The organism is Paraburkholderia tagetis (assembly GCF_022213065.1).
Lineage (GTDB): Bacteria > Pseudomonadota > Gammaproteobacteria > Burkholderiales > Burkholderiaceae > Paraburkholderia > Paraburkholderia tagetis.
Genome location: NZ_JAKLJA010000007.1, coordinates 1 through 57,671, shown reverse-complemented (window position 1 = coordinate 57,671; position 57,671 = coordinate 1). Strand labels below are relative to the sequence as shown.

General features: G+C 65.8%; 47 protein-coding genes and 1 pseudogene (1 of these 48 running past the window's edge). 15 read left to right on the top strand and 33 right to left on the bottom strand.

Going from position 1 to position 57,671, the window contains the following annotated elements; translation table 11 throughout:
- Window positions 1-738 carry the 5' portion of a bacteriohopanetetrol glucosamine biosynthesis glycosyltransferase HpnI gene (gene hpnI / locus L5014_RS11560; protein ID WP_238463759.1) on the bottom strand. Its footprint begins 576 nt before the window's first position, so the window shows 738 of its 1,314 coding nt (coding positions 1-738); it begins with the start codon at window positions 736-738; the stop codon falls past the left edge of the window.
- A gap of 714 nt (window positions 739-1,452) precedes the next feature.
- On the opposite strand from hpnI, the gene L5014_RS11555 reads away from it, so the two are divergent.
- The 5 genes from L5014_RS11555 (at window position 1,453) to L5014_RS11535 (ending at window position 7,471) form a co-directional block, all read left to right on the top strand.
- Window positions 1,453-2,445 carry an LLM class flavin-dependent oxidoreductase gene (locus L5014_RS11555; RefSeq protein ID WP_238463758.1) on the top strand — a complete coding sequence of 331 codons (993 nt, stop codon included), beginning with the start codon at window positions 1,453-1,455 and terminating at the stop codon, window positions 2,443-2,445.
- Between the two features lie 380 nt (window positions 2,446-2,825).
- The gene (glgC, locus tag L5014_RS11550) at window positions 2,826-4,097 is read left to right on the top strand and encodes a glucose-1-phosphate adenylyltransferase (RefSeq protein ID WP_238463757.1); all 1,272 of its coding nucleotides are present in this window, start codon (window positions 2,826-2,828) and stop codon (window positions 4,095-4,097) included.
- 170 nt (window positions 4,098-4,267) lie between these two features.
- Window positions 4,268-5,812: a glycogen synthase GlgA gene (gene glgA, locus L5014_RS11545; RefSeq protein WP_238463756.1), complete on the top strand. Its 1,545-nt coding sequence runs from the start codon at window positions 4,268-4,270 to the stop codon at window positions 5,810-5,812.
- A gap of 165 nt (window positions 5,813-5,977) precedes the next feature.
- Complete coding sequence (pdxY, locus tag L5014_RS11540) at window positions 5,978-6,865, top strand: pyridoxal kinase PdxY (RefSeq protein WP_238463755.1); 888 nt, start codon at window positions 5,978-5,980, stop codon at window positions 6,863-6,865.
- A 144-nt stretch (window positions 6,866-7,009) separates the two neighbouring features.
- Complete coding sequence (locus L5014_RS11535; RefSeq protein WP_238463754.1) at window positions 7,010-7,471, top strand: hypothetical protein; 462 nt, start codon at window positions 7,010-7,012, stop codon at window positions 7,469-7,471.
- Between the two features lie 87 nt (window positions 7,472-7,558).
- Here L5014_RS11535 and L5014_RS11530 read toward each other — a convergent pair whose 3' ends face one another.
- From L5014_RS11530 to L5014_RS11520, 3 genes are all read right to left on the bottom strand, one after another.
- Window positions 7,559-9,643 carry a transglutaminase family protein gene (locus tag L5014_RS11530; protein WP_238463753.1) on the bottom strand — a complete coding sequence of 695 codons (2,085 nt, stop codon included), beginning with the start codon at window positions 9,641-9,643 and terminating at the stop codon, window positions 7,559-7,561.
- Window positions 9,644-9,763: 120 nt separating this feature from the next.
- Window positions 9,764-10,111 (bottom strand): helix-turn-helix domain-containing protein, encoded by a 348-nt coding sequence (locus tag L5014_RS11525; RefSeq protein ID WP_238463752.1) that lies wholly within the window; start codon window positions 10,109-10,111, stop codon window positions 9,764-9,766.
- Window positions 10,112-10,270: 159 nt separating this feature from the next.
- Entirely contained in the window at window positions 10,271-11,554 is a 1,284-nt protein-coding gene (locus L5014_RS11520; RefSeq protein ID WP_238463751.1) for an aspartate aminotransferase type Ic, read from the bottom strand.
- A 176-nt stretch (window positions 11,555-11,730) separates the two neighbouring features.
- On the opposite strand from L5014_RS11520, the gene L5014_RS11515 reads away from it, so the two are divergent.
- Window positions 11,731-12,600, top strand: a complete 870-nt coding sequence (locus L5014_RS11515) for a LysR substrate-binding domain-containing protein (RefSeq protein WP_238463750.1) — start codon at window positions 11,731-11,733, stop codon at window positions 12,598-12,600.
- A 176-nt stretch (window positions 12,601-12,776) separates the two neighbouring features.
- On the opposite strand, the gene L5014_RS11510 is transcribed toward L5014_RS11515, so the two are convergent.
- The 4 genes from L5014_RS11510 to L5014_RS11495 all read right to left on the bottom strand — a co-directional run bounded on the left by L5014_RS11510 (window position 12,777) and on the right by L5014_RS11495 (window position 17,078).
- A complete protein-coding gene (locus L5014_RS11510; protein ID WP_238463749.1) occupies window positions 12,777-13,433 on the bottom strand; it encodes a hypothetical protein in 657 nt (218 codons plus the stop codon).
- A gap of 212 nt (window positions 13,434-13,645) precedes the next feature.
- Complete coding sequence (hutC, locus tag L5014_RS11505; RefSeq protein ID WP_238463748.1) at window positions 13,646-14,341, bottom strand: histidine utilization repressor; 696 nt, start codon at window positions 14,339-14,341, stop codon at window positions 13,646-13,648.
- Between the two features lie 43 nt (window positions 14,342-14,384).
- Entirely contained in the window at window positions 14,385-15,920 is a 1,536-nt protein-coding gene (gene hutH, locus L5014_RS11500; RefSeq protein WP_238463747.1) for a histidine ammonia-lyase, read from the bottom strand.
- A gap of 135 nt (window positions 15,921-16,055) precedes the next feature.
- Window positions 16,056-17,078, bottom strand: coding sequence for a LysR substrate-binding domain-containing protein (locus L5014_RS11495; RefSeq protein WP_238463746.1), 1,023 nt, complete (start codon window positions 17,076-17,078; stop codon window positions 16,056-16,058).
- Between the two features lie 190 nt (window positions 17,079-17,268).
- On the opposite strand from L5014_RS11495, the gene L5014_RS11490 reads away from it, so the two are divergent.
- A complete protein-coding gene (locus L5014_RS11490) occupies window positions 17,269-17,451 on the top strand; it encodes a hypothetical protein (RefSeq protein WP_238463745.1) in 183 nt (60 codons plus the stop codon).
- Window positions 17,452-17,500: 49 nt separating this feature from the next.
- Here L5014_RS11490 and L5014_RS11485 read toward each other — a convergent pair whose 3' ends face one another.
- The 3 genes from L5014_RS11485 to L5014_RS11475 are packed head-to-tail and all read right to left on the bottom strand — an operon-like array spanning window position 17,501 to window position 19,250.
- Window positions 17,501-18,229 (bottom strand): DUF899 domain-containing protein, encoded by a 729-nt coding sequence (locus L5014_RS11485; RefSeq protein WP_238463929.1) that lies wholly within the window; start codon window positions 18,227-18,229, stop codon window positions 17,501-17,503.
- Window positions 18,230-18,282: 53 nt separating this feature from the next.
- Window positions 18,283-18,675 carry an SRPBCC family protein gene (locus L5014_RS11480; RefSeq protein WP_338019282.1) on the bottom strand — a complete coding sequence of 131 codons (393 nt, stop codon included), beginning with the start codon at window positions 18,673-18,675 and terminating at the stop codon, window positions 18,283-18,285.
- Window positions 18,672-19,250 (bottom strand): ArsR/SmtB family transcription factor, encoded by a 579-nt coding sequence (locus tag L5014_RS11475; RefSeq protein WP_238463744.1) that lies wholly within the window; start codon window positions 19,248-19,250, stop codon window positions 18,672-18,674. Before L5014_RS11475 ends, L5014_RS11480 begins: the two co-directional genes overlap by 4 nt.
- An 89-nt stretch (window positions 19,251-19,339) precedes the next feature.
- On the opposite strand from L5014_RS11475, the gene L5014_RS11470 reads away from it, so the two are divergent.
- Window positions 19,340-19,756 carry a hypothetical protein gene (locus L5014_RS11470; RefSeq protein ID WP_238463925.1) on the top strand — a complete coding sequence of 139 codons (417 nt, stop codon included), beginning with the start codon at window positions 19,340-19,342 and terminating at the stop codon, window positions 19,754-19,756.
- 218 nt (window positions 19,757-19,974) lie between these two features.
- Here L5014_RS11470 and L5014_RS11465 read toward each other — a convergent pair whose 3' ends face one another.
- A complete protein-coding gene (locus L5014_RS11465; protein ID WP_420800056.1) occupies window positions 19,975-21,384 on the bottom strand; it encodes an NCS2 family permease in 1,410 nt (469 codons plus the stop codon).
- 471 nt (window positions 21,385-21,855) lie between these two features.
- Between L5014_RS11465 and L5014_RS11460 the strand changes: the two genes are divergently transcribed.
- Both L5014_RS11460 and L5014_RS11455 read left to right on the top strand, forming a co-directional pair.
- A complete protein-coding gene (locus L5014_RS11460) occupies window positions 21,856-22,827 on the top strand; it encodes a PRC-barrel domain-containing protein (RefSeq protein WP_238463743.1) in 972 nt (323 codons plus the stop codon).
- Window positions 22,824-24,128 carry an MFS transporter gene (locus L5014_RS11455; RefSeq protein ID WP_238463742.1) on the top strand — a complete coding sequence of 435 codons (1,305 nt, stop codon included), beginning with the start codon at window positions 22,824-22,826 and terminating at the stop codon, window positions 24,126-24,128. Before L5014_RS11460 ends, L5014_RS11455 begins: the two co-directional genes overlap by 4 nt.
- Window positions 24,129-24,395: 267 nt before the next feature.
- Here L5014_RS11455 and L5014_RS11450 read toward each other — a convergent pair whose 3' ends face one another.
- Window positions 24,396-24,869, bottom strand: coding sequence for a DUF3331 domain-containing protein (locus tag L5014_RS11450; RefSeq protein WP_238463741.1), 474 nt, complete (start codon window positions 24,867-24,869; stop codon window positions 24,396-24,398).
- A gap of 912 nt (window positions 24,870-25,781) precedes the next feature.
- Window positions 25,782-26,690, bottom strand: a complete 909-nt coding sequence (locus L5014_RS11445) for a LysR family transcriptional regulator ArgP (RefSeq protein WP_238463921.1) — start codon at window positions 26,688-26,690, stop codon at window positions 25,782-25,784.
- A gap of 192 nt (window positions 26,691-26,882) precedes the next feature.
- Here L5014_RS11445 and L5014_RS11440 point away from each other — a divergent pair, with 192 nt between their 5' ends.
- Both L5014_RS11440 and L5014_RS11435 read left to right on the top strand, forming a co-directional pair.
- Window positions 26,883-27,509, top strand: coding sequence for a LysE/ArgO family amino acid transporter (locus tag L5014_RS11440; RefSeq protein ID WP_238463740.1), 627 nt, complete (start codon window positions 26,883-26,885; stop codon window positions 27,507-27,509).
- 464 nt (window positions 27,510-27,973) lie between these two features.
- The gene (locus L5014_RS11435) at window positions 27,974-28,996 is read left to right on the top strand and encodes a ferritin-like domain-containing protein (RefSeq protein WP_238463739.1); all 1,023 of its coding nucleotides are present in this window, start codon (window positions 27,974-27,976) and stop codon (window positions 28,994-28,996) included.
- Window positions 28,997-29,003: 7 nt separating this feature from the next.
- Here the strand turns inward: L5014_RS11435 and L5014_RS11430 are convergent, their stop codons facing one another.
- The 10 genes from L5014_RS11430 to L5014_RS11385 form a co-directional block, all read right to left on the bottom strand.
- Entirely contained in the window at window positions 29,004-30,446 is a 1,443-nt protein-coding gene (locus L5014_RS11430; RefSeq protein ID WP_238463738.1) for an MmgE/PrpD family protein, read from the bottom strand.
- Between the two features lie 70 nt (window positions 30,447-30,516).
- Window positions 30,517-31,395 (bottom strand): HTD2 family dehydratase, encoded by an 879-nt coding sequence (locus L5014_RS11425; RefSeq protein WP_238463737.1) that lies wholly within the window; start codon window positions 31,393-31,395, stop codon window positions 30,517-30,519.
- Between the two features lie 45 nt (window positions 31,396-31,440).
- Window positions 31,441-32,229 carry a citryl-CoA lyase gene (locus L5014_RS11420; RefSeq protein WP_238463736.1) on the bottom strand — a complete coding sequence of 263 codons (789 nt, stop codon included), beginning with the start codon at window positions 32,227-32,229 and terminating at the stop codon, window positions 31,441-31,443.
- A 64-nt stretch (window positions 32,230-32,293) separates the two neighbouring features.
- Window positions 32,294-33,163 (bottom strand): MaoC/PaaZ C-terminal domain-containing protein, encoded by an 870-nt coding sequence (locus tag L5014_RS11415; protein WP_238463735.1) that lies wholly within the window; start codon window positions 33,161-33,163, stop codon window positions 32,294-32,296.
- 41 nt (window positions 33,164-33,204) lie between these two features.
- Window positions 33,205-33,996, bottom strand: coding sequence for an enoyl-CoA hydratase/isomerase family protein (locus L5014_RS11410; RefSeq protein ID WP_238463734.1), 792 nt, complete (start codon window positions 33,994-33,996; stop codon window positions 33,205-33,207).
- Window positions 33,993-35,126: a lipoate--protein ligase family protein gene (locus L5014_RS11405; protein WP_238463733.1), complete on the bottom strand. Its 1,134-nt coding sequence runs from the start codon at window positions 35,124-35,126 to the stop codon at window positions 33,993-33,995. Before L5014_RS11405 ends, L5014_RS11410 begins: the two co-directional genes overlap by 4 nt.
- Complete coding sequence (locus tag L5014_RS11400) at window positions 35,123-36,319, bottom strand: phenylacetate--CoA ligase family protein (protein ID WP_238463732.1); 1,197 nt, start codon at window positions 36,317-36,319, stop codon at window positions 35,123-35,125. The genes L5014_RS11405 and L5014_RS11400 overlap by 4 nt, the downstream gene beginning before the upstream one ends.
- Window positions 36,320-36,455: 136 nt before the next feature.
- Window positions 36,456-37,655 carry an acetyl-CoA C-acetyltransferase gene (locus L5014_RS11395; RefSeq protein ID WP_238463731.1) on the bottom strand — a complete coding sequence of 400 codons (1,200 nt, stop codon included), beginning with the start codon at window positions 37,653-37,655 and terminating at the stop codon, window positions 36,456-36,458.
- A gap of 79 nt (window positions 37,656-37,734) precedes the next feature.
- Window positions 37,735-39,045 (bottom strand): acetyl-CoA hydrolase/transferase family protein, encoded by a 1,311-nt coding sequence (locus L5014_RS11390; RefSeq protein ID WP_238463730.1) that lies wholly within the window; start codon window positions 39,043-39,045, stop codon window positions 37,735-37,737.
- On the bottom strand, window positions 39,045-39,950 hold the full coding sequence (locus L5014_RS11385; protein ID WP_238463919.1) for an SDR family NAD(P)-dependent oxidoreductase: 906 nt from the start codon (window positions 39,948-39,950) through the stop codon (window positions 39,045-39,047). The genes L5014_RS11390 and L5014_RS11385 overlap by 1 nt, the downstream gene beginning before the upstream one ends.
- A gap of 356 nt (window positions 39,951-40,306) precedes the next feature.
- Between L5014_RS11385 and L5014_RS11380 the strand changes: the two genes are divergently transcribed.
- Window positions 40,307-41,209: a LysR substrate-binding domain-containing protein gene (locus L5014_RS11380; protein WP_238463729.1), complete on the top strand. Its 903-nt coding sequence runs from the start codon at window positions 40,307-40,309 to the stop codon at window positions 41,207-41,209.
- A 653-nt stretch (window positions 41,210-41,862) separates the two neighbouring features.
- Here L5014_RS11380 and L5014_RS11375 read toward each other — a convergent pair.
- The 3 genes from L5014_RS11375 to L5014_RS11365 form a co-directional block, all read right to left on the bottom strand.
- The gene (locus L5014_RS11375) at window positions 41,863-43,020 is read right to left on the bottom strand and encodes an acyl-CoA dehydrogenase family protein (RefSeq protein WP_238463728.1); all 1,158 of its coding nucleotides are present in this window, start codon (window positions 43,018-43,020) and stop codon (window positions 41,863-41,865) included.
- A gap of 119 nt (window positions 43,021-43,139) precedes the next feature.
- On the bottom strand, window positions 43,140-44,669 hold the full coding sequence (locus tag L5014_RS11370) for a class I adenylate-forming enzyme family protein (protein WP_238463917.1): 1,530 nt from the start codon (window positions 44,667-44,669) through the stop codon (window positions 43,140-43,142).
- A gap of 254 nt (window positions 44,670-44,923) precedes the next feature.
- Complete coding sequence (locus L5014_RS11365; RefSeq protein ID WP_238463915.1) at window positions 44,924-47,254, bottom strand: cytochrome P450/oxidoreductase; 2,331 nt, start codon at window positions 47,252-47,254, stop codon at window positions 44,924-44,926.
- 259 nt (window positions 47,255-47,513) lie between these two features.
- Between L5014_RS11365 and L5014_RS11360 the strand changes: the two genes are divergently transcribed.
- Window positions 47,514-48,650, top strand: a complete 1,137-nt coding sequence (locus L5014_RS11360; RefSeq protein ID WP_238463727.1) for an IclR family transcriptional regulator — start codon at window positions 47,514-47,516, stop codon at window positions 48,648-48,650.
- Between the two features lie 347 nt (window positions 48,651-48,997).
- Window positions 48,998-50,569: an NYN domain-containing protein gene (locus L5014_RS11355; RefSeq protein ID WP_238463726.1), complete on the top strand. Its 1,572-nt coding sequence runs from the start codon at window positions 48,998-49,000 to the stop codon at window positions 50,567-50,569.
- 313 nt (window positions 50,570-50,882) lie between these two features.
- Here the strand turns inward: L5014_RS11355 and L5014_RS11350 are convergent.
- The 6 genes and pseudogenes from L5014_RS11350 to L5014_RS11325 all read right to left on the bottom strand — a co-directional run.
- Window positions 50,883-51,122, bottom strand: a pseudogene (locus L5014_RS11350) (hypothetical protein); the annotation flags it as partial.
- A gap of 39 nt (window positions 51,123-51,161) precedes the next feature.
- Window positions 51,162-51,749 (bottom strand): LutC/YkgG family protein, encoded by a 588-nt coding sequence (locus L5014_RS11345; protein ID WP_238463725.1) that lies wholly within the window; start codon window positions 51,747-51,749, stop codon window positions 51,162-51,164.
- Window positions 51,736-53,199, bottom strand: coding sequence for a lactate utilization protein B (locus tag L5014_RS11340; RefSeq protein ID WP_238463724.1), 1,464 nt, complete (start codon window positions 53,197-53,199; stop codon window positions 51,736-51,738). Before L5014_RS11340 ends, L5014_RS11345 begins: the two co-directional genes overlap by 14 nt.
- Complete coding sequence (locus L5014_RS11335) at window positions 53,196-53,939, bottom strand: (Fe-S)-binding protein (RefSeq protein ID WP_238463723.1); 744 nt, start codon at window positions 53,937-53,939, stop codon at window positions 53,196-53,198. The genes L5014_RS11340 and L5014_RS11335 overlap by 4 nt, the downstream gene beginning before the upstream one ends.
- 247 nt (window positions 53,940-54,186) lie before the next feature.
- Entirely contained in the window at window positions 54,187-55,413 is a 1,227-nt protein-coding gene (locus L5014_RS11330; protein WP_238463722.1) for a porin, read from the bottom strand.
- A 234-nt stretch (window positions 55,414-55,647) separates the two neighbouring features.
- The gene (locus L5014_RS11325; RefSeq protein WP_238463721.1) at window positions 55,648-57,117 is read right to left on the bottom strand and encodes an APC family permease; all 1,470 of its coding nucleotides are present in this window, start codon (window positions 57,115-57,117) and stop codon (window positions 55,648-55,650) included.
- Window positions 57,118-57,671 lie beyond the last annotated feature (554 nt).

Genomic DNA, 57,671 nt, shown 5'->3' with positions numbered 1-57,671 from the left:
GAGCTGATAGTCGTCGGCGAGGCAATCCTTGAGCGACTCGAAACCGCCGATGCGTTCGAGCGTGCCGCGCGAGAGCGCGAGCGTCGCGCCGAAGCCGAACGCCCGCGAGCCCGTGGAATGCGCGACGCGCACCGAAGGCGCGAACCATTCGTTGATGAAGAGCGCGCCCACGCGCGGCCAGAAGCCGCCGACGCTGCGCGCGCTGTACAGACACGTGACGACGCCCACTTGCGGGTCGGCGAGCGGCGCGGTGACGATCTCGAGATAGTCGGGCTCCACGGCGATGTCGCTGTCGGCGACGATCAGCACGTCGTGGCGCGCATGCGCCGCCATGTTGATGAGATTGCTCACCTTCAGGTTGCTGCCGTGCACGCGCGAGTCGATCACGAGCGCGATGTCATGGCCCGGATACGCAGCCTGGAGCCGCTGCACGACCGCAATGGCCGGATCCTTCGACGAGGACACGCCGAAGATCAACTGGTAGCGCGGATGGTGCTGCTCGCAGAAGGTGGCGAGATTCTCGTAAAGACGCGGCTCCGCGCCACACAACGGCTTGAGCACGCTCACCGGCAGCGGCGCGCGGGCGCGCACGCGCCGTGCCTCCATGCGCACCCGCGCGGCGGAGCCGAGACGCGGCATGGCGAGCGCGGCGCTGATGGCGTAGAACGTGACCGCGCCACACAGCGCAATCACGAGCCACCACGCCAACGGCCCCAGGGAAACAAGCGCTGCCGTCATGCCACAACGCCTCGCGTGCATCCGTGAAACGCATTGCGGCCCATGACGATGGTGCCGGCACCCGCCCGAACATGGTCGACGTGACCAGTGAGCGCAGCGGCCCCGAAAGCGGAACCGCCAGGCCGCAATGCCGCCGCCGCGCGATTGCGCGGCGTGCCGGCCAGCTTGAGCGTGTTGCCTGCTTCCATTTGCCCTACCCCGAATATCACGAAAAAAGGCGCGCATTGCATAGCTCGCACCCCGATTCAAAGGCAAAAATTGTAGCAGCAACGCCCGTGGGCCGCTTCCGCACTCCCGCAAAAATGCATCTCAGATTTGCAAAGACGGCGAGTATTTCATGTCCTCCACAATGGGCTTCCAGCTCCATTCGATCTTTAAATAATGAGTAAGCATATTGAAATAAAGCCTTAACGAGATTGAATCAAGCTCGGGTTTAAAGCGCATGAAGGTTTATATAAACAAGAATTATTCTGATTCAATCAAAAAAATGAAGCGCGCCGGAACAGGCGAACCGGAAACCACTCGAGGCGCATGGATTACCGCGGGCTCTCAGCATGATCCGGAGCGCTTTGGCACAATGCCCCGACCTTGCGTCTGCCTTGCAGCCGCCCCGCTGCCTCAGGCCACCTTTCGGCACACGGAGCGCATTCCGGGGCCAGGCTCGTGCGACGCGCTCCACGAACACCGGAACGTCACCCGCCCATGATCGCCCGCATGATTCCCTTCTCCGTCCTCGACCTCTCGCCGGTGCCCGCCGGCTCGAACGCCGGCATCGCGCTGCGCAACACACTCGACCTCGCACAGCATGCCGAGCGCTGGGGCTACCACCGCTACTGGCTCGCGGAGCACCACAACATGACAGGCATCGCCAGCGCCGCCACCTCGGTCGTGATCGGCCATGTGGCGGGCGGCACGCGCACGATCCGCGTCGGCTCGGGCGGCATCATGTTGCCCAATCACGCGCCGCTCCTGATCGCCGAGCAGTTCGGCACGCTCGATGCGCTCTATCCGGGGCGCATCGATCTGGGCCTCGGACGCGCGCCCGGCACGGACCAGACCACGGCGCGCGCGCTGCGCCGCGATCTCCAGGCGAGCGCCGAAGCCTTCCCCGACGACGTCGCCGAATTGCAGCGGCTCTTCGCCGATCCGGTCGAAGGCCAGCGCGTGCGCGCGGTGCCGGGCGCCGGGCTGCACGTGCCGCTCTACATCCTCGGTTCGAGCCTGTTCGGCGCGCAGATGGCCGCGGCGATGGGCCTGCCCTTCGCGTTCGCCTCGCACTTCGCGCCCGACCATCTGCTCACCGCATTGCGCGTCTATCGCTCGCAGTTCCGACCATCGGCCACGCTCGCCAAGCCGCACGCGATGGTGGGCGTCAATGTGTTCGCCGCCGAAACCGACGACGAAGCACGCCTGCTGTTCACCTCGTTGCAGCAGCAATTCGTGAATCTGCGGCGCGGCACGCCGGGGCAGCTCCCGCCGCCGGCGGCGCAGATCGCGGCGAGCGAATTCGAACTCTCGGGCGTCGCGCATTCGCTCGCGTGCTCGGTGGTGGGCGACCGCGCGAGCGTGCGCGCGGGACTCGCCTCCGTGATCGAGCAGACCGGCGCGGACGAGTTGATCGTCACTGCGCAGATTTACGATCACGCGAAGCGCCTGCGCTCGTTCGAAATCACCGCCGAGGTGCGCGCGGAGATGGCCGCTTCCTGAAGCGGCTGGATAGACTCAGGCCTTCGCAGGGCCTTCGCAGCGGTTGCAGGAGCGCTGCGGGCAGCGCAGCAACGCGCAACGCGCAATGGGCAATGGGCAAGCCGCTGGCCGGCTGCGGGCAAGCGGCTTGCTACTCACACGCAGGTGCCGCCCACTGCACCCAGTGCACCCACTGCGCGCCCAGTGTCACCACATCGTCACCATCGTCACCATTGGCACCATCACCATCCCATCGCCACCCAATTGCCACGCTGTGCAATGAATTCGCGCAACGTGGCGTTCGGTGCTAGAACAGTCAATGCGCAGTCGTAAAAGCGACGCGGACGGCGGGCAAATAACACACTGACCAGGCGATACCGGGGCACAACAAGGAGACGACCATGGAAACTCCGGCAAGCCTCAACGACCTCCAGCGCACCACGCTCGCGATCGTGCTCGCGGGCGGACGCGGCACCCGCCTCGGCCCGCTCACCAACAAGCGCGTGAAACCGGCCGTCTACTTCGGCGGCAAGTACCGCATCATCGACTTCGCCCTGTCGAACTGCCTGAATTCGGGCATCCGCCGCATCGCCGTCGTCACGCAGTACAAAGCGCATTCGCTGTTGCGCCACATGCAGCGCGGCTGGGGCTTCCTGCGCGGCGAATTCAACGAGTTCGTCGACCTGTGGCCCGCGCAGCAGCGCGTGGAAGGCGCGCACTGGTATCGCGGCACCGCGGATGCCGTCTACCAGAATCTAGACATCATCCGCTCGATCTCGCCGAAGCACGTGATCGTGCTGGCCGGCGACCACATCTACAAGATGGATTACACGCGCATGGTGGCCGACCACGCCGCGAGCGGCGCCGACTGCACTGTCGGCTGCATCGAGGTGCCGCGCCTCGACGCGCGCGCCTTCGGCGTGATGGCCGTGGACGAGTCGCGCCGCGTCACGGGCTTCGTCGAGAAACCCGACGACCCGCCCGCGATGCCGGGCCATCCCGACATCGCGCTCGCGAGCATGGGCATCTACGTGTTCGAGACCGCCTATCTCTTCAGGCAACTGGAAGAGAACATTTCGCGCAACGCCACCGACCACGACTTCGGCAAGGACATCATTCCGCGCGTGGTCACCGACGGCCATGCGATCGCGCATCCGTTCAGCCTCTCGTGCGTCTCGTCCGCCCCGAACGCCGAGCCCTACTGGCGCGACGTCGGCACCATCGACGCCTACTGGTCCGCCAATCTCGACCTCGCCTCGACGATTCCAGCGCTCGATCTCTACGACCGCAACTGGCCCATCTGGACCTATCAGGAGCAATTGCCGCCCGCCAAGTTCGTGCGCGACCTGAACGGCCTGCAGGGCTCGGGCACCAACCTGATCGTGTGCGGCGGCAGCGTGATTTCGGGCTCGCAGATCTCGCGCGCGGTGATCTCGTCGAATGTGGTCGTGAAGTCGTTCTGCAACATTGCCGAGGCAGTCTTGTTGCCGGAGGTGACGGTGGGCGCGAGCTGCCGGCTGCGCAAGGTGGTGGTGGACCGCGGCTGTGCGATTCCCGACGGCACCGTGATCGGCGAAGACCCCGTGCGCGACGGCGAGCGCTTCTACCGGACCGAGAACGGCGTCGTGCTGGTGACGGAAGAAGCGCTCTCGAGACTCGGGCGCGACGGCTGAGCGGCCGACAGCATAGTGGCACCGGCAAATCACCGCTAACCATCGAGAACCATCGCGAACCACGGCGGACAACCACCACCAACCACTACCAACCGCAAACGAGCACACACAACCGCAAACAAGCACGACCCACCACAACCAGCCGCGCAGTCAGAAAAGGACCGAGCCCGATGACGATCCGCGTCCTGCACGTAGCCAGCGAACTCTATCCGCTGCTGAAGACCGGCGGTCTCGCCGATGTCACCGCCGCCCTGCCCGCCGCGCTGATCGAGCAAGGCGCCGATGCGCGCGTCCTGCTGCCGGGCTTCACGAGCGTGGCCGCCGGACTCGCCGATCTGCGGCCGGTCGCGCGCCTCTCGCGCACGTTCGGCGCGCCCGAGGCGTCGCTCGAGCTCGGCCGTCTACCGGGCAGCGGCGTGCCTGTCTACATGATCCGCGCCGATGCGCTCTACTCGCGGCCAGGCAACCCGTACCTCGACGCCGAGCAGGTGCCCTATGGCGACAACGCCCAGCGCTTCGCACTGCTCGGCTGGGCGGCCGCGCAGCTCGCGCAGCACGCCGATCCGGACTGGGCGCCGCGCATCGTGCACGCGCACGACTGGCACGCGGGGCTCGCTGCGGCCTACCTGCACGCCGCGGCGCGCGAGCGCGGCCACGCCGGTCCGCACTCCACTCCGCCATCTGCCGGCCCGCTATCCGCCGCGCTGGCCGACTCGCGCTTCGACTCACGCTTCGACTCACTGCGCACGCGCACCGTCTTCACGATCCACAACCTCGCCTATCAAGGCATTTTTCCGGCGCAGCAGTTCGACATGCTGGGCCTGCCCGCCGACTTCTTCGACATGCACGGCGTGGAGTTCTACGGTCAGCTTTCATTTCTGAAAGCCGGCCTCTATTTCGCCGACAAGATCACGACGGTGAGCCCGACCTACGCGCGCGAGATCCAGACCGTCGCCCAGGGCTGCGGCCTCGAAGCGCTGCTCAAGGGCCGCGCGCACGATCTCGTGGGCATCCTGAACGGCGTCGACTATGCGATCTGGAATCCGGCTCATGACGATGCCATCGCCGCGTATTACTCGGCTGCGCGCATGAGCGGCAAGCTGCGCTGCAAGACGGCGCTGCAGGCGCGCCTGAAGCTCGCGCAGCGGCACGACGCGCCCGTGTTCGGGGTGGTGAGCCGCCTCACCGAGCAAAAAGGCCTCGACCTGCTGCTCGGCGCGCTGCCCGAGATCGTCGCGCGCGGCGGCCAACTGGTCGTGCTCGGCACCGGCGACGCGAGCCTCGAACAGGGCTTCACGCGCGCGGCACATCAGCATCCCGACGCCGTGGCGGTCGAGCTCGGCTTCGACGAGACGCTCGCGCACGCGATCGTCGCGGGCGCCGACGTCATGGTGGTGCCCTCGCGCTTCGAGCCGTGCGGACTCACGCAGCTCTACGCGCTCGCCTACGGCGCGCTGCCGCTCGTGCATCGCGTGGGCGGTCTCGCCGACACCGTGGTTGACACTTCGCTCGAGAATCTCGCCGACGGGCTCGCCACCGGTTTCGTCTTCGAGCGCTTCGAGCCCGACGCGCTCGTTGCCGCGATCCGCCGCGCCTTCGCGCTCCACGCACGCAGCCGCGACTGGCGCCAGACGCGCGCGCGCGGCATGCAGCAGGACTTCGGCTGGGCCGCATCGGCACAACGCTACATGGCGCTTTATCGCGAACTGGCCTGAAAATTGGCCTGCAAGTTGACCTGAAGCGCGTGCACTTCGCGCAACGGATCGCGGCCAGCGAGACGGCTGCACGCAACACTACGCGCACCGGTCATCGACTGGGCGCGGCGAATTCGGTTATCGTTGCTGCACCGCGCGAATTCTCGCGCCCCGCACAGATTCCCCATGAAAAACGTTTTGAGCATCCAGTCACAGGTCGTGTTCGGTCATGCGGGCAACAGCGCCGCTGTGTTCCCGATGCGCCGTCTCGGCGTGAATGTATGGCCGCTCAATACCGTGCAGTTTTCGAATCACACGCAATACGGCCACTGGACCGGCAGCGCGATCGACGCCGAGCAGATGGTGGAGCTCGTCGAAGGCATTGGCGCGATCGGCGTGCTGCCGCGCTGCGACGCCGTGCTCTCCGGCTACCTCGGCGCGCCCGAGCAGGCCCAAGCCGTGATCGACGTGGTGCGTGCCGTGAAGGCCGCCAACCCGCAGGCACGCTACTTCTGCGACCCGGTGATGGGCTCGCTCAACAATAGCGGCAGTGGCAAGGGTGGCGGCTGCAAGGTCGAGCCCGGCATTCAGGAGTTTCTGGTTCGGCACATGCCTGAAGTGGCCGATGCATTGATGCCGAATCACAGCGAACTGCAGCGGCTCGTCGGGCGCGAGATCGAGACCGCCGAAGAGGCCGTCGACGCCTGCCGCGAACTGCTGCAGCGCGGGCCGAAGCTCATTCTCGTAAAGCATCTGCTCGACCGCAACAGCCCGGCCGACACCTTCAACATGCTCGTCGTGAGCGAGCGCGAGGCGTGGCTCGGCCAGCGCCCGCTCTATCACTTCGCGCGCCAGCCCGTGGGCGTGGGCGACATCACGAGCGCCATCTTCGTCGCGCGCCTGATGAACGGCGACGCGCTGCGGCCCGCCTTCGAGCACACGCTCGCCGCCGTGAACGCCGTGGTGAAGACCACCTACGACGCGGGGCGCTACGAGCTCGAAATCGTCGCGGCGCAGGACCAGATCGCGCGCCCGCGCGAATGGTTCGACGCCTGGGCCATCGACATGGGTTGAGGGCGTGGCCCGGGTGCATGCACTGGCTGAACAAACGCACAGCCTATAATGCGAGCCGCATGCGCCACGCGCTATTGCGCGCCCGGATGCCTGGGTACTTGGGTACTGGGGCGCAGCGCCCTCCGTTAGTGAAGAGATTGACCGATGTCCCACCCTATCCGCAGTGAACAGGAAGAGTATTTCGAACAGCTTTGCCTTGCCGTCGACGCCGGCGAGACGCACGAGCAGGAAGCGATCGAATACTTCGAAGAGCAAAGCCATGAAGCCGATTTCGACGCCGCCCAGTGGCTCGACATCGCGCTCTACCATGCGCCCGAAGTGGCGCGCGGCATCATCGACTTCGTCGACGAAGAAGACCGCCAGCGCAGCGACATCGCGCAGACCATCGCCGACAACCTCGACATCGCCTATGGCGACGATGACTGCGAGCGCTTCGAGGCGAGCGTGCGCTTCGCGCTGGCCAACGGCGTGCCCGTCGACCTGGACGTCGTGCTCGACGGCTGCAACCGCGCGCTCGACGACCTCGAAGGCTGGGCGAGCGAAGACACCATGGCGCCGCTCGTGCGCCTGCGCGAAACGCTGCTTGCCATGCAAGCAGAGCGCTGAACGCGCGGCGCGCTGAAGCCAGCTTGCACTCACGCTTCTCCGCTCACGTCTGCTTTTACTTCACACGCCTGAATTCATCGCATGGATTCACCGGCCCGGTCTCGCACCAGTTGCGCGCACAACGATCTGGGCATGCGTATCGCGCTGCATGCGCACGAGCGCGTCGCGCATCTGCGCGAACTGGTCCGGCGAGCACATCTGCCGCCCGAAATGCGCGGAGAGCCTGCGCGAAACCTGTACCGTGTGCGACGCCGGATCAAACACATAGTGCGATGCATACTCGAGCTGCGCGTCGCCCGCGAGCGTCGTTGAGGACGCGCTCGGGGACACGCTTGGGGACATGCTTGACGCCCCGCCCGAAGGCGTACCTGCAGACGCGCTCGCAGACGTATCACGCGGCAGGTCGGTCACGCGCGCGAACGCTGGCAGCACGATTTGTGCGTGCTCTTCGAAATCGCCGCCCACACAGGCCCACGGTTGCGTGCGCCGCGGCACAGCGAGCCACGCGTCGAGCTGCGAGGCGATACCGCCCGAGAAGCTGCTCAAGGCGGGCAGCGCCGTCGTGCCGTCGGGCCAGACGACATGCTCGAGCGTGCCGGTGGTCGTGGTGGCGAACGGCCCGTCCGTTGCATCGAGCGCGCCAGTCGAGAGGTGCGCCGTGCCTGCGAGGCCCGTCTGACGCAGACGCTGCAAGGCGATCTGCTGCGCCTCGCGACGCGTCGCGCGGCGCAACGTATTGCGCTCGGGCTCGGCACCCGCGCCCGAGTCCTCCACACGATAGCGGTAAGCAGCGCCACCATCGGCCCTCACGTCGATTTCGAGCCGCGCGGTGCGCTCGCGCGGCAGCGTGGCGGGCGTGCGCACGAGCACGCCGTCGTCGACGAGCAGCGCCGGGCGGTCCATCACGCCTGCGGGCAGATAGCCGAACGCCACGCCGCCCGACGAGGTATCGGCGAAAAGATCGAGGTCGGGTAGCCACGCGATCACATGATTGATCGCCTCCACGCCGTAGCCCGGCACCGATGGCAACGCATAGACGGGGCCGAGGTTCAGCAGCGCCGCTTCGGCGCGGATGCCCACCGCCGCGAGCAGCGCCGTGAAAAGCGCGACATGGTCCTTGCAGTCGCCGTAGCGGTCGCGCAGGATGTCCACCGCGCGGTGCGGGGCCGCTTCGGTCTCGCCCAGAAACAGCGCCACGTAGCGGATATTCAGGCGCATCCAGTCGTAGATGCGTGCGGCCTTCTCGCGCGGATCGGCAAGCCCCGCCGTGAGCGCGCGCGCGAAGGCCGCGATGGACGGATCGGTCGCCGTGGGATCGGCGGCAGCCTCGCGGTAGCGCGCCGCGAAGGCCGCATAGTCGGGCACGGTCGTCACCATGAGGCGCGCGCCCCAGTTCGCGCGCGCCACCGCGCCCGGCTCCAGCGGTGCGTAAGGGCCATGGCGATACTCGAAGGCGTAGCGCGTGCGGCCATTCGCAGTCACGGTCGCGAGCGCGGTATAGCCGCGCGCATCGACATAAAGCGGCAAGTCCGCCGGCAGATCGAAGACGAGCCGCTGAAGCTCGACCGGCTCGCCCGGCGGCTGTGCGAAGTACGAGAACGTGCCCGCTTGCAGCGCCTTCGCGCGGCGCTTCGCCCAGACGAGGCGCACGCGCGCGCCCGGCTGCACGCCCGGGAAGATCACCGTGCGCAGCACGCCGTCCTCGAAGGTGGGCGCGCCCGCCGAGCGCGGCTCCTGAACATCGCGGATGGCGCCTCGCCCGACTTCGTGCGCCGTGCCGTCCGGATCGACGGTCTGCGCCGCGAGCGCTGTTATCGTTTCGATATCCTTATTGAACCAGACGTAGCGCTGCGCCACGGCGTCGACGCCTGCGGTGGTATTGGCGCGTATCGTCGAGTCGTCGTGCTCCTCGATCGAGCCGTCTTTCTGCACGACGAATAGATGAACGTCGCGCTCCAGCGTGGCAGGCGGCTGGTCGGCGAGATCCTGGGCATCCGGGAGATCTGACGAGCCGGCACTTGTCTGGGCCTGGGCCTGGTCCTGAGCCTGAGCTTGGGTTTGGTCCGCCGAAGATGGCTGCGCGTGTGCACATGGGATGGCGAACGCCAACGCAAGCGCCAATGCGCTGCCTCCTGCGAGCGCGGCGGCGCCGCGCTTAACGCGCTCTCTCATGCTTCGCGCCACTCCCCTCATCGCTTTCTGCATGCCCCACAGTTGCTGTGCGACGTTGCTGCACGCATTGGCCACACGCGTTGGCCAAACACATTGGCCAGATCGCTTCACGCACGATGTCTACTCGACGGCCTGGTCTGCACACGCCACGCGCGCCGGTTTCGTCGCACGCTGCCAGGAAGTCGCCGCGAGTTGGCGTGCGCACACCGCATCGCGCCACGCGCGCGGACTCGCACCGAACTCCGCGCGAAACGCCGCGTTGAAATTGGACAGATCGTTGAAACCGCTCGCCAATGCAATGTCGACGATCTTCTCGCCGCCTTGCACGGCGGGGCCGAGCGTACAGACGACGTCGTCGGCCCTCCAGCCGGGGCCCGTCGCGAGCGTGTGCGCAACGGGCGGACATGCCGTGGCCTCGCGCGCGCGTTGCGCTATGGCGCGTTGCAAACCCGTGGCGAGAGCAGACACGTCGCCCCCATGTGGACGATGGAACTTTTGTTGTAGCACATCGTTTCGCCGCATGCCGGAGCGCAAGCGCGGTGCAGCTACGCGTGTATGCGGCAGCCCGCCGGCCAGGGCGCGCTTACACCGTGCTTACTTCGCGCCTGCTCCAGGCTCATCCGGCGCTCACCTCACACTCATCCCGCGCTCTTCGAGCGCGCGCAGCAGCGACACCGCGATCCCCTCGGCCGCGAGCCGCACCTCCTCCAGCGCCGGAAACGAAGGCGCGATGCGCAGATGGCTGTCCTCGGAATCGACGCCATAAGGGAACGCCGCGCCTGCGGGCGTCAGCACGAGCCCGGCCTCGCCGGCAAGCTCGACGGTGCGCCGCGCGCAGCCCGGCGGCGCGTAGAGGCTGGTGAAGTAGCCGCCGCGCGGCACGTTCCAGCGCACCTGCGGCACGTGAGCGAGACGCGCGCGGAACACCTCGTCCACGGCGGCGAACTTCGGCGCGAGCAGCGCGCGATGACGCGCCATCAACGCTTCGAGCGCCGCGCGGTCGCGCACGAAACGCACGTGGCGCAACTGGTTGAGCTTGTCCGGGCCGATCGTGCGCACCGCCGCGCAGCGCTGCCACCACGCCACATTGCGCGGCGACGCGGCGAGCCATGCGAGCGCGCCGCCCGCGAACGTCACCTTCGAGAGCGAGGCGAACATGAGCACGCGCTCCGCATGCCCCGCCGCCGCGCACGCCTCGATCACGTCGGGCGTCGCGTGGCGCTCGTCGGTGAGATGGTGAAAGCGGTAGGCGTCGTCCCAGAAGAGGCGGAAATCGGGCGCGGCGGCGGGCATGGCGGCGAGCCTGCGCACCACCTCGTCCGCGTAGATGGCGCCCGTGGGATTGCTGTAGAGCGGCATGCACCACATGCCCTTCACCGATGCGTCTTCGCGCACGAGCGCCTCCACGGCGTCCATGTCGGGACCGTCCTCGCGCATGGGCACGGCGATCATGCGCACGCCCAGCGCCTCGCAGATCGCGAAGTGCCGGTCGTAGCCCGGCGACGGGCACAGGAAGGCAATCGCGCCCTGCGCGCGCCACGGTGCACTGCGGCCCTCGCCCTGACCCTTTGCCTCGCCCACCGGCACGCCGTGGAGCAGCGCGAACGCGAGCGCGTCGTGCATGAGTTCGAGGCTCGAATTGCCGCCCGCGATCACCTGCGCCGCCGGCACCTCCAGCAGTTCGGCGCCCAGCTCGCGCGCCTCGGGCAAACCCGACGCGAGGCCATAGTTGCGGCAATCGAAACCGTCACGCGCGCGATAGCCCTCATCGAGCGCCGCGTCGAACAGCCCCTGCGAGAGATCGAGCTGCTCCGGCGAGGGCTTGCCGCGCGACATGTCGAGACGCATCCGCAGTTGCCGGAATCGTTCGTAGTTCAAATCAACAGACGCAACATCCAGATTCATCGACATGGTTTTTCCCGGCATGAAAGCGTAAGAGAGCGTGAGAGTGGCCGTGAGAGCGACGCGAGCGGCAGCACAAGACGCGTCGTCCGGACCAGCATACGAGCGTCACCATGTTCAGACAAACGCGTTATATTGAACGTTTCGATCAGTTTTTCTGATGCCATGATGCGCATCCGATACCCATGAAGACCCTCGATTTCGACGTCCTCGCCATGGTCGTAGCCGTGGCCGATGCCGGCAGCTTCGTGCGCGGCGCGGCGCTCGTGCACCGCTCGCAGGCGGCGCTTTCCATGCAGATCCGCGCGCTGGAAGACACGCTAGGCAAACCGCTCTTCATTCGCGCGCCGCGCAATGTCACGCCCACGCCGGACGGCCACACGCTGATTGCCTATGCACGGCGCATGCTCGCCCTGCGCGACGAGGCATGGGCCTCGCTCGCGCACCCCGAGGTCAAGGGCCGTGTGTCGATCGGCATGCCCGACGACTATGCGTCGTCGCTGCTGCCGCCCGTACTGCGCAAGTTCTCGGCGAACTGGCCGAAAGTGGAGATTCAGGTGGTGGGGCTGCCGAGCAGCGCACTCGCACCGCTCGTGAAGGACAACAAGATCGATCTGGCTTGCGTGACCGGCACGCGCGAGCTCGCCGGCGAATTCATCCGCTTCGAGCCAACCGTCTGGGCCGGGCCGCCCGCCAGCGCGAGCGCGGCCATCGGCCGGGAGATCTGGCGCGAGCGGCCGCTACCCATCGCACTCTTCAGCGCGGGCAGCGTCGCGCGCGCGAACGCGATTGCCGCACTCGAACGCGAAAAGATCGCCTATCGCACGTCCTATGAAAGCCCGAGTCTGATGGGCCTGTGCAGCATGGTGGCGGCGGGCCTCGCGGTCGCGCCGCTCGCGCGCTGCGCGGTGCCCGAAAATTTCGTCACGCTGGGCCGCCAGCACGGCCTGCCGGAGTTGCCTGAGCTCGAAGTGGTGCTCGCGCGCAGCGCCCGCTCGAACCGGCCGACGTGCGACTTCCTCGCTGAGCAAATTCTCGCGGAATTGCGGGTCTGAGGCGGGTCTGAGCCGCTGCCGCCAACGCTCCTGAGCGCGGTGTTTTTGGCGCAGCGCTGCGCAGCCCGCAAACGCCACTGCGAGCGCCACCGCGCGCGGGTCGCGGCGGTCGAGTCAATCGCCGGGTCAATCGCCGAGCCAATCGTTATCGGAAAGCCATCGGAGCCGGACCGGAATCAGTCGTCGATCGATCGCGCCAGCAATGCATGAAGACGCGTGATATGACGCAGCAGCAACTCGCGATGCTTCTCGATCTGCTCGAGCCGGCCTTCGATATCGGCACGCGCGCGCTCGTCGTACTCCGCATGGGCGATTACGTCCTCGATGCGCAAGCGCAGCGCCTCCGGCTCCACCGGCAGCATGCTCAGGTGCCGTTCGAGCTTGCGGACGTCTTGCGCGGCCAACTCCCGAAGCTTGCGCGTGCCGGCCACGCGCCGCTGCGCGTCCTGGGCGGCCGTGCCCTGCGCGCGCCGGACGTCCGCGCCATGGCCGAAGATCGGCTCGGTGCGCAGCACCGGCGCCTTGCGCACCGGATGCGCGGTGCCGCGAAAGCGCGCCTGCGGGGTTTCGTCGGCAATCGCATCGCGCGCCTCCTGGGGCACGTCGCCTGCGCCGTGCGGCTCGTCCATCCAGCCCTCGGGCAAGCCCGTGACGGCCTCCACGCCGCGCACGAACTCCGCGCTGAAATCGCGCTGCCCCGAAGCGATCAGCTTCATGTAGCTCGCGGAAAACGTCATCATCCTCGCGAGCCGCGTGACCGCGCCCACTTCGCGCGTGAGCAGCGCGAGGTTCGCGCGCCACGTGGGCATGAGCGTTGCACTGGAATCTTCCATCGCGGAGATCCTCCCTCATGGGCCTGCTTGCTGGCCGATGCCTGAAGGTTAGCCGCATCGCAAGGCAGGACGCAACCCGCGCGCCATGCCGTGGTAAGGAAGGTACGGGAGGAAACCCGATCTATCGCGCAGCGAAGTCACCCAGCACGCATGACGCGAGTCGCGGGGTCGTAACGCTCGTGCTGATTTTTGGCTGACCGCGGGCTTGTTGCCTAAAAGTGCCCCGTGAAGCGATACCGGCTGCCCGGATGCCACAGATTCACCACCGAAGCCACGCGCCCGCTCGAGCGGGTGCGCCGGTGCAGCACGAGGCACGGCTCGACCTCGCCCATCTTGAGCCGCTCGCAAGTGTCGCCCTGCGGAACGAGTGCCTCGATGCGGTACTCCACGGCCTGAAGCGGCGCGACGCGCATGAGGTAATGATTCGGCGTAGTGGACGTGAAGTCCTGCTCCGCGTATTCGGGCGCGACGGCGGGATTGACCCAGCGTTCCTCGAGTTGCACGGGCTCGTCGTTCTCGAAGTGCAGCATGCGGGAGTAGAACACCCTGTCGTTGGTGCGCAGTCCCATTTCGATGGCGAGCGCCTCGTCGGCGGGCAGCACGCCGATCTCCAGCACCTCGGCGCGGTAACCATGCCCGCGCGCGAGAATTTCGTCGGAGATGCTGCGGATCGCCACCAGCGTGGACTCGTATTTGGGCCGCGCGACGAAGGTGCCCGCGCCCTGCACGCGCGTGAGCACCTGCTCGGCGGTCAGCTCGCGCAGCGCGCGGTTCACCGTCATGCGCGCGACCTTGAACTCGCGCGCAAGCTCGTTCTCCGAAGGCACCTGGTCGCCCTCGCTCCACTCGCCCGCGTGAATGCGCGCGAGAATGAAGTCCTTGATGCCCTGGTATGCGGGTGCGTTCATCGCCTGCTCGACTGGATCCCGCCGTTTCCCTAGGCCGTTTCCCTTAGCGCGCTTCCGACTCGAACGCGAACGGGCTGTGCACCGCGATTGCGCCGTTCTGCACGAGCTGCGTCATTGCGGCGATATCGGGTGCGAAGTAACGGTCGATGTCGTAATGCGGGACTTCGCTGCGCACCGAGTGCATCACCTTTTGCAGTGCCGGGCTGGTCGCGTGCGGTGCGCGCAGGTCAACGCCCTGTGCTGCCGCGAGCAGTTCGATCGCGAGAATGTTGGCCGTATTGCCCGCGATGTCGGCGAGCTTGCGCGCGGCGAAGGTTGCCATCGACACGTGGTCTTCCTGGTTCGCCGAAGTCGGCAGCGAATCCACCGAGGCCGGATGCGCAAGCGTCTTGTTCTCCGAGGCCAGCGCCGCCGCCGTCACGTGCGCGATCATGAAGCCCGAGTTCACGCCACCGTCCTTCACGAGGAAAGGCGGCAGGCCCGAGAGCGTCGCGTCGATCAGCAGGGCGATGCGACGTTCGGCGAGCGCGCCGATTTCGGCGGCGGCCAGCGCGAGGTTGTCGGCCGCGAACGCCACCGGCTCCGCGTGGAAGTTGCCGCCCGAAATGACTTCGTTCGTTTCCGGGAAGATCAGCGGATTGTCCGAGACCGCATTAGCTTCGATCAGCAGCACTTGCGCGGCGTGGCGCATCTGGTCGAGACACGCGCCCATCACCTGCGGCTGGCAGCGCAGCGAGTACGGGTCCTGAACCTTGCCGCAATCGCGGTGCGAGAGGTTGATCGACGAGCCGTCGAGCAGATCGCGATAGGCCGAGGCTGCCTCGATCTGGCCGCGATGGCCGCGCAGTTCATGGATGCGCGCATCGAACGGCTTGACCGAGCCGGCCGCCGCGTCCACGCTCAGCGCGCCCGAAACGAGTGCCGTGCGGTACAGGTCTTCGATGGCGAACATGTTGTAGAGCGCGAGCGCCGCAGAAGCCTGCGTGCCGTTCAGGAGCGCGAGGCCTTCCTTCGCCTGCAGCGCGATCGGCTTGAGGCCGGCTGCGGCCAGGCCCGCTTCGGCGCTGGCGCGCTCGCCGCGAATGAACACTTCGCCCACGCCCAGCAGCACTGCCGACATATGCGAGAGCGGTGCGAGGTCGCCCGAGGCGCCCACCGAGCCCTTCACGGGAATGAGCGGCAGCACGTCGGCGTTGAAGAGCGTGATCAGCGCGTCCATCACTTCACGGCGGATGCCCGAGTGGCCACGGCCGAGGCTCGAGAGCTTCAGCGCCATCATCAGGCGCACGACCGGACGCGACATCGGCTCGCCCACGCCCACCGCGTGCGAGAGCACCAGATTGCGTTGCAGCAGTTCGAGCTGGTCGGTCGGGATATGCGTGCTGGCGAGGCGGCCGAAGCCCGTGTTGATGCCATAGGCGGGGTCGCCCTTGGCCGTGATCTCGGCAACGGCGCGCGCGCTCGCGTCGATCGCGGCAAAGCTCGCCGGATCGAGTTCGAGCTGGACGCTGCTGCTGTCCGATGCGCGCGCGATCTGGCGCAGTTGGGGCAGGGTCAGATGGCCGGGCGTGAGGAGCATGATCGAATCCTGTCTATACAAGTGACCGGAGTCTAGCCTGGCGCGCCTGTATAGACAACCTCCACGACCGCCCCGCAGGCCTGGGAGAATCCATGAGTACGCGCGCGCCCCGCTCCAGCGTACCCCGCAGGCCCGTCAGGCCTGGTTCTCCAGCCTGCCCCCGATAAACGCGAGGAAGCACTGCACGCGCGCGGCGAGCGCGGCGCTGCGGTAGTAGACGGCGTGGATCGGCTGACGCTCGGCGACGAGCGCGTCGTCGAGCAAGGTCACGAGGCGCCCCGCAGCGCGGTCGGCGGCGGTCATGAAGTCGGAAAGGCAGGCGACGCCGGCACCCGCGAGCGCAAGCTGGCGTATCGTCTCGCCGCTCGACGCCGCGAGCGCCGGGTGAATCGCAAAACCCTCTGGCGCGGCTTCGGCTTTGACTTCCGCTTCAACTTCGGCTTCGGCGTCGTCGAGCAGCGATGCCTGCGCGGCAACGGATGACGTTGCGGATGACCTGGCTGTCATGGCGGAAGTCGCGTTGACATCCAGCCTGCGCGCCCCACTGAGCGGCCAGCGGTTCAGTTGCACGGGCGCCGTGAAGCCGATCAGCCGATGCTCGCGCAGTTGCGCGAGCGTGCGCGGCGTGCCGTGCGCCGCGAGATACGCGGGGCTCGCCACCACACGGCGCCGGCTCACGCCAAGCGCGCGCGCATGCAGCGTGGAATCCTGCAACGTGCCGATGCGAATGGCGATATCGACGCGCTGTTCGAGCAAATCGACGATGCGCTCGTTGCTCGTGAGTTCGAGCTGGATCTCGGGAAAGCGCGCCGCGAACGCGGCCATGTGCGGCACGATGCAATGGAGCATGAACGGCGTGGCCGCGTCCACTCGCAAGCGCCCCGACGGCCGCTCGCGATGGCGCGCGACGGCCTCCTCGGCATCTTCCATCGCCGCGAGAATGGTGCGCGCGCGTTCGAGAAAGAGCTCGCCCTCCTCGGTCAATTGCAGGCGGCGCGTGGTGCGCAGGATCAGCGCCACGCCTAGCTGCTTTTCGAGCCGCGTGAGCGCCCGGCTCACGCCGGAAACAGTCTGCTCGAGTTTTTCGGCGGCGGCGGTGATCGACCCCGCATCGATCACGGTGACGAACACGAGCAATTCGTCGGTCGACGTTTTCATTATTGATCCGCAGTCAAGATTGATTCGAGACTAACACGGTTTTTGCGAGCCACGAACACCGCGATCCTGGCTGCCGGACCAGTGCTCCAGAGCACCATGTTGTTGCGTATCCGTAAGGTCGGTCCGCTAGAATCGCCACGGTTTGCACTATCTGCCGTCGCGTTTTCGCTTCCGGCCACCGGGTACGCCGATGCCTCTCGCGCTGAACTTCTACTGGCTGACCAATCTGCTCGCCATCCTCTTCGTGGTCGCGTGTCTGTACGACTCGCGCTACGACGAATATGGCACGCTGACACTTGCCGCCGCCGCAATGGGCCTCGTCGTGATGGCCATCGAAGTATTGCTGCGCCCTGCTTTCGAGCTGTCGCTCTAGCTTTTATTACGCCTTGCGCTCGTGCTCACAGCACGCATTCTGCCCAGCGCTACCCGCCCGGAGCTACCCGCCCGGCACTTTCCTCATAGCGATCGTGGTGACGCATCCACTCGCGCATATCCTTCTTCTCGTTGCGCCCCTTCGCCGTGAATTCGAGCATCGCGTACGTGCCAAGGGCCATCTCCACGCCACGCGCGTATGCCGAATACGTGTGATAGACGTCGCCCGCTTCATCGCGATAGAACGCGCTGATGCCCGGTAGCTCGTCGTTCATGTAGTCCTGTTCTTCGTAGTTGTAGAGCGCCTTGCCACGCGCCTTGTCCGCTTCGCTGAACGAAACGTGATAGTCGAAGTTGAAGTCGCTGCCGTGCGACGACACCCACGGGAAATGCCAGCCCATGCGCTGCTTGAAGGCTTCGAGCTTCGCGAGCGGCGCGCGCGAGACGGCCACGTAGGTTACGTCGTGATGCTCCAGGTGCGGCAGCATACCGTCCACGTGATCGGAAAGAAATGAGCAGCCTGGGCAGCCCTCCTCCCAATCGGGGCCAAGCATGAAGTGATAAATCAGCAACTGGCTGCGCGGCCCGAACAGGTCCGCGAGCGTGCGCGTGCCTTGCGGCGTTTCGAACGTATACGTCTTCTCCACCTTTACCCACGGCAGCGCCTGGCGCTTCGCCACGAGTGCGTCGCGCGCATGCGTGAATGCACGTTCCTCCTCAAGCAGGGCCTTGCGTGCCGCCAACCATTCGTTTTCCGAAACAATCTGGTGCGGATCCATCATGCATACCTCCTTTGTGTCGACCTGACCGAAACCGGCTTGACCGGACACCCTCATTCGAACAGCTCCACCAGGCGGTCGAGCGCACTCGACCACCCCTCGCGATGTGCGTCACGCGTGGCTTCGTCGAAGAAGCGTTCGTGGCGCAGCGTGATCTCCGTTGTTGCGCCATCGGCGCGCAGTACGACCGTCACGCGCGATTCGCGCTCGGGCGTGCTGCGCCACGCCCACGTGAATACGAGCTTCGACTCGGGCACCACTTCGAGATACGTGCCGCTCGCGTCGTGCTCCTCGCCGTCAGGCGAGCGCATGATCACGCGAAAACGCCCGCCCACACACACGTCGGCCTCCGCATGCAGGCAGATCGTGTCGAGCGGATGCATCCAGCGCATCAGTTGCGCTGCGTGCGTCCATGCCGCATAGACCTTCGCGGCACTCGCATTTATGCGGCGTCTGACGATGAGGCTGGGGCTCGCGTGGACGACGTCACCTCCTCTTTCTGCAATTGCGCCATTGCGGGCGCGTCCTTTGCCAGCGCTTTGGCCTGCACGCCTTTCCGCGCTGTTTTCTGCGCCGTTGTTTGCGCCGTTGTTTGCGTTGCTTTCTGCCCGTTTATCCGCGCTTTTGCTCGCGGTTTTGCCTGCGCTTTCGTCGAAATTGCTGGCTGCGCCAGCGTCGAGTTGGGTGGACATGCATCCTCCTCCACGAAATCGGCGAGACGATCGAGCGCGCCGCTCCAGAAGCGTTCGTAGTACGCGAGCCACTGCATCGCGTCCTCCATCGGCCGCGCCGCGAGGCGACACGCCACCGTGCGTCCGGTCTTCGCGCGCGTGACGAGCCCCGCATCGGCGAGCACGTCCAGATGCTTCATCACTGCGGGCAGCGACATCGCAAACGGCTGCGCGAGCGCGCTCACCGAAAGCTCGTCCTGCTGCGCGAGCCGAGCGAGCAGCGCGCGCCGCGTGGGGTCCGCCAGCGCCGCAAAGGTGCGGTTCAACGCGTCGTCTTCATGCTTAACCATGCGGTTAAGCATAGGACGCGAGCCGCCGATGTCAAGGCTGCGTTCGCGCAGCCCGTAGAATGAGCAAGTCACCCCGAGCCATTGCCGCCATGCCCTCCAAAATCCGCAACTCGCTGCTCTGGATTTTCGACGCCTTCGAGCGCGAGCCCGGTTATCTGTGCAAGCTGATGTTCGGCGCCGATGCCGCTTATATGGACGGCCTGCTGTGTCTCATCGCCGCCGACCGCGAAAAGCCCTTTAACGGCCTGCTGGTCTGCACGTCGCGGGACCGGCACGCGGCGCTCATCGACGAAATGCCGGCCTTGCAGCCGCATCCGGTGCTGGGCAAGTGGCTTTACGTGACGCAGGAAGACCCGGATTTCGAAGCCACGGCGCAGCATCTGACCGAGCTCGTGCTGGCGCGCGACCCGCGTGTGGGCGTGGAGCCCAAGCCGCGCAAATCGGCCAAATCAGGTAAATCGGGCAAATCAGGTAAAGGAGGCGGCAACAGCCTGCTGCCGAAGTAGCGCGTGCGAATGCGCGATGGGTGTGAACGGTGCAATGCGTGCGATGCGCGCGCTAGGTGCAAGACGCGCGATACATTGAACACGCGCAGGATTCACGGGCCCTGAATGCCGCACGGCCCGCGCCGCCAGAAAGCGAACGCGGGCCGTGAAGCCGGCAGGACGGGCCGCCTTGGGGTCCGTCTTGCCGAAGACCGGGCCAGGTGGGCGCTATTCGCGCATCAGATAGCCCAGCCGCCCAGGTAGAACGCCACGAGCACGGCGGCGATGATCACCGTGCCGACGTTGAGCTTGCGGAACTCGCCGCTCACCACGCGGCCGATCACCAGCGTAGCGAAGCCCAGCATGATGCCCGTGACGATGTTGGCGGTGAGCACGATGAACACGGCGCACACGAGGCCCGACATCGCATCCACCATGTCGGCCATGTCGAGGCGGGCGACGCTCGAGAGCATCATCAGGCCCACGTACATGAGTGCCGGCGCCGTGGCGTAGGAAGGCACGAGGCCTGCGAGCGGTGCGAAGAACATCACCGCGAGGAACAGCGCGCCCACCACGGCTGCGGCGAGGCCCGTCTTGGCACCCGCTGCCACGCCCACCGTCGACTCGATATAAGCCGCCGCCGGTGCGCCGCCGAAGAAGCCCGAGAAGATCGAGCTGACCGAGTCGGCCGTGAGTGCGCGTCCGCCGTTGATGATGCGGCCGTTGGCGTCGAGCTGGCCGGCCTGGCCGGCCACGGCGCGGATCGTGCCGGTGGCGTCGAACACGGCGGTCATCACGAGTGCCAGCACGCTCGGCAGCACGGCGAGCGACAGTGCGCCCTTGATGTCCATTGCGCCGATCAGCGAGGCATGGCCCGGCGCCGAGAGCGACGGCCACGCGAACACGCCACGGAAGCTCACAGCGGGATCGATCGCGAGACCGAGCGCCGAGATCGCGACGATCACGATCAGGATCGAGCCCGGCACGCGGCGGCGCACGAGACCGAAGATCGCGGCGAGACCAACCACGGAAAGCATCGCCGGCAGCGCTGTGATATGGCCGAGCGTGACCGGCAGGCCGGCACCCGGATTCTTGACGACGAGACCCACGTCATTGGCGGCGATCAGCAGCAGGAACAGGCCAATGCCGATACCCGTGCCGTGCGCGATGCCGTGCGGCAGGTTGCGCAGGATCCACGAACGCACGCCGGTCACCGAAATGCCCGTGAATACGAGGCCCATCAGGAACACGGCGCCGAGCGCGACTTCGGGCTTCAGGCCCTTGCCGAGCACGAGGCCGAACGCGGTGAACGCGGTGAGCGAGATCGCGCAGCCGATGGCGATCGGCAGGCGCGCCCACAGACCCATGAGGAGCGAGCCGAACGCCGTGGTGAGACACACGGCGACAAAGACCGCGCTGGTGTCAAAGCCCGCCTTGCCAAGCATGCCCGGCACGACGAACACGGAATACACCATCGCAAGGAAGGTGGTGATGCCGGCCACGCTTTCCTGGCGCACCGAGCTGCCGCGCGCGGCAATGTCGAAATAGCGGTTGAGGAAACCGGTCGAGCCAACGGCATCGACGGCATCGCCTTCGCGGATCGCAGCGGTAGCAACATCTGCCATCGGCTGTGCCTGGGGTTCCATCATGGTGAGTCCTCCTTTATCAGCATGCTGAAACGGCCCGCGATTATGTTGCGGGTCCGTCATCAGGTTCGTCTCGTCTGGATTGACTAGTGGTGTCGACGCCAGCCAGGCGCGCCTTGCGGCGCGCTATACCCATTCATTTATTTGACATGTTTTTACAGGGTCGAAGATTAGGCGAACCCGTCCCATGCTCCCATCGCGCGAATCACATTGAGGACATGCCGCGACGCTTATATCGCCGTACATCGGGCACGAAGCACCGCCGGGCCTCGTGTTTACCCCGGTGCGCCGGCACGCTTGCCCCGGATTGCGCCTCACTCCCGCCCAGACGGCCCCGCGACAAGGTTTTTGTCAGCAGATTAGCGGCGGTTTGGGCCGGAATAAGGCCCCATGCGGGTTAAACTCTCACGCACCCCGACCCGGTTTTCCCCCTCGCCGCGCGCCACGCGCCGGTCGCTCATGGAGTTTCTGTTGATGAGAGGCGGTTTCGCACGTCCCGTTATATCCCTTCAGCACGCCCTCGCCCTGCTCTTGCTGGTCGCGCTGTCAGGCTGCAGCCTGTTCTCGACCCAGGCGCCCGCGCCCATCGTCGAGGCGCCCGTCGGCGTGAGCGAGACCGAACCAATCGCCAGCGAGCCGGAAATGGCCTCCGCACCCGAGATCGCGAGTGAGCCAGCCGAAACGCCCGAAGCGAAGCCCGCACCCAAGAAGCCTCGCCCCGCGCCCATCCGGCGCCGCCGGCCCGCGCCGCCGCCGCCCGTGCCCGCGAGCGCGCCCACGCCCCCCCCGCCCGCCCCGCTCGTGCAGACGCACACCATCGATCGCGGCAGCTTCCGCACGCTGCTCGACAGCGAAGTGCAAAAAACCGACGGCAAGGTCGTGGGCCGCGCCGTGGACATGGTGGCCGGCCCCGGCGGCAAGCCGCAGGAAGTGGTCGTGAACCTGCAGGGCTTCATGGGCGTAGGCGACCGCAAGGCCAACTACCCGTGGAGCGCCGTGCACATCAACACGCAGGCGAAGACGCCAGCCATCACGCTCGCGCTCACGCCCGCCCAATTGCAGATTCCCGACCGGCCCAAGTCGGGCGCGCCGCAGCCCGGCACCTCCGAGGCAAGCCCGACGCGCCTGCCGATGCTCGACGCCAACGTCGAGCGCGCCAACGGCGCCAAGGTCGGACGCGTGGTGGACGTGCTGATCGGCGGCAGCGCCGACCCGCTCGCGGTCGTGCTCGACGTGAGCGGCACGCTGGAGAAGCGCCGCACGATCGCCGCCGACTGGTCGGCGCTGCACTTCGTGACGAAGAACAACGCGCTCGAAGCCCAGCTCGAGATGAGCGACCAGCAGATCGACGCCTCGCCCGCCTATGCGAACGATCAGCCGGTTCGTACCGTCAGCCCCGCAGCAGCACCGGCCGCTCCTGCAGTTCCCGCGCGCGGTGACCAATGAGAGGTACGACGCATCCCACGCCCAGTCTGCGAAGCGTGCGCGCGCTCGACTGGCTGAACTTTTTCGTCGCGAACGTGCAGACCGGCTTCGGCCCGTTCATCGCCTCCTATCTCGCTTCGCACAAGTGGACCCAGGGCGAAATCGGCCTCGCGCTCTCGGTGGGCACGATCAGCGCGATGGTGAGCCAGGTGCCGGGCGGCGCAGCCGTGGACGCCCTGCGCAACAAGAAAGCCGCCGCCGCCTGGGCGATCATCGCGATCATTCTCTCGGCGGTGCTGCTCGCCTCGAGCCCGACCGTCGTGCCGGTGATGGCCGCCGAAGTCTTCCATGGCTTCGCGAGCTGCATGCTCGTGCCGGCCATGGCGGCGCTCGCGCTGGCGCTGGTGGGCCGCCAGAACCTGGGCGACCGGCTCGGGCGCAACGCGCGCTGGGCCTCGATCGGCAGCGCGGTCGCGGCGGGCCTGATGGGGCTGTGCGGCGAGTACGTCTCGCCGCGCGCGGTGTTCTGGCTCACGGCGGCGCTCGCGCTTCCGGCGCTCGTCGCGCTCGCCATGATCGAGTACGACAAGCACGCCAACGCGCCCAGGCCCCTGAAAAACGGCAAGGCCGACAAAGCCACGACGGCCACGCATGCCGCGCTCGCGGACGAGCCGCGCGAGACTCTCTTCGATTTGCTGCGCGACAAGCGCATGCTGACCTTCGCGGCCTGCGTGGTGCTGTTCCACCTCTCGAACGCCGCGATGCTGAACCTCGCGGCAGGCGAAGTGACGGCCGGCATGGGCGACAACGTGCAGCTCGTGATCGCGGCGTGCATCATCGTGCCGCAAGCGATCGTTGCGTTGATGTCGCCTTGGGTAGGCCGCACCTCTCAGCACTGGGGCCGCCGCCCGGTGCTGATTCTCGGCTTTAGCGCCCTGCCGGTACGCGCGCTGTTGTTCGCCGCGGTCGGCAACCCGTACTTCCTCGTGCCGGTGCAGATGCTCGACGGCCTCTCGGCCGCTGTGTTCGGCGTGATGCTGCCGCTCATCGCCGCCGACGTGGCGGGCGGCAAGGGACGCTACAACCTGTGCATCGGGCTCTTCGGGCTATCGGCGGGGATTGGCGCCACGCTTTCCACCGCGCTCGCGGGCTTCATCGCCGATCACTTCGGCAATACCGTGAGCTTTCTCGGCCTCGCCGCGGCCGGTGCGGCAGCGGTGCTGATGGTCTGGCTCGTCATGCCCGAGACACGCGAAGCGCTCGAAGACGAAACCGTCGGCGACAAGACGGCGGAAGACGGCGGCACGAAGCCGGCGGCATGAAGGCGGAATGAGTGCGCAGTTCGCTGGCCCGGCAGCGGGTCAGCGACGCAGGCAAGGCACTGAGATGGCTACTGAAGACGATAAAAAGATCACGGCCTGCATCGAGTAATCGATGCAGGCTCGAAGCGGACCTGCCGCTGGACCCACCGCTGCAACCTGGAAGCGGCACTCAAGTGGCCGCTTTTTGCGCCTTGTGCGCCGTACTGCGGACCATGGCGGACCATAATGCGGACCATAGCGGACCGTTATACGGCCATCGAGCCGCACTTACGCCGCGAGCGCCTCGTCGAGACGCGCAGCCACGACGCCGCTGGGAAAGGCGTCCAGCTTGCTCGCGAGGATCATCGCGTCGGCGTTGGCCGGACGATGACGGCGGTTCGGGCTCGGGCGGAATACGGCGTCGCCGCGGCGGATCTTCTCGCCGGTGAGCGCGCAAACCGCGCTGCGGCGCGCGGTGCAAACCCGCCACAACTGGTCGGAGTAGCGCCCATATGTGGCGTCGCTCCAGCAGACGGTGATGCTTTCCGGATCATGACGCCGGATCAAAGTGATGCCCTGAGCATCCCACGAACGCACGGTGGCGCGGCGCCGATTGGCCGCTTCCGAAGCGCTACGCGTGATGGGTACCGGTTTGCAACTCCTGATGCAATCGGGCTCGCCGGTCGAGCTGCCAGGCTCGGATGCGGCGGACAGAAGATCAATGGTTTGTTGCCATGCGCTGCCGGTATCTAATTTCGTCATAATGCACCTCGTGCACGTGGAAACGATTCAAATATGCCGGTCGAATAAGCATTCTGCCACGCCCGGATTATAGCGTGCGATTCTCGCAAGCCACAGAAAAAACTGAATATTCACACGATAATTTCCGAATGCGAGACAAATGAACCCATCAAGCTTTCTGGCGTAATTGTAGGCAGCAATGGTAGTTTCTTTACATTTACTCGCGCGACTTTTTTGCCGATCTGTTGATCTTTAACATTTCCCACCCGGAAAAAATAACCGGAGACGCGCCCCACTGCGTCTTAGATGGCAAGGCACGGGCAATACCATTGCGCGCCATGCAAAGGCACGCGGCACCTCTACGCCGGGCAGGCCTCTGCGGGCGCCACGACCATCACCGGGCGCTATCGCCGCAGCACCGCTCTTACTGGTTGCCGCTGTGCGATCAATGAAACGCATGTCCGTTTCATGACATACGCATATTGAGATTTCGCATTGTGCAAAGCAACCGGAGGCGGGAATTGTCGCACATGGCATGCGGATCCCTGGAGAACAGGAATTCGAGACTCGCCTCTATTTCATGAGGTATTAATCGAAAATAAATTGTGCTTTAACCGTTTTGCCATGCACCTCCCAGGTACCGCTATGTGTCAGCATGAATACCCACTGCGAATGCACCGAATCGGTGAGGCTCGAGCAATAGCAACAGAAGCAACCTGATTCCCAATCGAAATTAACAATTCAATTGACGTCTAATACGCGCGCGAATGGCATACAAGCTTGCGTAATGGTCGATCGACACCGGGCGGCGCCGCTTGCGTTGCGGCAGACACCCAGGCCGGCGCAGCAGTTGGACGCGCAACGATTCAGGCTGGCCAAGCCGGCTTCCTAGCGTGTGCTTCACAGCGGGATTCATCGAAGCGGCGCCAGGCGTCAGGCCCCGCGCCCTTGATCGAGAAATTCGGCCGCGCGGCGCTTGAGCATTGTGCCGAAATCGTCGAGCCAGCCGATCGACAGACGCCAGCTTTGCCAATACAGCTCGACGTCGAGCGCGCGTCCCGGCGTGAGTTCGACGAGCTCGCCGCGCGCGAGGTGTGGCGCGATCATGCGCTCGGGGCACATCCCCCACCCCAGCCCGCTCATGCAGCAGCGCAGAAAACCCGCCACATGTGGAATCCAGTGCAGCGGCGCGTCCACCTGCGCACGCGTGATACGCCGCACGAAGCGCTTTTGTAGCTGATCTTTGGGATTGAACTCCACGCACGGCGCGCGGCGCAGCGCCTCGCGTCCCACGCCCGCGGAAAAATAGCGCTCGAAAAAGGCCGGCGAGCAGACCGCGAGGTAGCGCATGCGCCCAAGCCGCGTCGAGCGGCAGCCTTGCACGGGCTCGGCCTGGGTTGTCACCGCGCCCTGCACGCTGCCGTCGCGCATACGCTGCGCGGTATGGTCCTGATCGTCGATCACGAGATCGAGCAGAATGCCGCGCTCGACACAGAAGCCCGCCACTGCGTCGATAAACCAGGTGCCCACGCTGTCGTCGTTGACCGCGACGCGCAGCGTGGGGCGCGACGCGTCGAGTGCCCCGGCGACCGTGGGCATGCCGCCGCCCAACTCCGCTTCGAGCAATTGCACGCGCTCGGTGTGGCGGCACAGCAGCGCGCCCGCCGCCGTGGCCACGCAGGGCTGGCCGCGCTTCACGAGCACGGCGCCCACGCGCTCCTCCAGCAGCTTCACGCGCTGTGAGACCGCCGATGGCGTGACGTTGAGCGCGCCGGCCGCGCGGTCGAACGATCCGTGCCTGACCACGGCGGCAAGCGCGTCGAGCAGCGCATAGTCTAGCATTAGCATTCCTTAATCCGGTTTAATAAAATGAGCTTTGCTTAAGCAGGCCACGGCGGCAGACTAACGCTGTTTGCTTCCTCTGTCCACGCGCCCGCCACAACGTCCCGGTCCGCTCGCCCGCTCTGTCGATGCGACGCGTTCCGTCACGTTGTGCCTTGCGCCCCTATTTCGGCCACTGGCCGCGCAACGATCATGAACTGGCTCGCTTTTTCGCACGGCGCGGCGCTCTGCGCCTCGCTCATCGTCACCATTGGCGCACAGAACGCCTTCGTGCTGCGCCAGGGCATCCTGCGCTCGCACGTCGGCAAGATCGTGCTGCTCTGCACGCTCTCCGATTTCATCCTGATCGGCGCGGGGGTGGGCGGCGCTTCCGCGCTCGTCGAGCGCTATCCCACCTTCGTGCATGTCGTGCTTTATGTCGGGCTCGCGTGGCTTGTGTGGTTCGGCATCGGCGCGCTGCGGCGCGCGGTGAAGCCCACACATGCCGTGCTCGAAACGGCGAACGCGCAAGAGGCGCCTGAGACGCGCGTGCAGCGCGCCTGGCCGATCATCCTGATGACGCTCGCGTTCACCTGGCTCAATCCGCATGTCTACCTCGACACGTTTCTGCTGATCGGCACGGCCGGCGCCCGCGAGCCACAAGGCAGCCGGCTCGCGTTCGCGATCGGCGCGATGTGCGTGAGCGCGGTATGGTTCATCGGTCTCGGTTACGGTGCGCGCGTGCTCGCCCCGCTGTTCCGGCGCGCCGGCGCATGGCGCGTGCTCGACGGTGCGATCGGCGGCATGGTGCTCTTCATCGCATTCGCCCAGTTGCGCTGACGCGCGATGGCAAAGCGTCGTGCTCACACGCGATGTGTGGGCACGAGGCGACACGCTAGCTGACACGCCAGCTTTTTCGAGTAAGCAGCCGCCCATAACATGTCCGATAAATGTCCGACAAAAATAAAAGCGCGCGCGGCGATTATTCAATTCATTGAAATACACTCGGCAGTCGTTCAGCGCTTTGAAACAGCGATAACAACGACAACGTCCGCAATGCACAGCGAACTGCTGCTGCGCGAAAGTCAGTGGCACGTAGCAGCATCCGTCTTGCCTCCTCCCCTTACAATGGCGCTCGAACAACGCGCGTTGTGCCGCGCGTTTGCAGCCCGTTCTGCAATCGATGCAGCACGCACGTCAAGTTCCGCACCGGCTTCGGCGCATCGATGACACAATTGCCTCGCCCGACGCGATAACCGTACGACACGACCACCGCCACAAGCCTTCTCTGGGGATGCTTTCAGATGGACGTTCAGGTACTCGAAGCCTTCGATACGGCGCAATTAATCCCTGATTTCAATGCGCCGCAACTGCCGAGCGAGCGCCCCGACCGCGCGACGCTCGACGCCGCCGAGCACAACACACGCCACTGGACGAGCCGCGAACATGGCCCCCTCGTGCCCGGTTCCGACGTGCACCGCCGCGAGACCTGCCGCATGTTTCGCGAGACCTTCAACCCGTACCGGCCCTCGGTGCTCGAATGGCCTTCGCTCGAGCCCGCCGCGCTCAAGCGCATCGTCGAGTTGCCGATCTGGGACATCGCGGTGCAGACCGAGGGCAAGGCGCGACTACGCATGGCGGCCTACGCCGCGACGGTCGACGACGCCGACATGCGCGCCGTACTCGCGCTCAACGCCTGGGAAGAAAACCGCCATAAGGAAGTGCTTTCGCGCATGGTGCAGGCCTATGGCATCGTGCTCGCGAGCGAGCCGCCCTACGTCTATCCTAAGGATGCCGAATGGGCCTATCTGGTGACGGGCTACAGCGAGTGCGTGGACAGCTTCTTCGCGTTCGGCCTTTTCGAAGTCGCGCGGCGCTCGGGGCTTTTTCCACCCGAACTCATCGACACGTTCGAGCCCGTGATGCAGGAGGAATGCCGCCATATCCTGCTGTTCGCGAACTGGGTCGCGTGGCACCGTGCGCGGCTTTCGTGGTGGCGGCGCATCGCCTTCGAACTGAAAGTGGCGCGCGTGTGGGCTTTTCTCGGCTGGGAGCGCATCGGCCTCGCACGCACGATGGACGCCGAGGGCAACGAGCATCAGCAGGACAACAACTTCACGGTGAATGGCGCGCAGTCGGTCTCGGACGTGGACATCAACGTGCCGGACCTCATGTGTCTGTGCCTGGAGGAAAACGACCGGCGCTTCTCGGGCTACGACACGCGTCTACTGCGCCCGGAGACGATGCCGAAGCTCGTGCGCTTCGCGCTGCGTTTCATGCGCCCGCGGCCTTCCACACCTTCGGCATCGTCGACGCGGAAAAGCTGACGCATCGTCACGCGCGCACCTTCGAAGCGGCGTTCGCGCCTGCGCCCGAAACATCGCTTACATCGCGCACATCTCTCACATCGCTCGCACCAAACAACGCGCCCACGCGTCCGGCATCGGCAATGCGCCACGCGGCATCGAGCAACGCACGCGCCTCGCCTTCGCTCGCCGCATGCGAGAACGCCGCAAGACGCACGAACTTCGTCGCCAGCTCTTCGCGCGAGAGCGTGTTGCCGGGGTCGCCCTTGGGCTCGTCCACGCGCGCGTGCAGCGTGCGGCCGTCGCGCGTGGTCACGGTGACCTTGCCGATCCAGCGCGCCGGATACGCGCGATCCACTTCTTCGTCGAACGCCATCGTCACGCGCTCGCGGAATGCGGCGATCTCCGCTTGCGCGTAGCCGTGCTCGAACTCGTTCACACCCGCATAGCCGCGATACGCGCACAGGCCCAGCACCGTGCCCATATTGAACTTCGCCTGGTGGACCGTGTTGGGCACCGTCACGCTGCCCAACACGTCGATGGCGCCCTGATGCACGTGAGCGGTCACGGCGGCAATGTCGTCGGGCGCGAGCCGATGCCCGGTCATCGCGGCGAGCAACGCATCGGCAGCCGGATGCGTATGGCGGCAGGCCGCGTGATACTTGAACGAGGTCTCGACGGTCGCCCAGCGTTCGCCGAGACGGTCGACGAGCTTCGCCGGGTCGGCGTCGCTCGACATGCCCGCAGCCATGCCCTGCGCGCCTTCGAGAATGCGCTGCGCGCCGCGAAAGCCATCGGCGGCAAGCTGGGCGGCCATCAGCCCGTTGGCGGCGGCCATGGCCGTGTGCAGTTGCTTGGAGTCGGCCGCGTCGCGCAGGAACTCCCACAGGCCGCTGGCCTGGGTGCCCGCCGAGCCGAACGCGTCGAGCATCTGCCCGGGCGTGAGCTTCAGGAGGCGCCCCGCGGCCGCTACCGCCGCAATCGTGCCCACCGTGCCGGTCGTATGAAATATTTTGTAGTGCGAACGCCCCATGAATTCGCCGACGCGGATGCCCACTTCATAGCCCGCCACCGAAGCCGCGATGAACTCGCGCCCCGAAGCGCCCATCGCCTGAGCGAGCGCGAGCGCAACCGGGAACACCACGGTTGCGGGATGCAGCACGGAGCCGTTGTGCACGTCGTCCTGCTCGACGAAATGCGAGGCGGCCGCGTTCATCATCGCCGCGAAATAGGGCGTGCTGCGGCTGCGGTCGATCACGACATCGCACGTATCTTGAGGACTCGGCGCGCCGTGCGCCGCGCGAGCGAAACGCGCAATGGTTTCGACGGGGCGCGCGCCCTTGCCGCCGAGCGCGGAGCCGAGCCAGTCCACATAGAGGTTGACGGTGCGCTCGACCACCATCGCGGGGATGGCGTCGAAGTCGAGCGTGGCGGCAAAGGCCGCAAGCGTGCGGCTGGGATGATCGATCATGGCTGGATGCATTGCTGCTTGAGTGTCGGTTTGCATGACGGCTTGTGCGGTATGCGTTCGAAGGTTTGACTCATGCAAAGGTCGCGGTGGCCTGCATCGTCAGATAGCCCTCGTGGTCCTTGGCCCAGAGTTCAACCGAGCGGCCATCTTCGGCCGGCTTGCCGCACAACGTGAACGCATTGCCGCCGAACGTCGGACGCACGGCGCGAAACGCAAACGAAGCGACGGTCGCGTCCGGACGCTCGCGGTGCACGAGATCGAGCAGCAACGTGGCGATGAGCGGGCCGTGCACGATGAGCCCCGGATAGCCCTCTTCCTGCGTGACATACGGAAAATCGTAGTGAATGCGATGACCGTTGAAGGTGAGCGCCGAATAGCGGAACAGCATCACGGCGTCGGCCACGAGCGTGCGCGACCATGTATTTCCCGCAGGCGCCAGGATGGGTTTCGGCGCGCTCGCGCCGGGCTGCGGAGCGTCGCGATAAACGATGTCGTGCTCTTCCTCGATGCACACTGCACCCGCCGGATCGTGCAATGCTCCGTAACGATGTTGCACCGTCACGAACACGAGCCGGCCGCTGCGCCCGGTCTTGTCTTCGATACTGGCGATCGTCGAAGTGCGCTGCGCCGTCTCGCCCGCGCGCAGCGGCGCATGGAACGTGAGGCGGCCACCCGCCCACATGCGGCGCGGCAGCGCGACCGGCGGCAAGAAACCGCCGCGCTTCGGGTGGCCGTCCGGGCCCACTTGCGCGAGCGGCGCCACCGGCAGGAAGTAGAGCCAGTGCCACAGCGGCGGCACGACGTTGCCGGGCGCATCGCGGTCGAGTGTCGCCGCGAGCGCGCGCAGCGGAAACGACGTGATTTCGTCGGTGAGCGTTTCGGTCTTGTCGAGCCACGCTTCGAGCGGCAAGGCTTGAGGTGCTTCTGATTCCGATTGGGACACAGTCATCCTCCGTTGCGGGAACGAATACCAACGAATACCAACGAATACGAATCAGGCCTCGCCGCGCAGATGCGCCGACGCCTCGTCCTCCACACGTTGCCACAATTCGAACGACATGGGCCGCTCGCCTTCTTCGAGCAGGTGCCCGACGAGCCCGATCGCGCGCGCCATCACGCCGAAGCCGCGCACGATGCGCCACGGAAAGCCGAATTCGCAGCAGATCGCGCCGACGGCGCCCGTGGCGTTGATCGGCAGCGCCCTGCCCGAAACGCGCTGCGCCTCGGCGCCGATCAACTGCATGAGCTTCACATAGTCGCCCGACAAGCCGTTCTGCGCCGCGAGTTCGAACAGGCGCGGTGTGCGCGGGTCGATGGGCTTGTGCAGCGGATGACCGAGACCCGGAACCGGCGTGCCGCGCGCGCGCCATGCGGCCACCGTGTCCACCGCGAGTTTTTCGAGGTCGTCACAACGCGTACCGTAGGGCAATGCTTCGGAGAGCATACGACACGCGCCCTCCATGCTGCCCACGAATACCGAGCCGAGCCCGCACAGCCCCGCCGCCACGGCCGCCTGCAACGACTCGGGCGCACCCGCATAGGTCATGCGCGCGGCAATCGCGCTGGGCGTCATGCCGTGCTCGACGAGCGTGATGACGATGGCGTTGAACATCGCGGATTGCTGCGGCGTCGCGGTCTTGCCGGTGAGCTGCAGAAACGCGAAGTCACCCAGATTCATATGGCCGAGCACTTCGTCGGGCAGACTCTTGCCGCGCACGACGATGCGATCGGGCGTGCTGTATGCGATATCGGAGCGCACCAGCGGTTTCGGTTGACGGGCCATGACTGCGGTTCCTTCGTGTTCGTGTTCGGTTTCGGTTTTGTTTCGATGATGACGCGGACTGCGTTCAACGTAGCGTCGCGGTGCCGTTGTTGAGCACCACGACGTCGCGCTCGACCACACGCGCGCGGAAGCTCACGGCGTTGCCGTCGCGCCAGATCTCCGTGCAAATGGTCTCGCCCGGATAAACCGGCGCGGTGAAACGCGCGTGAAAGCGCGCGAGCCGTGCCGGGTCGCTCGCGCACAGCGTCTTTAGCACCGCGTGCGCGGCCACCGCCCATGTGGCGAGGCCATGCAGGATGGGCCGCTCGAAGCCGGCCGCGCACGCGACTCGCGGGTCCGCGTGCAATGCGTTGTCGTCGCCGCACAGACGGTAGAGCAGTGCCGTCTCCGGCCGCGTCGACAAAGTACAGACATGATCGGCCACGCGCTCGGGCACTGCGGGCGGCGCGGCGGGCGCGTCATCGCTCGGGCCGCCGAGCGCGCTGAAGCCGCCGTCGCCGCGGCAGAACGTGAGCTGCGTGAGCGTGGCGTAAAGCTCGCCCGTGGCCTTGTCGGTAATGCTACGCTGAATTTCGAGCAGCGCGCCCTTGCCTTCGCCCTTGTCGACCACGCGCGCGATGCGCGAGCGGCCAATCACCGTGGCCTCGCGCGGCAGCGGCTTGTGAATCTCGATGCCCTGCTCGCCATGCAACAGGCGCACCCAGTCGATGCCGCTCTTCGGGTCGCGCGCCCAGAAGCCGGGAAAGCCGAGCACCACGGCGAAAGTCGGCGGCACGCGCAGCTCTTTCTCGTAGACGAACGCGAGATCGTCGGGGTCGACGGGATCCGCGCCGTAGCCCACGGCAAGGCTATAGAACATCGCGTCGCGTGCCGTGTAGGTCTGCTCGATGTCTTCGAACGGCCAGTTGCACAAGGTGTGGTAATCGATCGTCATGGCTGCGCCATAAATAATAACTACGGATTGCTAATGACACGTCATGCGTTGCGCGCCGGCCACTTGAAGAGCGGCTCCGCCTTCTCGCGAAAGCGCCTGACCGCCTCCTGGTGGTATTCGGTGGTGAACGCGATGCCCTGCGCCGCAGCCTCGATTTCCAGCATCGAGCGCAAGTCGCCGCCCAGCGACTGATTCAGCGCGCGCTTGGCGAGGCCGAACGCAACCGGCGACGCGGCGGCGAGGCTCACCGCCACCTGCGCCGCACGCGCATGCAACCGGTCCGGCTCGACGATCTCGAGCACGGCGCCCATCGCCTGCGCTTGCACGGCGTCGATCTCGCGCGCCGTGAACACGAGATCCTTCGCGCACGCGAGGCCCACCACGCGCGGCAACGTATAGAACGCGCCGCAGTCGGGCACGAGCCCCACTTTCATGAACGGCATGCAAAAGCGTGCGCGCGTGCTGGCGATCACGAAATCGGCGGCGAGCGCGAAGCTGAAGCCCGCGCCGTAGCACACGCCGTCCACCGCCGCGATCACGGGGCGGTCGAGATCGATCAGCATGCTCACCCAGCCATGCAGGTCGTCGATGCGCTCGCGCCCGGCCTGGGCGCTCGTCACGTTCATGCCGCGCACGTCGCCGCCCGAGCAGAAGTCGCTGCCCGCGCCGCGCAGCACCACGGCGCGCACGCCACGGTCGGCGCGGATGCGCACGACCGCGTCATGAAGCTCCGCACGCATGGCCACGTTCATGGCGTTCTTCGCTTCGGCACGGTTGAAGCACAGCGTCGCCACACCGTCTTCGATCGTGACCAGCAAGGTCGAGTCGCTCATGCTGGGGCTCCCTCCACGTGCGCCAGTTCACCGAGCGCCTTGTCGAGCGCCGTGAGCAAATGCGCGGGCTCGACGCCCGCGAACTCCACGTCTTCGCGCGCAAGGAATGCTTCGATATGCGCACCGCACGCTTCGCGCGTGGCGGCCAGCCCCGCGAAGCCGTCTTCGAGCCATGCCACGGAGCGCAGCGGCCGCGGATGCCAGTCGCCGTTCACGATCGCGCGCTGCACCACACCGTCGCGCACCAGCAGGCTCAGCCAGATGAGTCCGGCGGGCGCCTTCTCGCGGCCCCGGACAATGCGGTCGCCGCTCTGCGTGATCGGCCCATAGCGCGTCGCTTCGCTCTTCTCGTGGAACCAGGCATCGTCGATCAGCTCGCTCGCGTATTGCTGTGCATAGGCGCGTTCCGTTTCGCCCAGTTCGCCCGGCGCGAGCGCGATATCGCCGAATGCGCGGCGCACGCACGCCTGGACCCACGCGCGCAGTTCCGTCTCGCTCACCGCGCGGCCCAGTTCCTGCTCCAGATACGTGTAGCGCGAGCCGAGGTCCTTGAGCTTCTTGTCCTTGACCTTTTCGGGCGCCATCGGCATGGCACGCGCCGCGACAGCCGTGTCGATCGCCTTCACGTTCAGCAGGATGCGGAACGTGAGCACACCGCTCTCGATCTTCATCGACGTAGCGACCAGCTTGCGGCCATCGATTTCGACGTCGTTGAGCGGCCGATACGACGCCGCGAGCCCGAACACTTCGCGCAGCGCTTCGGCCACATGTCCGAGGACGGCCGGAAAAGCGGCCGCCGCCGTGTCCGGCACGCCTGGCAAATCGACCGGCAGATACAGCGCGAGAAACGCGGAGCCGCTGCCCGCGTAGATCGCCCCGCCGCTGCTCACGCGCCGCCTTGCGAGCACGTTGCTGCTGCGGCAGAACGGCAGGTCGAGCACCTGGTTCGGGTCTTCGTTGACGCCCACGGTAATGCTGTCGCCATCGAATACGTTCAGGAGTACTGTGGGCGGCGCGATCCGCTCGGCCACCGCGCGCTCGACGGCGGGCGAAATCGAGGTCGAAAAATCCGCGTAGTTGTGGTTGCCCACCACGTAGCGCCACGGCGCCGGGGCTGTTGTTCCGTTCATGTTGTCTCTTTCTCCTGATGCGCTCCCTTGCGGTTGTCCTGCACCAGCGCGCTGCCTTCGAGCTTCTCGACCGCCTCGATGGCGTCGGCGTGAATCAGCGTCTGGCGCTTGAAGCGCTCGGCAATGGCTTCCCTATCGCCGGGCGCGCCTTCCACGAGCAGCGTGAGATGGTCGCCGCCATGCGCCTTCGAGCCCACCACGAGCCGGTAAGCGCCCGTCGCGCCCGCGACGCCGAGCAGCACGCTCCTCAGCTCGGACGGATACACCTTCACGCCCTTGATCTTCACCATCGAATCGACGCGCCCGAACACCACGCGCGGCAGCGACACCGTGCGGCCATGCACGCTCGCCGTGCGTTCGAGCACCGTGAGGTCGCCGGTGCGATAACGCACGAGCGGCTGCAAATCTTTCTTCAGATGCGTGAGCACAAGCTCGCCGCGCTCACCGTCCGGCAGCGGCGTGCCGGTGTCGGGGTCGATCACCTCGGCATAAAGCAGTTCGTCGAAGATATGCACGCCTGCTCCACCTGGAAACGTGCGCGCGACCGGCAGACATTCGGACAACGAATAACTGTCGACGAGCAGCGTGCCCGGCATGGCGGCCCGCACGCGCGCATAGAGCGCCTCGTTGCCGCTGAACGGCTCGCCGCCCGCGAAGAACACGCGCGGCACGGGGCACCCTGCCTCGATCAGCTTGAGCGCGTGCGTGGGATTGCCGGCGAGCACCGTCACGCCGCACTGGCGCGCCACCTGCGCCGCGCGCTCCGTTTCGCCTGGACCGTGCGGAATGCACGCGACGCCGCGCGCCTCCATCTGGCTTTGATAAAAGAGCCCCGCAACGAACAGGTGATAGCCGAACGTGACCATGCAAACGTCGCCGGGGCCAATGCCGCAGGCGTCCAGATGCTGGCCGCATGCGGCTTCGATGGCGCGCAAGTCGGCCGCGCTGTGCAGGATGGGCACGAGCGCCGATCCCATCGGCGTGAGATGCACGCGCACGGGCGGCACCTGAGGCGCGAATGCCCCATAGCCTGGCTTGCCCATCTCTGCCACGAACTGCGCGCGCGACATGAGCGGCACGCGTTCGGCGAACTCGGCCGTGCTGGCCACGCTGCGCGGCAGGCGTCCTGCGTAGAACGGATGCGTGTGCAGGCGTTCGAGTTGCAAATTGAGCGCATCGAGCGAATCGTGCATGTCCCCTCCGTGGTTGAGGCGGCCGGCGATGCCATGCCGCCAGCCTCGTGTTTCGTGCGCCGCGCACGCGAACTTGCGCGCGGCGCCATTCATGCGGCCAGCCTTACGTAAGCATTAGGCCCGCTTTATGTCAGCCTTATGCCGCGCGCTCGAAGATCGCAGCGATGCCTTGCCCGCCACCCACGCACATCGTCTCGAGGCCATAGCGGCCCTTGCGGCGCTGCAGCTCGTAAAGCAGCGTTGTGAGCATGCGCACGCCGGTCGCACCGATCGGATGGCCGAGCGAAATACCCGAACCGTTCACGTTCAGGCGGGACTCGTCGTGCCAGCCCCAGCCCTTGAGCACCGCGAGCACCTGGCATGCAAATGCTTCGTTCAATTCGACGAGATCGAGCTGATCGAACGTGAGACCGGTTTTCTGCAGGAGCTTTTGCGCCGCGGGCACCGGCCCGATGCCCATCGTCGCGGGCTCGCAACCCGAGGCCGCCCAACCCGTGAGATAGCCGAGCGGCGTGAGGCCCAGCTTGTCGAGCTGGTCTTCGGCCACGATCAGGCACGCGGCGGCTGCGTCGTTCTGCTGGCTCGCATTGCCCGCCGTCACCGTGCCGCCCTTGATGAGCGGCTTGAGCTTTGCGAGCGAAGCCTCGCTCGCATCGGCGCGCACCCCTTCATCGCGTGCGAACAGCACGGGCTCGCCCTTGCGCTGCGGCACCGAAACCGGCACGACTTCTTGCGCGAAGCGGCCCGACTCCCATGCCGCCGCCGCGCGTTGATGGCTGCGCACCGCGTAGGCGTCCGCCTCTTCGCGCGTGATGCCGTAATCCTTCGCGAGGTTCTCGGCCGTTTCGATCATCCCCGAGATGTAGCCGAAGCGCGCCTCGGGCTGCGAGCGTTCGCGGCCGCGCTCGAGCCGGTCGTGCATGCGCACCGTGCCCGAACGCGCGCCCCAGCGCATGTCCATGGTGTAGTACTCGATGTTGCTCATGCTCTCCACGCCGCCCGCCACCACCACGTCGGCGGCACCGCTCTGGACCATCATCGCGGCGGTGACCACGGCTTGCAGGCCGCCGCCGCAGCGACGGTCGAGCTGCATGCCCGGCACCTGAACCGGCAGCCCCGCTTCGAGCGCGGCCCAGCGGCCGATGCAAGGCGTCTCGCTGCTGGCATACGACTGCGCGAACACCACGTCCTCGATACGCGCCGCGTCGATGCCGCTGCGCGCGATCGTCTCGCGCAGCACCGTGGCGGCCAGCGTCTCCACCGCAACGGGGCGCAGACTGCCGCCGAAAGTGCCCACCGGCGTGCGCACCGGCGCAACAATAGCTGCTCTTCTCATTTCGTCATCCTCTCTATTTGTTCGATTCCCTTCTGTATCGATCATTCGTGCGGGCTCATGCCGCTGCTCAAGCCACTATTCAGGCGGCCAGTGCGTCGCGCTGCGCGTGATGCTCGGCCGCCAGCGCCTCGCGAAACTCGGGCGGCGCGATCGCGAGCATCCGTTCGACGCGCTGCGCCAGCGTCAGCCCGCGCAGGTCGGCCACGCCGTGCTCGGTCACGATGACCGCCGCGTCGCTGCGCGGCGTGCTCACCGGCCCGGACAGGCGCGCCACGATGCGGCTCCCGTGACGCGTACTCGATGCGAGCGCAACGATCGCCATGCCCCCGCGCGAACGCGCCGCGCCGCGCATGAAATCGAGCGCACCGCCCACGGCGCCCACATAGCGCCCCGCCGCCACCTCCGCGTTCACCTGGCCGCTCAGATCGACTTCGAGCGCCGAGTTGATCGCGACAAACCGGTCGATGCTGCCGAGCACGTCGATGTCGTGCGTATAGGCCGTCGAGCGGAATTGCACCTGTGCGTTGCGATGCGCGAAGTCGTAGACGCGACGCGAGCCCATCATCGTGCCCGCGATGCACACGCCCGCGTCGCGCGTCTTGCGCGCATTGGTCACCACGCCCGCTTCCACGAGACCAGCGATGGCGTCGCCGATGGTGCCCGTATGCACGCCCAGATCGCGCCGGTCGCTCAGGCGCGCCGCAATCGCCTCCGGCAGCGCGCCGAGCCCGAGTTGCAGCGTCGCGCCGTCTTCGACGAGGTTTGCTACGCGGGAGGCGATGCGCGACTCGACCTCCCCTGCCTGCGCCACCGGTACTTCGAGCGGCATGCGTTCGGTGTGCACGAGCACGTCGAAGTCCTCGGCGCGCAGCATGCGCTCGCCGTAGGTCCACGGGGCCGCTGCGTTCACTTCGGCTATCACCACGCGCGCGCTCTCGATGAGCGGCACGAGATACTCGTGCGCGATCGAAAGGCTATAGCGGCCCGCTTCGTCCGCGGGCGCGACTTGCAGCAGCAGCACGTCAACGCGGTTCGGCCCGTGCTTGAAGACCTCGCGGAACTGCGAATAGTGGCACGGGAGAATATCGAGAACCCCTGCGCGTTCTAGCCGGCGGTTCGTGCCCGCCGCGCCGTAGGCGAGAAAGTCCACGACATCCGCATGCGCGGGGTCGAGCGTCTCGGACCACGACGCGCCGATGAACACGCGAAAGCGCCCGCCTCCATCGCGCTCCCCACCCCGCGCGGCGATGGCGTGGCGCTGCGCCATCAGTTGCGCCGTGAGCGTGCAAGGCTCCGCGCCGCACTGTCCCCACGCGACGAGGTCGCCGGGCCGCACGTACCGTGCGAAATCGAGCACACCTGCCTCGACGACCCGCGCGGCGCGCGACATCAGACCGGATCCCAGCTGAAGACGTCGGCGGAGACGTCGAGCGCATGGAACGAGCCGCGCAGCGCCGGCATGGCGTGCTCCGCGATCGTCTCGGGCGTCCAGCCTTCGCCGCGATGGACCGAGCGCACGGGACGCGGCTGGCTCATCAGGAAGATCTCATTGTTGCGCACCGCGAAAATCTGTCCGGTGACATCGGCGGCCTGCTCGCTCGCAAGGAACACCGCGAGCGGCGCGATCTTCGCGGGCGTCATCTGCTTGATCTTTTCGACGCGTGCTTCCTGCTCCGGCGAATCGATCTTGATCGAGTTGATCATGCGGCTCCACGCGAACGGCGCGATGCAATTAGATCGCACCCCGAATTTCTGCAGATCGAGCGCGATGGATTTCGAAAGCCCCGCGATGCCGAGCTTCGCGGCGCTGTAGTTGGCCTGCGCGAGATTGCCGATCAGGCCCGAAGTCGAGGTCATGTGCACGAAGGCGCCGCTGCGCTGATCCTTGAAGTGGTCGGCGGCGGCGCGCGACACATAGTACGAGCCGTACAGGTGCACTTTCACGACCGCGTCGAATTCCTCCTCGCTCATTTTGTGAAAGAAGCGGTCGCGCAGAATGCCCGCGTTGTTCACCACGCAGTCGATGCGGCCGAACACATCGAGCGCGTTTTGCACGATACGCGCGGCGCCTGCAGCATCGGCCACGCTGTCCGTATTGGCCGTGGCCTGCCCGTCGAACGCCTTGATCTCGTTCACCACGGCCTGCGCGGGGCCGTCGTTGTGGCCCTCGCCCGTGAGCGACGCACCCACGTCGTTGACCACCACCCTGGCGCCCTGGCGCGCCATCGCCAGGGCGATGTCACGTCCAATTCCGCCGCCCGAGCCCGTTACCACCACCACCTTGCCTTCCAGCATTCGTTGCGTCGTCATCTTTCGTGCTCCTCCGGCCCGCGTTGCACGGGCATCCGTTCAAATGAAGGTGTTGTGTCGGCGCGTACCGTCTCGTGTTTTTACCGCGCCGTAAGCCCTGCTTGTCTTTTTGCAGCTTGACGCAACGCGCGTGCGCGCACAATTTGGATATGCCGAACGCCCGATTCGTCCACGATTAACCCGTAATTCCGCTAATGGCGCGCGTTGCGCTGCGGCGCAATAATGCGCAAGATCCGCGGAGTCTTGCCGCGCCTGCACCTGCTCGCACCCGCTCGCACCATATCGTTCGAAAGAACGTTGACATCGGCGGCCCGGACACCGAAGCACCACTGGGCGAACCCATGCATTTCGATCTTGTCGACCTGAAACTCTTCACGCACGTGGCGGAGGCCAGCAGCCTCACGCGCGGTGCGGAACGCGCGCATCTCTCGTTGCCCGCGGCCAGCACGCGCATCAAGAATCTCGAAGAGCAAGTCGGTGTGAAGCTGCTCTCGCGCACGAGCCAAGGCGTGACGCTCACGGCGCCCGGCGAGACGCTGCTCGCACACGCGCGGCGCGTGCTCAAGCAACTGGAGCAATTACGGGGCGACTTGCAGGAATATTCGCAGGGTGTAAAGGGTCACGTGCGCGTGTTTGCGAACACTACGGCCATGAGCGAATTCCTGCCCGCCGTGCTGCGCACCTACCTGATCAATCATCCAGACGTGTACGTCGATATTCACGAGCGGCTGAGCCCGGATATCGTGCGCGCCGTGCAGGACGGCACCATCGACATCGGCATCGTGGCCGGCGACGTGCGCACCGATGCATTGCAAGTCATGCCCTACCGTCGCGACCGCCTGGTGCTCGCAACCGCGCTCTCGCATCCGCTTGCGCAGGCGAGCGAGATCGACTTCGCGCAGACGCTCGATTACGACTTCGTGGGGCCGCCCGACGAAAGCGCGATCTACACCTTTCTCAAGCGGGCTTCGTCGGATTTGCAGCGCACGATTCGCTGGCGTATTCAGGTCAGCAACTTCGAAGCCGCGTGCCGCATGATTGAAGCGAATATCGGTATTGGGGTGCTGCCCGAGGGCACCGCGCGCCGCCATGCGCAAACCATGGCGCTCAAGATCGTGCCGCTTACCAACGAATGGGCCGTGCGCAAGCTGCAGATTTGTGTCGCTGATCGCGAAGCGCTGCCGCTTTTTGCGCGCAAGCTGGTTGATTTGCTGGTGGCCGATGGAATCGGCCGGCTCGAATGAGATTCGATGTGGTGGCTTGCGCTGGGGTTTATTTTTGCGGTTCCTGGTTTGTCGCGTTTCCTTGTTTTCGTGTCGGTCTGCTAGCGTTGCCCCTGTGCGGGGCGGCACCTACTTTTCTTTGCCGCGGCAAAGAAAAGTAGGCAAAAGAAAGCCGCTCAAACCGCCAGTGTGACGCAGTGCACCACTTGCCTTTAATCGGAGCGGTTCCGGAGCGTCTGCCACCACGCGCCGTACAACGGAGTGACTAAGGGCTCATTCCTCCGGCGGCGCTACGCGCGCCGTGGGGCATAACCCAAAACCAGAGGAATGCATACGAATCGATGCAGTGCATGCGCATTCGAGTACCCAGGCAGCACGCCTGGTTTCCCATGCATACCCGACCGCTGCGCGCGTAGCGAGCAGCGGGATGAATGACTCCTTTGTCACTCAGTTTGAAGGTGCGGGGTGACGGATGCCCCGGAACCACTTCGATCACAGGCGAGTGGTGGACGGCGTCACACCAGCGGTTTAAGCCGCTTTCTTTTGCCTACTTTTCTTTGCGGCTGCAAAGAAAAGTAGGTGCCGCCCCGCACAGGGGCAACGCTAATAGACCGACACGAAAACAAGGAAACGCGAAAAACAAGAAAACGCGACAACCAGAAAACCACACCCCATCAAATTGCATGCGCATCGCGCATCATATTACGCGCGATAACGATCTGCTGAATCTGGCTCGTGCCTTCGTAAATGCGAAACAGACGCACATCGCGATAGAAGCGCTCGATACCATAATCAGCCATATAGCCAGCGCCACCAAAAATCTGCACTGCGCGATCAGCGACACGGCCACACATCTCCGACGCAAATAGCTTCGCACACGCGGCCTCGGTGCTCACGTTCCTGCCTTCATCGCGGCGGCGCGCCGCGTCCAACACCATGCAGCGCGCGGCATAAAGCTCAGCCTGGCTATCCGCAAGCATAGCCTGCACGAGCTGAAACTCACCGACAGGCTGCCCAAACTGCTCACGCTCCATGGCATAGCGCAGTGCGTCATCGAGCATGCGCTGCGCCACCGCCACGCAAATCGCGGCAATATGAATACGCCCTTTATCGAGCACCTTCATCGCGGTCTTGAAGCCCACGCCCTCCTTGCCGCCGATGATGTTCGCGGCCGGCACCTTCACGTCCTCGAAGATCACGTCGCAAGTGTGCGCGCCCTTCTGCCCCATCTTGCGGTCGCGCTTGCCGAAGCTGATGCCCGGCGTCTTCGCATCGACGATAAATGCCGTGATGCCGCCCGCGCGCGCTTCGTCGGGATTGGTGCGCGCCATCAGCGTAAACATGCCCGCCTGCGGCGCATTCGTGATGAAGCGCTTGGTGCCGTTCACGACGTAGTGGTCGCCGTGGCGCTCGGCGCGCGTCTTGAGCGAGGCCGCGTCCGAGCCCGAGCCCGGCTCCGTGAGCGCGAAGCTCGCAATGATCTCGCCGGTCGCGAGCTTCGGCAGCCACGTGGCCTTCTGCTCTTCGGTGCCGTCGATCACGATGCCCTGCGAGCCGATGCCCACCGTCGTGCCGATAATCGAGCGAAACGCCGGCGAGGTCTTGCCGAGCTCGAACATCACGAGCACTTCTTCTTCCATCGTGAGATCAAGGCCGCCGTAGGCCTCCGGAATCGTGAGACCGAAAAGACCCATCGATTTCATGTCGTTCACGACATCGGCCGGAATCTCGTCGGTTTCCGCCACGCGCTCTTCATTCGGCACGAGACGCTCGCGCACGAAGCGCGCGACGTTGTCGAGCAGCACGTTCATCGTTTCCTGGTCGCGAATCATTATTGGCATCCCTTATCAGTTGTACGAAGGCGCGCCTTTCACCAGCAAATGCGCACAGTATCGGATCAAAGCGTGGATCAATGCGCAGATCGAAGCGCGGACTGGAGCGGCGCGCAACGCTAGCGCCGGCGCGCAGCGAGTTCGCGCAGCGGCTGCTTTTGCAGCTTGCCGCTCGCGGTCGTGGGGATCATGTCAATGGGCACGATCTGCACGGGCCGCTTGTAGGGTGACAGGCGCTCGCCGATGTAGCGTTGCAGCGCGTCGATATCGAGCGTCGCGCCTTCTTTCGGCTCCACGAACGCCACGACCTCTTCGTTGCCTTCGGCGTCGGCGCGACCCACCACGGCCGAGAGGCGCACCGCATCGTAAGTGTTGATGACCGACTCCACTTCGATCGGGTAGACGTTGAAGCCCGAGCGGATGATGAGGTCCTTCGAACGGCCCACGATAAAGAGCGCGCCATCGGTTTCGAGCCGCCCGAGGTCGCCGGTCCTGAGCCAGCCATCGGCGTCGATTGCTTCGGCCGTGAGCCCCGGCTCGCGATAGTAGCCATGCATGACGCCCGGACCGCGTACCCATAGCTCGCCCGCCTCGCCCTGCGCGACTTCGCGGCCATCGGGGCCGACGATGCGCAACTCGGCGCCTTCGACGATCTCGCCCGAGGACGTGTCCTTGCGCGGCCGGTCCATGCGCGTGATGAAGAGCGAGCCCGCGTACTCGGTCATGCCATAGCCGTGATGGAGCGGTATGCCGAAGAGCGCTTCAACCTGCTGCTTCAAGGTGGGATCGAGCGGGCCGCCGCCCGTGTAAAGGTAGCGCAGGCGCGGCGCCTGAACCGTGCCGCCGTGCTCGCGCACCCAGCCGACGATGCGCGTGAACATCGTGGGCACGCCCTGCAAGATGGAGATTTCCGAGGCGCTCAACGCCTTCACCACTTCCTCGGCCGAAAAGCGCGCGGCCAGATACAGGCTCGCGCCCGCTTCGAAGGTCGCGAGCAGCAGCGTGGCGAGGCCGAAGATGTGCGACATCGGCATGACCGCATAGGCGCAGTCAGCCGGCGTCATGTCGCGCGAAGTGGCGGAAACGTGCGCGAAATGCAGCAGCCCGCGATGCGTGGCCATCACGCCCTTGGGCTGGCCCGTCGTGCCGGACGTGTAGATGAGGAGCGCGACTTCGTGGGCCAGCGATTCGGGCTCGCGCACGGCTTGCGGGTCAGGGTCCGCCATCATCAGCGGGCCGAGCCCTTCCGGTGCGATCTCCTTCGCACGCTGGCGCACGCCGTGACGCAGCGCGTCGGGCGAGGCCCCATGCGTGAAGAGCATCAGACGCGGTCCGCAATGCGCACGGATCGTCTCGATCTCGCGCTCCGAGAGCCGCGCATTGACGACGGCCGGCCACGCGCCGATTTCCGAAAGCGCGAACAGCAGCGTGATCACGGCCGGGCAGTTCTCGGCCACGACCATCACACGGTCGCCCGTGCCCACGCCTTGCGCGCGCAAGAAGCGCTGCGCCGCCTCCACGTTGCGCCAAAGCTCGCCGAAGCCGATCTCGCGGCCCTCTTCGCGTATCGCCGTGGCCTCGGGCGCGGCCTGCGCCCAGTGCCGCGCGATGTCGCTGATTTTGTGCGCCGCCCGCGCCACCCCTGTCACCACCTTCGCCTCCTGTCTTTGCTCTGTATTTCTCGCACGACGCGCTTGCGCGCGCCGCCTCTCGACAGTTCCCAGTGTGGTGGAGCGGCGCCCAGCCAACAATTCGTTTTCAAAGAAGCCGGCATTCGTCTGGCCGAAAGTCGGCAATAGCCCGATGTTACTCCGGCTATCGGCTCGCTCAATCGTCGGCAAAACGTAATGTTTGCATTCCGGCCCCGATGTGTCCGCGCCCTGAAGCCTAATGCCTTAAAACCCTAAAGCTCGAGCACCAGCCGCTTGCCTCGCGCACGCGAGCAGCAGGTCATCATGCGCGTCTGCGTCTCGCGCTCGGCGCGCGTGAGCACCACGTCGCGATGATCGATTTCGCCCGCCAGCACGCGCACCTCGCACGATCCGCACAGGCCTTCCTCGCAGTCGCTCTGCACGTCGATATTCGCGCGGCGCAGCGCTTCGAGCACGGTCTGGTCCGCGGCCACCTCCAGCACAACGCCGGAGTCCTTGAGCTCGACTTCGAAGGCGTGCTCGTTCGCCGGATCGAGCTTGCCCGCGCTCGCGGCGAAGTGCTCCATGCGCAAGGCGTCTTCGGGCCACGCGGCGCTGGCTGCCGTTAGCGCATCGAGCATGCGCGCCGGGCCGCATGCATAGACGCGTGTATGCCCGTCCACGCACAGCGCGCCGAAATCGTTGCGCGCGCCTTCTTCGGAGACGTAGAGGCGCAGTCGTTCGCCATGCAGCCTCGCGAGCGCCTCGACGAATGCCATGGTGCGGCGCGAGCGGCCGCTATAGTGCAGTTCGTAGTCGATGCCGAGTTCGCGCGCACGGCGCGCCATTGCGCTGATCGGCGTGATGCCGATGCCGCCCGCGATGAAAATCGCCCTCTGCTGCGCTCCGTGCACTTCGCGTGCCTCATCGAGCCGGAAATGATTGCGCGGGCCGCGGATTCTCAGGCGCATGCCTTCGCGCAGCATGTCGTGGATCCACGCCGAACCGCCACGGCTCCGCGTTTCGCGCAGCACGGCGATTTCGAACGCGCCGGTATCGGCGGGGTCGCCGCACAGCGAATACTGGCGCGACAGGACACCATCGCCACTCACACCACCCTTGCCATATTCGCCGCATTCCACGTCGATATGCGCGCCGGGCGTCCAGCGCGGCAACGTTGCGCCATCGGGCGCGGCAAGGCGCAGCCGCACGATGCCATCCGCCACGGTGTCCACGCGCTCGACCACCACGGGGCGGCTCAACGCATGCGACGACGGCTCGCCTATGCGTACCGGCGCCTGCCCGCACCGCAACGCGGGATTCTTGCGCTCGGGGTTTTGCGCCGGGTCCCATTGCACCCAGAGATGCTCTGGACCCCGAAACGACGTATTGGGCACGTAGGTCAACTTCTGTTCGGCAAGCCGCATATGCGGCAACCGGCGCGTGAATTCCTCCAGAAAAATCTGCATCTCCATGCGCGCGAGATTTTTGCCCATGCACTGGTGCGCGCCATAGCCGAACGTGACGTGGTCGCTCGCATTGTCGCGGCGGATATCGAACAGATCGGCATCGGCGAAATGGTGCTCGTCGTGATTCGCCGACGACGTCACGATCAAAAGCTTCGAGCCCGCCGGAATCTCGATGCCGCCGATCTGCACGTCCTTCGTCGCGAGCCGCCGCCACGCCGCGATCGAGCCGTTGTGGCGCAGGCATTCCTCCACCGCGTTCGGGATCAGGCTCGGGTCTTCGCACAGCTCGCGCCACGCGCGCGGATGCTCGAGCAGCAGCTTCATCGCATTGGCCGTGGCGTTGGCCGTGGTTTCGTGCGCGGCCACGATGCCCGCCATCATCATCGAATGCAGATAGGAGTCCGTGACGACTTCGGGATGCGCCTGCTGCTTGCGGATGCCGTATTGCATCCAGCCGTGGCCATCGGGGTTCTGGCGCATCTTCTCGAGCACCTTGCCCGCGAACTGCCAGAAGTTGCCCACCGCGTGCGCCACCGCGACCTGCTCTTCGGGGCGCGGGCGCCCCCAGGTGTTGACCGTGTGCGCAATCGAGTAGCGGCGCAGCATGTCCATGTCTTCTTCGGGCACGCCGAGAAAATGCAGCGCCACCGTGAGCGGCACCTCCCAGAGCATTTCGTCGACGAGATCGGCGCGGCCCGTATCGATGAAACGGTCGACGTATTCGCGCGCGAGGCGCCGCACCAGGGGTTCATGCCGCTTGAGATGCTCGGGCGTGAACGGCTCCATCAGCACGCGGCGGCGCGGCATGTGCGCGGGCTCGTCTTCGTTCACGAGCGTGCGGTTCATCGCGTAGCCATACGACTCGAGCACCGCGTTGGCCTCGGGCCCCGTGGGCGTGATCTTTTCGAGCGCGATGGAGGGCGAGAACGTGAGGTTGTCGCGGAAGATCGCCTTGATGTCGGCGTAGCGCGTGACCACCCAGTAGCCGAGCTGCGGGCTGTAGAACACGGGCTCCTGCTCGCGCGCCCAGCGCACGTATTCGGGCGGGTCCTGCTGGTAGGCGTCGCTGAACGGGTCGAACGCCGCCGCGTTCGCGCTCACCGGGCAGCGCGCCGCGTCAGGGGCCGCGGGCATGGCATGCCTCGCATGCACCGTGTCGGCGGCAAAGGGGCAGCGCCCGGCCGCCGTGCCCGTGGGCTGGAAATCGGAATCGGAATCGGGAGACTGCGCAGTGCTCTCGCGGGGTGTCTCGCTCATGGTGCCGCCTCCTGCATTTTTTGCGATGATGCCAATTTGCGTAACTCTAGTACGCATTGCGTAACGCCAAGATTGGGGTTAACCTCCACGCATGCCGCCGCGCGCTTGGGCCAGGCGGCCTCTCCAGAATCGCCCCATGATCAAAAAGACCGCATCCGCGACACCCGCATCCGCCGCCGCGCACGGCATCGCGAGCAAGAAGCCATCCCGCCCTCGCGCGTCTGCGTCTGACGCGCCCGCCACTTCCGCCATTTCCGGCACTGCCACGTCTGCCGGTGCCGCGACGCGCGAGCGCCGCCAGCGCGTGCAGTCCGCGCAAACCGGCATGGCCGTGCTCAAGGGCCTCGCGCGCCTGGGCGGCCGCGCGAGCCTCTCGGGTCTCGCGGGCTACGTGGACGAAAGCCCTGCCAAGGTGCATCGCTATCTGGTGAGTCTCATCGAGGAAGGGCTCGTCGCGCAGGACGGCGCGACACAGCAGTACCTGCTCGGCGCCGAGGCCATGATGATCGGCGTGGCCGCCATGCGCCAGGCCGATCCCGTGCGTGCGGCCGAGCCCGCGCTCGTGCGGCTGCGCGAGGCGCTGGAGGTCACCTCGTTCGTCGCCGTGATGGGCAACATGGGGCCCACGATCGTGCGCTTCGAGGAGCCGGGGCTGCCGGTCACCGTGAATGTGCGCGTGGGGTCGGTGCTGTCGCTGCTGTGGTCGTCCACGGGCCGCGTCTTTCTCGGGCTGCTGGACGACTCGCGCATGCTCGCGCTGGCGCAGGAAGAATTCGCGCATGCTGCCCCCGCGCTGCGCGCGCTGCTCGACAGGGATGGAACGGGCGATGAAGCACGCCGTGAAGTACGCCATGAAGTACGCCATGAAGTACGCCATGAAGTACGCCATGAAGCACGCCATGAAGCACGCCATGAAGCACGCCATGAAGCGGGTCATGAAGCGTGCGGAGAAGCGAACGAGGAAGCGAACAACGAAGCGCGCAATGAAAAGCGCGACCACGCCGCAGTCGACGCATTGCGCCGCGCGGTGCAGGCAGAACTGCATACGCACGGCTGCGCGAGCGTGAAGGACACGAATCTCAAGGGCATCAGCGCCGTGTCCGCGCCGCTCTTCAATCACAGCGGCAGGGTCTGCGCAGTGCTCACGGCGCTCGGCGCGACCGGCGGCTTCGACGCCTCGCCCGAGGGCGCCGTGGCTCTTGCGCTGCGCCGCGAAGCAATGGCTGCGAGCGCCCTGCTCGGCTACCTGCTGCCGGACGCCCGGCCCGAGTGAGCAGCTCCGGATTGCGCGGCACGCCAAGCGCCTCGAACTGGAAATCCGCGAGGAGCGGATGCGCGCCGTCTGGAGCCGCGCAAGGTCAGGCAGCCCGTGTGACGAACACGTGAAAAGCGCTGCTGTTCTCCCGTCAAAACAGGTGCATCGTTCAAATGCGCTAAGGACATGCACGCCACCGCAAGACTTGTCCAGCGCACGCCGAAGATGAGCGACATGCGAGCGCCTTATATACGCGCGCTCGAAGGGTGCCCGCGGGATGCCTACGCGAAGGCTACGTTTTACGCTCGCGTCACGGCGAGGGGCTATCATGTGCGTTCGAACTGTAGATGGAACGAACGAATCACATGGCCTCCCCCCAGGAAAACGTCAGCATGGCGGTGTTCTGCGACTTCGAGAACGTCGCGCTCGGCGTGCGCGACGCGAAGATCGACCGCTTCGATATCAAGCCCGTGCTCGAGCGGCTCTTGCTCAAGGGCAGCATCGTCGTGAAGAAGGCCTATTGCGACTGGGACCGCTACAAGGGCTTCAAGGCGTCGATGCACGAAGCGAGCTTCGAGCTCATCGAAATTCCGCACGTGCGCCAGTCAGGCAAGAATTCCGCCGATATCCGGCTCGTCGTGGACGCGCTCGATCTCTGCTATACGAAGTCGCATGTGGATACCTTCGTGATCGTGAGCGGCGACTCCGACTTCTCGCCGCTCGTCTCCAAGCTGCGCGAAAACGCCAAGAAGGTGATCGGCGTGGGCGTGAAGCATTCCACCTCGGACCTGCTCGTCGCGAACTGCGACGAGTTCATCTTCTACGACGACCTCGTGCGTGAACTCATGCGCGAGCAAAAGGAGCGCGCCAAGGCTCGCGGCGAAGGCGGCGCGAACGCGAAGCGCCAGGCCAGCGACGAGCGGCGCAACGCGGCCGAGAGCACCGAGGAGCGCGGTGAAGACCGTGGCGAGGAGCGCAAGTCCAAAGCGATCACGCTAGTGGTCGAGACGCTCGATGCGCTCGGCTACGAGCGTGGCGACAGCGGCAAGATCTGGGCATCGGTGCTCAAGAGCGCCATCAAGCGGCGGCGCCCCGACTTCAACGAGGCGCGCTATGGCTTTCGCGCGTTCGGCAACCTGCTCGAAGAAGCACAGGCGCGCGGCCTGCTCGAAGTGGGCCGCGACGAGAAGTCGGGCACCTACGTGATGCGCACGAGCCAACCCACCAGTACCGCACCTGCGAGCCCCGCCGAGGAAGCGCCGGCGCCGCGCGCCGAGGAAACGCGCTCGCGCCGCAAGGGCCGGCGCGGCGGCCGCGGCGCGGCTGCTGCGGGCGAGAATGGGCACGACCAGGCACGCGCAGCGAACGAGACGAACGAAGCGCACGAGATGCGCGAGACGCATGAGCCGGTCGAAAGAGGAGCCGAAGAGCACGTGTCGTTTGCATTCGAGCACACGCGCGAGTCCGAAGCCTCCGCCACGATGTCGAACGGCGACCTCTTCACCGAAGCGGCCGGGGCGCCGTCGCACGGCGCGCATGCACGCGGGCATGCCCGGACGCATAAGCACGACGAAGCGCGGCACTCAGCCGACATGCCGCTCTTCGGGCAACCGCCACGCGGCACGCACGAGCATGTGGCCGCCGATGCACCCGCCGGGGAGCATCAAGCACCCGACGCCGCCTCCGAAGCACCCGAATCGTCCGAGGCACCCGAGGTACCACGACGTGCGCGCAAGACCGCATCGCGCAAGAGCACGGCACGCAAGAAGGCAGCCCGGCCCGCCGCACAGGACGCTCACGCCGAGCCGCGCGATGTGACGGAGCCGCCCGCGCACGAAGCCGGTTCGGACGGTGAACCCGCCACGAAGAAAGCAAAAGCGCCGAAGAAGACCCCGGCGCGGGCACGCCGCCCGCGCAAGGCAGCGGAAGAAAGCTGATCGCCGCGAGGCGACGCACCAGGTAACGTGCGAGGCAACGTGCAAAGCAGCGTCGTCAGTCGTCGCCAAACGGGTTCGCCTTGGGCTTGCGCGGCGGCGGCTCGTTTGCGCTTTCCTTTGGTGATGAAGGGCTCGCGAACGGATCGGCGCTCGCCTTCGACGGGTTCGAGCGGCTCGGCGGCTTCGCCTCGTCAAATGGATTTGCTTCCGGTACAGGCCTGGGCTCGCCGAACGGATCGGCGCGCTCTGGAGCGTGCGTGCCGCCGAACGGGTCCTCGGCCGCAGGGCGCGGCGCCTCGCGCTCCTCCCCCGCCTGCGCAGCGAGGTTGTACTCCGCCTGCACCTGCGCGAGCACACTGGCGATGCTCGTCTCGAACCCCGCCGCGTTGCCGAAATTGCGCATCGTCCAGTTACAGCCCGCGCGGTCGGGCGTCTGTAATTGCGGGCGCGGCACGCCGATCTTCACGCCATCGTCCACAATTTCCTGCAATCGGTGGATCCGGCGTTTCACTTCCTCCTGCAGCCGCGACGCGTTGAGTGTCTTGCGCAGCATCGGCACCTCCTCCTTTTCCGTGCTCGAACCGGTGACTAGTTAGCGCGCCGCCAGCCATACCAGGGTCAGCGATCTCACCCCCTGTGCGCCCTGAATGAGCACGCCCTCGATATCGGCCGTCGCGGACGGTCCCGTCACCAGCGCCGCGTAACGTGCATTGCGAAAATCGTCGCGCCGGTAGGCATCCTGAAGACCCGCCACAAGTTCGTCCGGATCGAGCAGCACGTAAAGATGCTGCACGAGGTAACCCAGCGCGTTCACCCCATACTCGCGCTCGGAGAGCCACACCGAGCCCGTCTCCGCCACGCCAAAGCGTGCGCGCACGACGCCCACTTCCACGTTTTCCAGCGACACGGGCGGTGTGGCGGCATCGAGCGCGAGCGTGCCCGGCACCTCGAGCGCCGCCGATGCGATAGATACCTGCGCGCCGAAGCGCTCGCGTATCAGCGCGAGCACGGCCTCGCCCGATTCGGCCTGCGCTTGCTTCCCGCCCATCAACTCGAGCGCGGCGCCAAAGCGCGCGCGCAATTCGCCGGGCGGCGCATCGAACAACGGCACCTCGGGCAAGTCCTGAGCCGGGGGCTGGGCGGCGCGCACGCGCGCGAGGAACGCTTCACGGCTCGCCATCGCCGCCTCCTTCCTTGCGCGCCTGGCCACCGTCATCGTCTTTGCGGTTCGTGCCGGTCTTGCGATTCTTGCGGTACCACGCATGAAAAGTGGTGGACGGCGCATGCGGCAGCGCACGCTGCCGGCCCCAGATATTGAGCGGGTTATAGAGCACGAAATTGGGCAGGCGCCGCAGCGCGCCGTCGAGCGACGACACAGCCGCGCGATATAGCTTCGGACTCGCAAGCAATCGCCCCGCCATCTTGAGCACCTCCTGCTTCACGAACGGCACTTCGTGCTGCGCGGCGATCACCTCGCGCCATTGGTAGATCTGCTCGTGAATGTTGATCTTCACAGGGCACACGTTTGTGCAACTGCCGTTGAGCGTGGACGCGAACGGCAACGCGCTGAAGCGCTTCAAATCGAAGGTCGGATTGATGATCGCGCCAATCGGCCCCGCATAGGTGCTGCCATACGAGAGCCCGCCGCTGCGCCGGTAGACCGGGCAGGTGTTCATGCAGGCGCCGCAGCGGATGCACTTGAGCGAGTACCAGAAGTCCGGCATCGCAAGGCGTGCGCTGCGGCCGTTGTCGACGAGGATGAAATGCATTTCTGCGCCCTCGCGCGGTGCGCGGAAATGCGAGGTGTATTGCGTGATCGGCGAGCCCAGCGCGCTGCGCGAGAGCATGCGGATAAACACGCCGAGATCGGATACGCGCGGAATCAGCTTCTCGATGCCCATCGAAACGATGTGCAGCGGCGGCACATTGGCCGAGAGATCGGCGTTGCCTTCGTTGGTGCAGACCACCACCGTGCCGGTCTCGGCCACCGCGAAATTGCAGCCCGTCATGCCCGCCGTCTTCTCGCGCACGAACCACGGGCGCGTATTCATGCGCTGGCTCTCGGCCAGATAGTGGATATCGTTGTTCGACGCATCGGTGCCGATCGTGCGGCCGAACACTTCGGCCACGTCGTCGCGCAGCTTGTGCACGGCGGGCACGACGATATGGCTCGGCGGCTGGCCATCGAGTTGCTGGATGCGCTCGCCGAGATCGGTTTCCATCACCGCAATGCCGCGCTGCTCGAGGTACGCACGCATTTCGCACTCGTCCGTGAGCATCGACTTGCTCTTCACGAGCGCCGTCATGCCGCGCTCGCTCAGGATGCGAAAGACCGTCTCGTTGTGTTCGCCCGCCGTATCGGCCCAGTGCACCTGCACGCCGTTCGCCTCGGCGGTGCGCGAGAACTGGTCGAGATAGTCGGCCAGATGCGAAAGCGTGTGCGCCTTGATGGCCGACGCGAGTTCGCGCAACGTCTCCCATTCGGCAATGGCATGCGCCTGCGCATCGCGCTTCGTGCGCAAGTCCCAGAGCCGCTTGTCGTGGAAATCGACATGCTCGGAGTGCGCAAGAAACGCGTCCGCGAGCTTCGCGTGCTCGACCCGCTTCGGGCGATCGTTGGGCGCGCTCATTCGCGCGCTCCGTTGAGCACCTGAGCGATATGGATGAAGCGCACGTCGGACTGCATGCGCTCCGCGCAGCCCTGCTGATGCATGAGGCACGACATGTCGCCCGAGACGATGTATTGCGCGCCCGCGCTCACGTGGTCGACGATCTTGTCCTGCCCCATGCGCACGGACACCGCTTCTTCGGTCACCGCGAACGTGCCGCCGAAACCGCAGCATTCGTCGGGACGTTTGGGTTGCACGAACTCGATGCCCTTCACGGCCTGCAACAACGCGAGCGGTTTCGAAAAGGACTTGCCCGCCACTTCGGATACCGAGGCCTCGTGCAAATGGCGCAGCGCGCTGCAACTGTTGTGCAGGCCCACGCGCCACGGAAATTCGGCCCACGGAAATTCGCGCACGCGCAGCACATCGTGCAGGAACTCGACAAGCTCGAAGGTATTGGTGCGCACGCGCCGCACGGCGTCGGTCTGCTCGATGGCGGTGAAATGATCGCGCACGTGATTCACGCAGCTCGCGGACGGTCCGACGATAAAGTCATAGCCCTCGAAGGCGCGCGCGAACACGCGCTCCGCGCCAGCCGCCTCGGCCCGCGCGCCGCTGTTGGCCATGGGCTGGCCGCAGCAGGTCTGATCGAGCGGATAGTCGACCTCGCAGCCAAGCCGCTCCAGCAATTCGAGCGTCGCGATCCCAACCTCGGGATAGAACGCGTCGATGAAGCACGGGACAAAAAGGGCGACTTTCATGCGAGGGCTCGCGCGAGGAAAGCGGACCGGCCCATTCTAGCGCCGATCCGCCCGGCAGGCGCGCGAGCCGGACCGGGTGCCGTCGGCTGCAATGCCGCGCTGGCCGCGCTGGCCGCGCTGGCCGCCAACCTGCTCGTGCCTGCTCTTCTGCCGCTCCGCTCAATTGCCGCGCCGCAGCGAGACTGCCGACTGCCCTTGCTGCCCTCACTGCCGCGTGCCCGCCGCCCATGGGCGGACACGCGCCCGTTCAGAAGTTGTGGCGAATGCCCGCGATGACCGCCAATTGCTTGTCGGTATCCGAGTTCACGAGATTCGGAATCTGCGCGAAGTTGCGCGTACTGCCGCCAGCAGCGTCGATACCGAGCCCGGCACCCGAAGACTTCTGGCCGATCGCCACGGCATAGAGCGCCGTGCGCTTCGAGAGGTTGTACACCGCGCCCAGGTTGATCTGATGGATGCGCGTGGACGAACCCTGATCGGGATGCGCGTCGTTGAAGATATACGCAAAGCCGAATTGCAGGGCCGGCGAGAACTGCCACATCGTATTGAGCTCGGCGATATCGAACGAGATATTTGCGCCCCGTGGCTGCGCGGTGCTCGCGAAATACTGACTCTGCGAAAGCCGCGTATGCGTGTAGCTGAGTGCGATCGTCACCTTGTCGAACGCATACGAACCTCCCGCACCGTAGATATCGATCTTCTGTGCATTCTGTAATTCGCAATACGAAGCATCGGCGTTCGCGCAGCTAAGGTCGCCAATATAGCCGGCCTCCCCGCCCAGCGCCGCCTGGAGCGGATTGTGCAGTTGCAGGTAGCCCGCCGAAAGCGAGAGCGGCCCGTGCGTGTAGTTCGCCGCGAGCGACCAGCCGCGGTTCTGCGAGAAATTGCCCGCCACGCCGCCGAGGCTGAACAAGCCGCCCAGCGTCAAGCCGCCGAAGCTCGGGCTCACATACTTGATCGAGTTATTGAAGTTGAATGCTTCGTTGAGGTTGTCGACGTCGCCGAAGTGCGAGCCGTAGAGCGTCGCCCAGTTGTTGCTCGACGCATAGGCGCCCATGTTGTCGGAGAACGGGTCGTACTGGCGGCCGAGCGTGAGCGTGCCGTAGTTCGCGTTCGCCACGCCCACCCACGCGTTGCGGTTAAAGAGCGTGCCGCCCTGCAGCAACGCGCCGTTCTGCGTGAAGATGCTGTTTTCCAGCGTGAAGTTCACCGTGGTGCCGCCGCCGATGTCCTCGCTGCCGGTCAGGCCCCAGCGCGACGGCACGAGGTTGCCGCCGCCCAGTTGCCAGTTTGAATGGCCATCGGTGCGGCCATCCGCGTGCGTGGTCTGCTGATTCGTCGAATAGACGATGCCGGCGTCCACCGTGCCGAACAGCGTGACCGAAGACTGGGCGCGAGCGCCCTGCGAGAAAGCGGCGAGCGTGGCGAGCGCGCACGAAGCCAGCGCCATGCGTCTGACGAGTTGGTTTGCCATGTCGATATCTTTCGTTTCTAAGTGAGAGATCGCGCAAGCGGTGCGGCCGCCACGTAATACACAGCGGGAGCACAACGGACGCGCGCGACCAGGCCGCGGCGCGGCTTGGAAGCGCGCACCGCGTGCGGTTGGACTGCCTGGAAAATGCGTGGAAAATGCGTGGAAGTTGCGTGGAAAGCGCGTGGAAAACGAAGTGCGCGATGCCGGGCCTGCCCTGCGCGTCGGGGCCCTGCGCTACTGGCCGAAGCGCGCGTAGATATGCGGCCGGCTACGCTTGAACACGAAGCCGAGCGCAATGCCGAACAGCGCCACCGCGAGCACGATCCACGGGAACGCCCGCACGATGGCGCTATCGGAGCCGGAGAGCGCGTCCAGATTGCCGATCAGCACGAAGCCGATCCACAAGAGGCCCAGGCCGCCCAGCACGGGTGCGACGAGCGCATGCCACACCCGTGTGTCCTTTTTCGTGGCGCGGAAGAAGGCCGCCACCGAGAAACTCGTCACCGCTTGCAGCATCACGATGCCGATGGTGCCGAGCGCCGACGTGCAACTGAACACGATGTTGAACGGATCGGCGCCCGCGATCACATAGAGCCCCACCGGCACCGCCACCGAGAGCGTTTGCAGATAGCTCGCGCGATACGGCGAGCCATACTTCGCATGTAGACGGTCGAGCTTCGCGGGCAGGATGCCCTCCACAGAAAGCGCGTGGATGTAGCGCACGATGGTGTTGTGAAACGAGAGCAGGCTCGCGAAGATGCTCGAGAGCAGCAGGAAGCTCATCGTCGTGGTCATCGCACCGCCCAGGTACTTCGTGGACTGGATGAACCAGAAGTCGCCCGGCTGCTTCGTGGCCACGTCGGCCACGTCCTTCAGGCCATAGGCGCACACGATGGCCCACGTGACGAACGCGAAGAACACGAGAATCAGCGTGACCGACACATAGGTCGCGCGCGGCACCGTGACCTTCGGATCGCGGCACTCCTTGCCGTAGATCGCGGTGGCTTCGAAGCCAATGAACGACGCGAGCGCGAACATCACGGCGATGCCCATGTGGCCGCTGAACACGTGCTTCGGTGCGAACGGCGCGAGCGTGAGGCCGTCCGGGCCGCCATGATGGATCACGATGGTGATCGAGAGCACGAGCAGGATGCCCATTTCAAGGCTCATCAGCACGCCAAGCAAGCGGCTGTTCAAGTCGATGCCGCGCAGGCCCGTCACCTGCACGATGGCGATGCAGGCAAACGAAAAGGCGTACCACGGCATCGTGCTGTGCAAGAGCGGCCCGAGCACGACCGTGCAGAAGAAGCCGAACAGACCGTACAGCGCGATCTGGATGCAGGTGTACGAGAGCAGCGCGACGAGCGCGCCCGCCATGCCGAGCGGCCGGCCGAAGCCCGCCGTGATGTACGCGTAGAACGCACCGGCGCGCACGATATGCCGGCTCATCGAAGCAAAGCCGACGCTGAACACGAGCAGCACGACGCCCGCGATCACGAAGGCGCCGGGAATGCCCGCACCGTTGCCAAGGCTGATGGCGGGCGGCACTGCGCCGAGCATGCCGGTGAGCGGCGCGGCCGCCGAGATCACGAGAAACACGATCTGCCACAAGCCGAGCAGGCTGCGTTGCGGCGCGGCGGCATCATCTGCCCCGGCGCCGCCCGCGAGTCCTGCTGGCGCGACGGGTATTTGCGGTTCGTTCATCGTTGCCTCTGGTGGTGTCTTTTTGGGGTTGCGCCGTGTGGCACGATGAAAGATCGTGTGCCTACTGGCGCTCGGGGAAACGAATCTCGTGCACTCGATCAGGAGATTCGATATGAGCGCATGGTAGGCAGTTAAAAATATCGGTGACCTGGCTGATCGCGCCAAATTTTCGATAAATTGCGCCAACGTAACTGGGGGTTTTTACTTAAGGCGCTGATGGCGCGCCGGTAAGGTACTTTTAGCGCCAATCGCTATCCGGGTTGCCGTTCTGAAAATGGATTCGGATGACGAATTAGTTAGCCGGCCTCCTTTGTTTTGCATTCTTTCTATAAGCCATCAGTTTTATTACGTTTTTGAATGTCGCGTTTCCTTGTTTTCGTGTCGGTCTGCTAGCGTTGCCCCTGTGCGGGGCGGCCCCTACTTTTCTTTGCCGCTGTGTACAGACTGGAGACATAGCTGACAGGTGTACGAGGACATGGTTGACACTTTCGGGCAGTCCAACGCCCGGATCCAATCATGCCCTGGAACGTAAAAGACACCATGAGCCTCAGACA

Coding starts and splice junctions, on each gene's coding strand:
- L5014_RS11515 (WP_238463750.1), top strand. CDS start 11,731: ATGAAGACCCTCGATTTCGACGTCCTCGCCATGGTCGTAGCCGTGGCC.
- L5014_RS11325 (WP_238463721.1), bottom strand. CDS start 57,117: ATGAACGAACCGCAAATACCCGTCGCGCCAGCAGGACTCGCGGGCGGC.
- L5014_RS11520 (WP_238463751.1), bottom strand. CDS start 11,554: ATGTCGATGAATCTGGATGTTGCGTCTGTTGATTTGAACTACGAACGA.
- L5014_RS11495 (WP_238463746.1), bottom strand. CDS start 17,078: ATGAAAACGTCGACCGACGAATTGCTCGTGTTCGTCACCGTGATCGAT.
- L5014_RS11530 (WP_238463753.1), bottom strand. CDS start 9,643: ATGAGAGAGCGCGTTAAGCGCGGCGCCGCCGCGCTCGCAGGAGGCAGC.
- L5014_RS11490 (WP_238463745.1), top strand. CDS start 17,269: ATGCCTCTCGCGCTGAACTTCTACTGGCTGACCAATCTGCTCGCCATC.
- L5014_RS11425 (WP_238463737.1), bottom strand. CDS start 31,395: ATGACTGTGTCCCAATCGGAATCAGAAGCACCTCAAGCCTTGCCGCTC.
- L5014_RS11465 (WP_420800056.1), bottom strand. CDS start 21,384: ATGATGGAACCCCAGGCACAGCCGATGGCAGATGTTGCTACCGCTGCG.
- L5014_RS11510 (WP_238463749.1), bottom strand. CDS start 13,433: ATGGAAGATTCCAGTGCAACGCTCATGCCCACGTGGCGCGCGAACCTC.
- L5014_RS11335 (WP_238463723.1), bottom strand. CDS start 53,939: ATGAAAGTCGCCCTTTTTGTCCCGTGCTTCATCGACGCGTTCTATCCC.
- L5014_RS11345 (WP_238463725.1), bottom strand. CDS start 51,749: ATGGCGAGCCGTGAAGCGTTCCTCGCGCGCGTGCGCGCCGCCCAGCCC.
- L5014_RS11365 (WP_238463915.1), bottom strand. CDS start 47,254: ATGCCCGCGGCCCCTGACGCGGCGCGCTGCCCGGTGAGCGCGAACGCG.
- glgA (WP_238463756.1), top strand. CDS start 4,268: ATGACGATCCGCGTCCTGCACGTAGCCAGCGAACTCTATCCGCTGCTG.
- L5014_RS11390 (WP_238463730.1), bottom strand. CDS start 39,045: ATGTCGCGCGCCGCGCGGGTCGTCGAGGCAGGTGTGCTCGATTTCGCA.
- L5014_RS11430 (WP_238463738.1), bottom strand. CDS start 30,446: ATGATCGATCATCCCAGCCGCACGCTTGCGGCCTTTGCCGCCACGCTC.
- L5014_RS11395 (WP_238463731.1), bottom strand. CDS start 37,655: ATGAGAAGAGCAGCTATTGTTGCGCCGGTGCGCACGCCGGTGGGCACT.
- pdxY (WP_238463755.1), top strand. CDS start 5,978: ATGAAAAACGTTTTGAGCATCCAGTCACAGGTCGTGTTCGGTCATGCG.
- L5014_RS11460 (WP_238463743.1), top strand. CDS start 21,856: ATGAGAGGCGGTTTCGCACGTCCCGTTATATCCCTTCAGCACGCCCTC.
- hutH (WP_238463747.1), bottom strand. CDS start 15,920: ATGCTCCTCACGCCCGGCCATCTGACCCTGCCCCAACTGCGCCAGATC.
- L5014_RS11330 (WP_238463722.1), bottom strand. CDS start 55,413: ATGGCAAACCAACTCGTCAGACGCATGGCGCTGGCTTCGTGCGCGCTC.
- L5014_RS11400 (WP_238463732.1), bottom strand. CDS start 36,319: ATGCACGATTCGCTCGATGCGCTCAATTTGCAACTCGAACGCCTGCAC.
- L5014_RS11475 (WP_238463744.1), bottom strand. CDS start 19,250: ATGGTTAAGCATGAAGACGACGCGTTGAACCGCACCTTTGCGGCGCTG.
- L5014_RS11360 (WP_238463727.1), top strand. CDS start 47,514: ATGATCAAAAAGACCGCATCCGCGACACCCGCATCCGCCGCCGCGCAC.
- L5014_RS11470 (WP_238463925.1), top strand. CDS start 19,340: ATGCCCTCCAAAATCCGCAACTCGCTGCTCTGGATTTTCGACGCCTTC.
- hutC (WP_238463748.1), bottom strand. CDS start 14,341: ATGAACGCACCCGCATACCAGGGCATCAAGGACTTCATTCTCGCGCGC.
- L5014_RS11420 (WP_238463736.1), bottom strand. CDS start 32,229: ATGGCCCGTCAACCGAAACCGCTGGTGCGCTCCGATATCGCATACAGC.
- L5014_RS11380 (WP_238463729.1), top strand. CDS start 40,307: ATGCATTTCGATCTTGTCGACCTGAAACTCTTCACGCACGTGGCGGAG.
- glgC (WP_238463757.1), top strand. CDS start 2,826: ATGGAAACTCCGGCAAGCCTCAACGACCTCCAGCGCACCACGCTCGCG.
- L5014_RS11450 (WP_238463741.1), bottom strand. CDS start 24,869: ATGACGAAATTAGATACCGGCAGCGCATGGCAACAAACCATTGATCTT.
- L5014_RS11355 (WP_238463726.1), top strand. CDS start 48,998: ATGGCCTCCCCCCAGGAAAACGTCAGCATGGCGGTGTTCTGCGACTTC.
- L5014_RS11445 (WP_238463921.1), bottom strand. CDS start 26,690: ATGCTAGACTATGCGCTGCTCGACGCGCTTGCCGCCGTGGTCAGGCAC.
- L5014_RS11415 (WP_238463735.1), bottom strand. CDS start 33,163: ATGACGATCGATTACCACACCTTGTGCAACTGGCCGTTCGAAGACATC.
- L5014_RS11555 (WP_238463758.1), top strand. CDS start 1,453: ATGATTCCCTTCTCCGTCCTCGACCTCTCGCCGGTGCCCGCCGGCTCG.
- L5014_RS11485 (WP_238463929.1), bottom strand. CDS start 18,229: ATGGATCCGCACCAGATTGTTTCGGAAAACGAATGGTTGGCGGCACGC.
- L5014_RS11440 (WP_238463740.1), top strand. CDS start 26,883: ATGAACTGGCTCGCTTTTTCGCACGGCGCGGCGCTCTGCGCCTCGCTC.
- L5014_RS11385 (WP_238463919.1), bottom strand. CDS start 39,950: ATGCTGGAAGGCAAGGTGGTGGTGGTAACGGGCTCGGGCGGCGGAATT.
- L5014_RS11435 (WP_238463739.1), top strand. CDS start 27,974: ATGGACGTTCAGGTACTCGAAGCCTTCGATACGGCGCAATTAATCCCT.
- L5014_RS11375 (WP_238463728.1), bottom strand. CDS start 43,020: ATGATTCGCGACCAGGAAACGATGAACGTGCTGCTCGACAACGTCGCG.
- L5014_RS11535 (WP_238463754.1), top strand. CDS start 7,010: ATGTCCCACCCTATCCGCAGTGAACAGGAAGAGTATTTCGAACAGCTT.
- L5014_RS11340 (WP_238463724.1), bottom strand. CDS start 53,199: ATGAGCGCGCCCAACGATCGCCCGAAGCGGGTCGAGCACGCGAAGCTC.
- L5014_RS11455 (WP_238463742.1), top strand. CDS start 22,824: ATGAGAGGTACGACGCATCCCACGCCCAGTCTGCGAAGCGTGCGCGCG.
- L5014_RS11410 (WP_238463734.1), bottom strand. CDS start 33,996: ATGAGCGACTCGACCTTGCTGGTCACGATCGAAGACGGTGTGGCGACG.
- L5014_RS11405 (WP_238463733.1), bottom strand. CDS start 35,126: ATGAACGGAACAACAGCCCCGGCGCCGTGGCGCTACGTGGTGGGCAAC.